The 56,899-nt window shown below is 73.0% G+C and carries 53 protein-coding genes (2 of these 53 only partly in view); 41 read left to right on the top strand and 12 right to left on the bottom strand.

Annotated elements, in window-relative coordinates; all coding sequences use genetic code 11:
• Together FHU30_RS18910 and FHU30_RS18905 are read left to right on the top strand one after the other, a co-directional pair.
• Positions 1-2,606, top strand: the 3' portion of a protein-coding gene (locus tag FHU30_RS18910) for a DUF5682 family protein (protein WP_253877435.1). The gene continues 274 nt to the left of window position 1, outside the view; the window shows 2,606 of its 2,880 coding nt (coding positions 275-2,880); its start codon lies off the left edge, out of view; its stop codon occupies positions 2,604-2,606.
• A 54-nt stretch (positions 2,607-2,660) separates the two neighbouring features.
• On the top strand, positions 2,661-2,948 hold the full coding sequence (locus tag FHU30_RS18905; RefSeq protein WP_253877433.1) for an Lrp/AsnC family transcriptional regulator: 288 nt from the start codon (positions 2,661-2,663) through the stop codon (positions 2,946-2,948).
• 58 nt (positions 2,949-3,006) lie between these two features.
• On the opposite strand, the gene FHU30_RS18900 is transcribed toward FHU30_RS18905, so the two are convergent.
• The 3 genes from FHU30_RS18900 to FHU30_RS18890 all read right to left on the bottom strand — a co-directional run bounded on the left by FHU30_RS18900 (position 3,007) and on the right by FHU30_RS18890 (position 5,524).
• Positions 3,007-3,684 (bottom strand): hypothetical protein, encoded by a 678-nt coding sequence (locus FHU30_RS18900; RefSeq protein ID WP_253877431.1) that lies wholly within the window; start codon positions 3,682-3,684, stop codon positions 3,007-3,009.
• 162 nt (positions 3,685-3,846) lie between these two features.
• Positions 3,847-4,986 (bottom strand): anthranilate phosphoribosyltransferase, encoded by a 1,140-nt coding sequence (gene trpD, locus FHU30_RS18895; protein ID WP_253877429.1) that lies wholly within the window; start codon positions 4,984-4,986, stop codon positions 3,847-3,849.
• Positions 4,987-5,101: 115 nt separating this feature from the next.
• Positions 5,102-5,524, bottom strand: a complete 423-nt coding sequence (locus FHU30_RS18890) for a type 2 periplasmic-binding domain-containing protein (protein ID WP_253877427.1) — start codon at positions 5,522-5,524, stop codon at positions 5,102-5,104.
• A 190-nt stretch (positions 5,525-5,714) separates the two neighbouring features.
• Here FHU30_RS18890 and ctaE point away from each other — a divergent pair, with 190 nt between their 5' ends.
• From ctaE to FHU30_RS18865, 5 genes are all read left to right on the top strand, one after another.
• Positions 5,715-6,377, top strand: a complete 663-nt coding sequence (gene ctaE / locus FHU30_RS18885) for an aa3-type cytochrome oxidase subunit III (protein WP_301323290.1) — start codon at positions 5,715-5,717, stop codon at positions 6,375-6,377.
• Between the two features lie 44 nt (positions 6,378-6,421).
• Positions 6,422-7,333 (top strand): cytochrome bc1 complex diheme cytochrome c subunit, encoded by a 912-nt coding sequence (gene qcrC / locus FHU30_RS18880; protein WP_253877423.1) that lies wholly within the window; start codon positions 6,422-6,424, stop codon positions 7,331-7,333.
• Positions 7,330-8,436 carry a cytochrome bc1 complex Rieske iron-sulfur subunit gene (gene qcrA, locus FHU30_RS18875; RefSeq protein ID WP_253877421.1) on the top strand — a complete coding sequence of 369 codons (1,107 nt, stop codon included), beginning with the start codon at positions 7,330-7,332 and terminating at the stop codon, positions 8,434-8,436. Before qcrC ends, qcrA begins: the two co-directional genes overlap by 4 nt.
• A complete protein-coding gene (qcrB, locus tag FHU30_RS18870; protein ID WP_253877419.1) occupies positions 8,433-10,088 on the top strand; it encodes a cytochrome bc1 complex cytochrome b subunit in 1,656 nt (551 codons plus the stop codon). Before qcrA ends, qcrB begins: the two co-directional genes overlap by 4 nt.
• A gap of 111 nt (positions 10,089-10,199) precedes the next feature.
• Positions 10,200-11,324 (top strand): glycosyltransferase family 4 protein, encoded by a 1,125-nt coding sequence (locus FHU30_RS18865; RefSeq protein ID WP_253877418.1) that lies wholly within the window; start codon positions 10,200-10,202, stop codon positions 11,322-11,324.
• A 124-nt stretch (positions 11,325-11,448) separates the two neighbouring features.
• Here the strand turns inward: FHU30_RS18865 and FHU30_RS18860 are convergent, their stop codons facing one another.
• The gene (locus tag FHU30_RS18860) at positions 11,449-12,339 is read right to left on the bottom strand and encodes an alpha/beta hydrolase (protein WP_253877417.1); all 891 of its coding nucleotides are present in this window, start codon (positions 12,337-12,339) and stop codon (positions 11,449-11,451) included.
• A 148-nt stretch (positions 12,340-12,487) separates the two neighbouring features.
• Between FHU30_RS18860 and FHU30_RS18855 the strand changes: the two genes are divergently transcribed.
• The 7 genes from FHU30_RS18855 to FHU30_RS18825 all read left to right on the top strand — a co-directional run bounded on the left by FHU30_RS18855 (position 12,488) and on the right by FHU30_RS18825 (position 20,859).
• On the top strand, positions 12,488-14,077 hold the full coding sequence (locus FHU30_RS18855) for a penicillin-binding transpeptidase domain-containing protein (protein ID WP_253877416.1): 1,590 nt from the start codon (positions 12,488-12,490) through the stop codon (positions 14,075-14,077).
• A 633-nt stretch (positions 14,078-14,710) separates the two neighbouring features.
• On the top strand, positions 14,711-15,865 hold the full coding sequence (locus FHU30_RS18850; RefSeq protein WP_253877415.1) for a M23 family metallopeptidase: 1,155 nt from the start codon (positions 14,711-14,713) through the stop codon (positions 15,863-15,865).
• A gap of 13 nt (positions 15,866-15,878) precedes the next feature.
• On the top strand, positions 15,879-16,706 hold the full coding sequence (locus tag FHU30_RS18845; RefSeq protein WP_253877414.1) for a ferric reductase-like transmembrane domain-containing protein: 828 nt from the start codon (positions 15,879-15,881) through the stop codon (positions 16,704-16,706).
• On the top strand, positions 16,703-18,205 hold the full coding sequence (locus FHU30_RS18840) for an NADH-quinone oxidoreductase subunit NuoF family protein (RefSeq protein WP_253877412.1): 1,503 nt from the start codon (positions 16,703-16,705) through the stop codon (positions 18,203-18,205). The genes FHU30_RS18845 and FHU30_RS18840 overlap by 4 nt, the downstream gene beginning before the upstream one ends.
• 76 nt (positions 18,206-18,281) lie before the next feature.
• Positions 18,282-18,923 (top strand): DUF4142 domain-containing protein, encoded by a 642-nt coding sequence (locus FHU30_RS18835; RefSeq protein ID WP_253877410.1) that lies wholly within the window; start codon positions 18,282-18,284, stop codon positions 18,921-18,923.
• Between the two features lie 33 nt (positions 18,924-18,956).
• The gene (locus FHU30_RS18830) at positions 18,957-20,102 is read left to right on the top strand and encodes a DUF1996 domain-containing protein (RefSeq protein WP_253877408.1); all 1,146 of its coding nucleotides are present in this window, start codon (positions 18,957-18,959) and stop codon (positions 20,100-20,102) included.
• 103 nt (positions 20,103-20,205) lie between these two features.
• Positions 20,206-20,859 (top strand): SDR family oxidoreductase, encoded by a 654-nt coding sequence (locus FHU30_RS18825; protein ID WP_253877407.1) that lies wholly within the window; start codon positions 20,206-20,208, stop codon positions 20,857-20,859.
• Between the two features lie 19 nt (positions 20,860-20,878).
• On the opposite strand, the gene FHU30_RS18820 is transcribed toward FHU30_RS18825, so the two are convergent.
• Both FHU30_RS18820 and FHU30_RS18815 read right to left on the bottom strand, forming a co-directional pair.
• Positions 20,879-22,831 (bottom strand): AMP-dependent synthetase/ligase, encoded by a 1,953-nt coding sequence (locus tag FHU30_RS18820; protein ID WP_253877406.1) that lies wholly within the window; start codon positions 22,829-22,831, stop codon positions 20,879-20,881.
• Positions 22,832-22,923: 92 nt separating this feature from the next.
• Positions 22,924-24,714 (bottom strand): AMP-dependent synthetase/ligase, encoded by a 1,791-nt coding sequence (locus tag FHU30_RS18815; protein WP_253877405.1) that lies wholly within the window; start codon positions 24,712-24,714, stop codon positions 22,924-22,926.
• A gap of 262 nt (positions 24,715-24,976) precedes the next feature.
• Here FHU30_RS18815 and FHU30_RS18810 point away from each other — a divergent pair, with 262 nt between their 5' ends.
• The 6 genes from FHU30_RS18810 (at position 24,977) to FHU30_RS18785 (ending at position 29,507) form a co-directional block, all read left to right on the top strand.
• Positions 24,977-25,669: a copper homeostasis protein CutC gene (locus tag FHU30_RS18810; RefSeq protein WP_253877404.1), complete on the top strand. Its 693-nt coding sequence runs from the start codon at positions 24,977-24,979 to the stop codon at positions 25,667-25,669.
• A gap of 173 nt (positions 25,670-25,842) precedes the next feature.
• On the top strand, positions 25,843-26,610 hold the full coding sequence (locus FHU30_RS18805) for a metallophosphoesterase family protein (protein ID WP_253877403.1): 768 nt from the start codon (positions 25,843-25,845) through the stop codon (positions 26,608-26,610).
• A 64-nt stretch (positions 26,611-26,674) separates the two neighbouring features.
• Positions 26,675-27,112: an SRPBCC family protein gene (locus FHU30_RS18800; protein WP_253877402.1), complete on the top strand. Its 438-nt coding sequence runs from the start codon at positions 26,675-26,677 to the stop codon at positions 27,110-27,112.
• 67 nt (positions 27,113-27,179) lie between these two features.
• Complete coding sequence (locus tag FHU30_RS18795) at positions 27,180-27,770, top strand: hypothetical protein (RefSeq protein ID WP_253877400.1); 591 nt, start codon at positions 27,180-27,182, stop codon at positions 27,768-27,770.
• A gap of 31 nt (positions 27,771-27,801) precedes the next feature.
• Entirely contained in the window at positions 27,802-28,746 is a 945-nt protein-coding gene (locus FHU30_RS18790; RefSeq protein WP_253877398.1) for an ROK family glucokinase, read from the top strand.
• Positions 28,747-28,805: 59 nt separating this feature from the next.
• The gene (locus FHU30_RS18785) at positions 28,806-29,507 is read left to right on the top strand and encodes an endonuclease/exonuclease/phosphatase family protein (RefSeq protein WP_253877396.1); all 702 of its coding nucleotides are present in this window, start codon (positions 28,806-28,808) and stop codon (positions 29,505-29,507) included.
• A 1-nt stretch (position 29,508) separates the two neighbouring features.
• On the opposite strand, the gene FHU30_RS18780 is transcribed toward FHU30_RS18785, so the two are convergent.
• Positions 29,509-30,336 carry a hypothetical protein gene (locus FHU30_RS18780; RefSeq protein ID WP_253877394.1) on the bottom strand — a complete coding sequence of 276 codons (828 nt, stop codon included), beginning with the start codon at positions 30,334-30,336 and terminating at the stop codon, positions 29,509-29,511.
• A 340-nt stretch (positions 30,337-30,676) separates the two neighbouring features.
• Here FHU30_RS18780 and FHU30_RS18775 point away from each other — a divergent pair, with 340 nt between their 5' ends.
• The 7 genes from FHU30_RS18775 to FHU30_RS18745 all read left to right on the top strand — a co-directional run bounded on the left by FHU30_RS18775 (position 30,677) and on the right by FHU30_RS18745 (position 37,352).
• Positions 30,677-31,393: a lysophospholipid acyltransferase family protein gene (locus FHU30_RS18775; protein ID WP_253877392.1), complete on the top strand. Its 717-nt coding sequence runs from the start codon at positions 30,677-30,679 to the stop codon at positions 31,391-31,393.
• Positions 31,394-31,397: 4 nt separating this feature from the next.
• Positions 31,398-32,558: a MacS family sensor histidine kinase gene (gene macS / locus FHU30_RS18770; protein ID WP_253877391.1), complete on the top strand. Its 1,161-nt coding sequence runs from the start codon at positions 31,398-31,400 to the stop codon at positions 32,556-32,558.
• Positions 32,559-32,694: 136 nt separating this feature from the next.
• A complete protein-coding gene (locus FHU30_RS18765; RefSeq protein WP_253877389.1) occupies positions 32,695-34,104 on the top strand; it encodes a glycoside hydrolase family 31 protein in 1,410 nt (469 codons plus the stop codon).
• Positions 33,996-35,729 (top strand): glycoside hydrolase family 31 family protein, encoded by a 1,734-nt coding sequence (locus FHU30_RS18760; RefSeq protein WP_253878047.1) that lies wholly within the window; start codon positions 33,996-33,998, stop codon positions 35,727-35,729. The genes FHU30_RS18765 and FHU30_RS18760 overlap by 109 nt, the downstream gene beginning before the upstream one ends.
• A gap of 105 nt (positions 35,730-35,834) precedes the next feature.
• A complete protein-coding gene (locus FHU30_RS18755; protein WP_253877388.1) occupies positions 35,835-36,323 on the top strand; it encodes a GNAT family N-acetyltransferase in 489 nt (162 codons plus the stop codon).
• A 349-nt stretch (positions 36,324-36,672) separates the two neighbouring features.
• Complete coding sequence (locus FHU30_RS18750) at positions 36,673-36,885, top strand: hypothetical protein (RefSeq protein ID WP_253877386.1); 213 nt, start codon at positions 36,673-36,675, stop codon at positions 36,883-36,885.
• Positions 36,886-36,932: 47 nt separating this feature from the next.
• Entirely contained in the window at positions 36,933-37,352 is a 420-nt protein-coding gene (locus tag FHU30_RS18745) for a hypothetical protein (RefSeq protein WP_253877384.1), read from the top strand.
• Here the strand turns inward: FHU30_RS18745 and FHU30_RS18740 are convergent.
• The gene (locus tag FHU30_RS18740; RefSeq protein ID WP_253877382.1) at positions 37,303-38,193 is read right to left on the bottom strand and encodes an SDR family oxidoreductase; all 891 of its coding nucleotides are present in this window, start codon (positions 38,191-38,193) and stop codon (positions 37,303-37,305) included. The genes FHU30_RS18745 and FHU30_RS18740 overlap by 50 nt on opposite strands.
• A gap of 180 nt (positions 38,194-38,373) precedes the next feature.
• Here FHU30_RS18740 and FHU30_RS18735 point away from each other — a divergent pair, with 180 nt between their 5' ends.
• Positions 38,374-39,291 (top strand): LysR family transcriptional regulator, encoded by a 918-nt coding sequence (locus FHU30_RS18735; RefSeq protein WP_253877380.1) that lies wholly within the window; start codon positions 38,374-38,376, stop codon positions 39,289-39,291.
• 33 nt (positions 39,292-39,324) lie between these two features.
• Here FHU30_RS18735 and FHU30_RS18730 read toward each other — a convergent pair whose 3' ends face one another.
• Positions 39,325-39,768 (bottom strand): MarR family winged helix-turn-helix transcriptional regulator, encoded by a 444-nt coding sequence (locus FHU30_RS18730; protein ID WP_253877378.1) that lies wholly within the window; start codon positions 39,766-39,768, stop codon positions 39,325-39,327.
• Positions 39,769-39,847: 79 nt separating this feature from the next.
• Here FHU30_RS18730 and FHU30_RS18725 point away from each other — a divergent pair, with 79 nt between their 5' ends.
• On the top strand, positions 39,848-40,702 hold the full coding sequence (locus tag FHU30_RS18725) for an NAD(P)H-binding protein (RefSeq protein ID WP_253877376.1): 855 nt from the start codon (positions 39,848-39,850) through the stop codon (positions 40,700-40,702).
• 5 nt (positions 40,703-40,707) lie between these two features.
• Here FHU30_RS18725 and FHU30_RS18720 read toward each other — a convergent pair whose 3' ends face one another.
• Positions 40,708-42,942 carry an AAA family ATPase gene (locus FHU30_RS18720; RefSeq protein WP_253877374.1) on the bottom strand — a complete coding sequence of 745 codons (2,235 nt, stop codon included), beginning with the start codon at positions 42,940-42,942 and terminating at the stop codon, positions 40,708-40,710.
• Between FHU30_RS18720 and FHU30_RS18715 the strand changes: the two genes are divergently transcribed.
• On the top strand, positions 42,920-43,402 hold the full coding sequence (locus FHU30_RS18715; RefSeq protein WP_253877372.1) for a hypothetical protein: 483 nt from the start codon (positions 42,920-42,922) through the stop codon (positions 43,400-43,402). The two genes, FHU30_RS18720 and FHU30_RS18715, sit on opposite strands and share 23 nt — an antisense overlap.
• Here the strand turns inward: FHU30_RS18715 and FHU30_RS18710 are convergent.
• Positions 43,383-44,099, bottom strand: a complete 717-nt coding sequence (locus FHU30_RS18710) for a hypothetical protein (RefSeq protein WP_253877370.1) — start codon at positions 44,097-44,099, stop codon at positions 43,383-43,385. The two genes, FHU30_RS18715 and FHU30_RS18710, sit on opposite strands and share 20 nt — an antisense overlap.
• Positions 44,100-44,794: 695 nt before the next feature.
• Between FHU30_RS18710 and FHU30_RS18705 the strand changes: the two genes are divergently transcribed.
• The 11 genes from FHU30_RS18705 to thiI all read left to right on the top strand — a co-directional run bounded on the left by FHU30_RS18705 (position 44,795) and on the right by thiI (position 56,139).
• Complete coding sequence (locus FHU30_RS18705) at positions 44,795-46,303, top strand: pyridoxal phosphate-dependent decarboxylase family protein (RefSeq protein WP_253877368.1); 1,509 nt, start codon at positions 44,795-44,797, stop codon at positions 46,301-46,303.
• 95 nt (positions 46,304-46,398) lie between these two features.
• Entirely contained in the window at positions 46,399-47,958 is a 1,560-nt protein-coding gene (locus FHU30_RS18700; protein WP_253877366.1) for a phenylacetate--CoA ligase family protein, read from the top strand.
• A gap of 89 nt (positions 47,959-48,047) precedes the next feature.
• Entirely contained in the window at positions 48,048-48,680 is a 633-nt protein-coding gene (locus tag FHU30_RS18695) for a DUF8788 domain-containing protein (protein ID WP_253877365.1), read from the top strand.
• A 16-nt stretch (positions 48,681-48,696) separates the two neighbouring features.
• Positions 48,697-49,509, top strand: coding sequence for a DUF8788 domain-containing protein (locus FHU30_RS18690; protein WP_253877363.1), 813 nt, complete (start codon positions 48,697-48,699; stop codon positions 49,507-49,509).
• A gap of 169 nt (positions 49,510-49,678) precedes the next feature.
• Positions 49,679-50,134 (top strand): DUF8788 domain-containing protein, encoded by a 456-nt coding sequence (locus tag FHU30_RS18685; RefSeq protein ID WP_253877361.1) that lies wholly within the window; start codon positions 49,679-49,681, stop codon positions 50,132-50,134.
• Positions 50,131-50,679 (top strand): DUF8788 domain-containing protein, encoded by a 549-nt coding sequence (locus FHU30_RS18680; protein WP_253877359.1) that lies wholly within the window; start codon positions 50,131-50,133, stop codon positions 50,677-50,679. Before FHU30_RS18685 ends, FHU30_RS18680 begins: the two co-directional genes overlap by 4 nt.
• Positions 50,680-50,756: 77 nt before the next feature.
• Positions 50,757-51,923, top strand: coding sequence for a chorismate mutase (locus FHU30_RS18675; RefSeq protein WP_253877357.1), 1,167 nt, complete (start codon positions 50,757-50,759; stop codon positions 51,921-51,923).
• Positions 51,920-52,717 (top strand): MBL fold metallo-hydrolase, encoded by a 798-nt coding sequence (locus FHU30_RS18670; RefSeq protein WP_253877355.1) that lies wholly within the window; start codon positions 51,920-51,922, stop codon positions 52,715-52,717. The genes FHU30_RS18675 and FHU30_RS18670 overlap by 4 nt, the downstream gene beginning before the upstream one ends.
• Positions 52,718-52,832: 115 nt before the next feature.
• Positions 52,833-53,477 carry a response regulator gene (locus tag FHU30_RS18665; RefSeq protein ID WP_253878045.1) on the top strand — a complete coding sequence of 215 codons (645 nt, stop codon included), beginning with the start codon at positions 52,833-52,835 and terminating at the stop codon, positions 53,475-53,477.
• A 110-nt stretch (positions 53,478-53,587) separates the two neighbouring features.
• Positions 53,588-54,613, top strand: coding sequence for a 6-phosphofructokinase (locus FHU30_RS18660; protein ID WP_253877354.1), 1,026 nt, complete (start codon positions 53,588-53,590; stop codon positions 54,611-54,613).
• Between the two features lie 299 nt (positions 54,614-54,912).
• Positions 54,913-56,139 carry a tRNA uracil 4-sulfurtransferase ThiI gene (gene thiI / locus FHU30_RS18655; protein ID WP_253877353.1) on the top strand — a complete coding sequence of 409 codons (1,227 nt, stop codon included), beginning with the start codon at positions 54,913-54,915 and terminating at the stop codon, positions 56,137-56,139.
• Between the two features lie 22 nt (positions 56,140-56,161).
• On the opposite strand, the gene FHU30_RS18650 is transcribed toward thiI, so the two are convergent.
• Positions 56,162-56,899 carry the 3' portion of a DUF5954 family protein gene (locus FHU30_RS18650; protein WP_253877352.1) on the bottom strand. Its footprint extends 165 nt past the window's final position, so 738 of the gene's 903 nt are visible here — the last part of the coding sequence; the start codon falls outside the window, past its right edge — the gene reads right to left on this strand; the stop codon is at positions 56,162-56,164.

The raw sequence follows: 56,899 nt of genomic DNA, 5'->3' as shown, positions 1-56,899 counted from the left end.
CCCTGCTGGACGAGCTGCGCAACTGCCGGCTCCCGGTGGCGCTCCAGGCGTTCGCCAGCGACATCGACGGCTTCGACAAGGAGTGGGCGCCGCTGTCGGTGGTCGCGCCGATCACCGAGGCGTCCGCCGAGTATCAGGCCATCGCCTACGCGCTGGAGACGCCCGATGTCGAGCTGGTAGCCGTCGACTGGTCCACCGACCACCTCTTCCAGTGGGAGGAGGACGACCCGGCGTCCAGGAAGAACAGGAAGGCCAAGAAGGCCGACGAGCCCAAGGCGTCCGGCTCCGGCTCGGGTGCCGGTGCCGGTTCGGGCGGCGAGGCTGAGGAGCCCGACGAGGACGGGGACGACGAGGCGCTGCACGGCGATGCGGTCGGCGTCGAGCTGGGCGAGCTGCGCCCCGGTTTCGCCGAGCTGGAGGAGCACCTGCTCCACCACGGCCGCGTCCGGCACTGGTCGGAGTGGTGGGACCAGTACGTCGAGCAGCCGCTCAGCGGCGCGGGCTACGACGCCTACCGGCAGGTGATGCTGCTGGTCGGGAGCCTGTTCCGGCGGCTGCGCGACACCGGCGACCTGGCCCGCAGCGAGGAGCGCGAGCGGTACATGTGGACCCGGATGCGGCAGCACATGGCCGCGTCCGGCACCGAGCCCGGGGACGCGCTGTACGTGTGCGGCGCGCTCCACGCCGCCAGCCGGGTCGAGCAGTTCGGCGCCCGCTCGGACGCGCCGTACGAGATCGCGGAGCCGACGAAGACGCGCTGGCTGTACGGCCTGATCCCGTCCAGCCACTCGGCGATCGAGGCGCAGTTCGGGCTGGCCCAGGGGTCGGTGTCGATCGCCGCCGCGACCTGGCAGAAGGCGCTGAAGCTCAGCGGCGTCGCGCCGTTCCGGCTGGCCGGGCAGAAGGGGACGACCCGCAAGTCCCCGAAGGCCGCGCCGATCAGCGCCGGGCCGACCGAGGACCGGCTGTCCGGCTTCCTCACCACCCCGCCCGAAGCGGGCGAGCTGGACGAGGAGGAGCTGCTCGCCTGGTCCGTCGACATCGTCCGGCTCGCCCGCCGCAACGGCTACCTCGCCAGCACGGCGGACGCGATCGCGATCGTCGAGACGTCCGTCCTGCTGGCCGGGATGCGGGGCCGGAACCGCCCGACCCCGTACGACTTCCAGGACGCGGCGGTCACCTGCATCGAGAAGGACGCCGTGCCCGGCCGCCGGGACGTCCGGCGGCTGTGCGAGATCCTGCTCGGCGGCGACCGGGTCGGGCAGGTCGGGTACCACGCGCTGCCACCGCTCGCGCAGAACGTCCTGGACCGGCTCGAACCGCTCGGCCTCGACCTGACCAAGCGGACCGTCCAGCGGGCGCTGCTCGACCTGCGGTCCGAGCCGCACCTGCGGGCCTGCTCGGACGTGCTGTGGATGCTGCGCCGGCTGCTCCCGGACGGCACCGTCCGCCCGATCATGGGGTCGCGGGCGCTGGGGGAGCGGTCCGTCCAGGAGAGCTGGGACCTGGCGCTCGGCCGCGACCAGCGCTGGCTGGTCGAGCTCGGCTACGAGGGCGTCACGATCGAGCAGGTCCTGGAGCAGCGGCTCCGCCGGGCCGCCTGGGCGTCCGGCGCGACCGCCTCGACGGCCCTGGCCGCCGTGGAGGACGCGCTGGTCCTGCTCGGGAGCCGCCGGTTCGTGGACGAGCTGGGCGCCCGCGCCGTCGAGTTGCTGGCCGCCGAGCGGACCGTGGACGACGCGCCCGAGGTGCTGCGGCGCGTCCGGCGGCTGCTCGCCCACTACCGGGCGAGCGAGCCGGAGCTGCCCGCCTGGTGCAAGGAGTTCGTCACCGAGGGCTACGCGCACTACTGCACGCTGCTGCCGACGGCGTTCACGGACGAGGAGACCGGCGTCCGGCAGGTCGCGGCGATGCTCGGCTTCCTGTTCGGGATGGAGAGCCTGGCACTGTCGCTCGGCTGCGACCACGCCCAGCTGGAGATCGCGGTCGCGCAGGCGCATCCGGAGCTGCCGGGCAAGGTCGCGCTGCTCTGGGCGGCGCGGCTCCAGCTCGGCACGCTCAGCCGGGCCGAGCTGCGCGCCCGCTGCGACGAGATGCTCGGCAACCCGCTGGTCGTGCCCGCTTTCCCGCGCTACCTCAGCGGGTTCGTGCAGGCCCTCGAACCCGTCCCGACGCTCGCGCCGTTCGTCGTGGAGGTGATGTCCAAGGCGTTCGGGACGCTGCCCGACCACGTCCTGCTGCCGTGGCTGCCGCGGCTGGTCATGACGCTGCGGGAGCAGGCGGCCGAGCTGGTCCCGGTCCTGACCAGGGAGGCAGGGCGCACGTTCCCCGGATCCCTCCCGGCCCTGGACGCCTGGACGCCGCCGTGGACGGCCGCCGCCCCCGAGCCCGGGCCGGGGCCGTCCGGGCGGTCGTCCGTCCCGGCGGGGCCCGTCGCGGAGCTGCTGGCCGCCCACCCGGCCGCCTGCGACGCCGTGGCGGCCCTGTTCGGCCTGGAACCGACCTGGCAGGCCGCCGCCCCGGCACCGGCCTCCGGTGCGGCGTCCGGGCTGGTGGAGCGGCATCCGGAGGCGGCGGGGGCACTCGCGGCCCTGCTGGGCGCCTGACCCCGGCCGGGCACTGGATAGGCTCGGACGGCAACGACGGTTTCGGGAGGATCTGTGGTCACCGCGCTCGTGTTCATCAAGACCGACGTGGACCGCGTCCACGAGGCGGCCGAGGAGATCGCCGCCCTGGACGGGGTCAGCGAGGTCTACTCGGTCACCGGCCGGCACGACCTGGTGGCCATGGTGCGGGTCCGGCGGCACGACGACCTGAACGACGTCATCCCCGGACGGCTGAACAAGGTCCGGGGCGTCCGCGACACCGAGACCCACATCGCCTTCCGCACCTACTCCCAGCACGACCTGGAGGTCGCCTTCTCCCTGGGCCTCCCGGACGCCGACTGAGCCTCCCGGGCGACGCCCGCCGCGCCCCCTCCCAGGGGCGCGGCGGGCGTCTCCCATGTCACGGGTAGTAGGTGGCGAGCTTCTGCTTGATCGCGGTGATCGAGTCCGCGAAGGGGATCGGGGCCGGTTCGCCGTGCCGGTAGTCGAGCAGGTCCATGGCGTAGACGGCACGGCCCTGCCGGACGACCGCGACCTGCCAGTGGGTCGTGGGCGGGTAGGGCGTGATGCCCGCGGTCAGCCGCCAGACGTCCACGCCGCTCTCCGTCCCGACCTTGTTCACGGCCGTGACGTAGACCGTCCCCTGGGTGGGCGAGTTGGGGTCGCTGCGCTGGACGCAGGTGGCGAGCAGGTCCTTCCAGCGCTGCTCGAAGGACGCGGCGTGCGCGCTGTCGGCGAAGACCCAGACCTCGTTGTAGTTGTAGTACCAGGTCGGGGTGGAGTAGCGGGCGTTCAGGCCGTCCAGCGCGCCGGTCGCCTTGCCGTACTCCCAGCAGGACGGCCCGGAGATGGACGGTTCGAAGTACGGGTCGACGTAGGGCTTGTCGCCCCAGGTCTCGTCCACCGGCGGCTGCTGGGCCTTCGAGAGCAGCACGTTCCGGTCCACGCCGGACGCCAGGCGGGCGGGGCCCGCGGCATGATCAGCGGGCGCGGCATCGGCGGGGGACGCGGCGAGCGTGAGCGCGAGGACGGCGGCGGCAGCCGCCGACACGGACGCGCGGACCTTGGAGACGGGCATCGGGCAGGGTCCTCTCCGTAGGAAACGGGAACTCGCCGATGATCATGTAGCGGCCCGCGGCAAACTAATCCAAACTTGAACAACCGTGACCCAAGCGCAACAAGACCGGCCGCCCGCGCGGGAGGGCGCGGACGGCCGGTCTTGTGTTACGGAGGGGCGGGCTCAGCGGGCGGCCTGCGAGACCTCGACCCAGCGGTCCAGCAGCGTGGCCGCCGCGCCCGAGTCGACCGCCTCGGCGGCGCGCCCGGACGCGGCCCGGAGGGTCTCGGTGAGCTTGTCCGCCGGGGGAGCGCCCTCGTAGGCGGCGATCAGGGCCGCCGCGTTCAGCAGCACCATGTCCCGCACCGGGCCCGTCTCGCCCGCGAGGAGCCGCCGCGCGACCTTCCCGTTGTAGGCCGCGTCCGCGCCCCGCAGGTCCTCCGGACGCGCCGGGGGGATGCCCAGGTCGGACGGGTCGAACACGGTCTCGGTGACCGCGCCGTCCCGGACCACCCAGACGGTCGAGGTGCCCGTCGTGGTCAGCTCGTCCAGCCCGTCGTCGCCGCGGAACACCAGGGACGAGCAGCCGCGCTCGGCGAACACCCCGGCCATGATCGGCGCCATCCGGGGGTGGAACACGCCCACGGCCTGGCTGGACGGGCTCGCCGGGTTGGTCAGCGGCCCGAGGAAGTTGAACACCGTCGGGGTGCCGAGCTCGCGCCGCGTCCGGGACGCGTAGCGCAGGGCCGGGTGGTACAGCGGCGCGAAGCAGAACGCGATGCCGATCTCGTCGGCGATCCGGGCCGTGGCCTCGGGCGGCAGGTCGATCGCGACGCCGAGGCCCTCCAGCAGGTCGGCCGCGCCGCAGGACGACGAGGCGGCCCGGTTGCCGTGCTTGACCACCTTCACCCCGGCCGCGGCCGCCACGATCGCGGCCATGGTCGAGATGTTCACCGTGTGCGCCCGGTCGCCGCCGGTGCCGACCAGGTCGGCGAACCGGCCCGGCACGCTGATCGGGGTGGCGTGCGCCATCATGCCCTCGGCGAGCCCGGCCACCTCGGCGACCGTCTCGCCCTTGGCGCGCATCGCCACGGCGAACCCGGCGATCTGCACGTCGGTGGCCTCGCCGGACATGATCTGGTCCATCGCCCAGGCCGTCTCGGCACTGGTCAGCGAGGCGCCGTCGAGCAGCGCGTTCAGCAGCGCCGGCCACGTCGTCGCGGCCGGACCGGCCGCGGCCGGAGCCGGCGCGGCCTGCCCCGGCGCGGCTGACGGCCCCTGCCCGGACGCGGGCAGGGACGGGTCGGTGGGTCGGGCGTCCATGCGTGTTTCCCCCAGGTTCGGGTCCTGCGGGGCGGCCGCCGGGGCGTTCCCGCCCGGTCCGGCCGGGTGGGGGCCGGGGGACGGAACATCCCCCGCCTCCCCGGCGAGCTGGTGCTTAGAGTGCGGGAAGGCGGTTGTCGGCCCGCCAGCGCATCAGGTCGGCGACGGCCTTGGCCACCGCCATCGGGTCGAGCGGCAGCGCGACCACGGCGTCGGCGCGCGACCAGGTCGCCAGCCAGCCGTCGTCCCGGCGCGCGATGACCGCCAGGATCGGCGGGCAGTCGTACACCTCGTCCTTGGCCTGCCGGGCCACGCCGAGGCCGCCCGCGGGCTGCGCCTCGCCGTCCACCACCACGACGTCGATGTCGCCCTGGTCGAGCCGGTGCACCACGGCGGGCTGGGTGGCGATCTCCACGAACTCCACCTTGGGGAGGTCGGCGGCCGGCCTGCGTCCGATGGCGAGCCGGATCTGCTCGCGCGTCTTCGCGTCGTCGCTGTAGACGAGGACCTTCATCGGAGCCTCCGGGGCGTCGCTCATGGCAGCACAGGTTACCGGTTCGGCGAGTCGCGCACGAGAGGGCGGGCCGGAAGTCCGCTCCCGGCGGAGAAAAGCCCTGATGAAGCGGGATATGGACGGACGGGACGGGCGGGTCGCGGCGGGTCCGGTGACACGCTCGGGAACTCCAGAAGGGGGGTCATGCGTCAGTCACTGAACGGGTGACGTAATAATGCTGCCCGTGGCAACAGCATCCGCGATAGAGACAACACCTCACGCTCGGGCGAACCGTCCCAACTTGGTAAGCGTGGGGACGATCGTCTGGCTGTCGTCCGAGCTGATGTTCTTCGCGGCCCTGTTCGCGATGTACTTCACGATCCGCTCCGTGACGATCGGCCAGCACGGTCACGACGCCTGGCCCGGCGCCAAGCTGGACCTGCCGCTTTCGGCGCTCAACACGACCGTCCTGGTGCTGTCCTCGGTGACGTGCCAGATGGGCGTGTTCAAGGCCGAGGCAGGCAAGGTCGGACGCACCGGCGGCCTGCTCAACTTCCGCAAGTGGGGCCTGCGCGAGTGGTACGTCCTCTCGTTCCTGATGGGCGCCTACTTCGTGGCGGGTCAGCTCTTCGAGTACTCCAACCTGGTCTCCAAGGACGGCCTGACGCTGTCGTCCTCGGCGTACGGGTCGGTCTTCTACCTGACCACCGGGTTCCACGGACTCCACGTGACCGGCGGCCTCATCGCGTTCCTGTTCGTGCTGGGACGCACCTACGCGGCCAAACGGTGGACCCATGAGCAGGCGACGAGCGCGATCGTCGTGTCCTACTACTGGCACTTCGTGGACGTGGTCTGGATCGGCCTGTTCGCGACGATCTACCTGCTCGACCTGAAGTGATCCGTCCGACCTCCACCGACGACAAGACCCGAACGGGGATTTCCGTGAAAAGGATCACCGCATGGCGACGGCGCCCGTGGGCGGGCTACGCCGTCGTGCTGGCGGCCCTCGCGGCGATCGCCGGCCTCTACGCCGGCTTCTCGCCGAAGACCGACCGCGCCGAGGCGGCAGGCACCGCCGACGCCCAGGCCGACCTCGCCAACGGCAGGCAGCTGTTCAACAAGAACTGCGCCAGCTGCCACGGCCTCAACGCCGAGGGCACCAAGGACGCCAAGGGCAAGCCGATCGCGCCGAGCCTGCTCGGTGTGGGCGCCGCATCCGTCGACTTCCAGGTCAGCACGGGCCGCATGCCCGCGATGAACCCGGGCGCGCAGATGCCGCGCAAGAAGCCGATCCCCGCCTTCGACACCGAGATCAAGACGAACTACTCGGAGCCGGAGAAGCGCGAGGCCGCCGAGAAGCAGAAGGCCCAGGCCGAGAAGAACCTGACCGACCTGCGGGAGTACATCGCCCAGCTGGGCGGCGGCCCGTCCGTCCCGACGGCCGACCAGGTCGACCCGACCAAGGGCGACGTCGCGCTCGGCGGCAAGCTGTTCCGCACCAACTGCGCCCAGTGCCACAACTTCACCGGCCAGGGCGGCGCGCTGACGCAGGGCAAGTACGCCCCGCCGCTGTCCCCGAAGGACGTCACGCCGACCCAGATGTACGAGGCGATGATGACCGGGCCGCAGGCGATGCCGGTGTTCAACGACACCACGCTGACCCCGAAGGACAAGCAGGCGATCATCACCTACCTGGTGCAGACGCGTGAGGAGCCCAACCCGGGCGGCAACGGCCTCGGCCGCATCGGCCCGGTGTCGGAGGGCCTGGCCGGCTGGCTGGTCGGCGTCGGCCTGATGGTGCTGGCGGCCATGTGGATCACCGCCAAGAAGCCGAAGAAGCTGAAGAAGTCATGAGCGACAACAACCACACCGCGGGCTCGGACGAGCCGCGCGAAGACGGCGGGGCCGGCCGGGTGGTGGGCACGCCGTCGCCGGCGGAGGAGCGCACCCTGCTCGCCAGGGACGAGGACGGCTCGCCCGCCAGGGCGGGCGCCGGCGCCGAGCTGGACGAGAAGGCCGCGAAGAACGCCGAGCGCGTCGTCGCGACGTTCTTCCTGCTGGCGTTCGCCGCCAGCGTGGCGTTCATCGCCTACTACATCGGCTGGAGCGGCCGGAACGGTGGGATGCACGGCATCCACCGGGCCCGCGAGTCCAACCTGTGGCTGGGCGGCACGCTCGCGTTCGCCCTGCTGGCCCTCGCGGTCGGCGTGACCATCTGGGTCCGCCGCCTGATGACCAGCAAGCCGATCATCCAGGAGCGGCACGAGATGGCGTCCAGCGCGGAGACCCGCGCGGCGTTCGAGGCCGACTTCCTGGAGGGCGCCGAGGACAGCGGCATCACCAAGCGGCCGCTGCTGCGCCGCACGCTGCTGCTGGCCGCCGCGCCGCTCGGCCTCGCGCCGCTGGTGCTGCTGCGCGACCTCGGCCCGCTGCCGGAGAAGCGGCTCCGCCACACCTTCTGGGGCGACGCCGTGAAGAAGGCCAAGGCCGAGGGCAAGAAGGGCGTCCGCCTGGTGGTGGACGGCACCAACGCCCCGCTGAAGGTCTCCGACTTCAACTCGCCCGGCGGCATGATCACCGTGCTGCCGGAGGGGATCGAGGAGTCGGCGCGTCCGGCCAACGAGATCGCCAAGGCCGTGACGATCCTGATCAACGTCCCGGCCGAGCAGTTCAAGCCCGTCAAGGGCCGGGAGAACTGGCACGTCAACGGGGTCGTGGCGTACTCCAAGATCTGCACGCACGTGGGCTGCCCGGCGGCCCTGTACGAGCAGACCACGCACCACATCCTGTGCCCGTGCCACCAGTCGACGTTCGACGCCACCGACGGCGCGAAGGTCGTCTTCGGCCCGGCGCACCGTCCGCTGCCGCAGCTTCCGCTGAGCGTGGAGGACGGTTACCTCATCGCCACCGACGACTTCCCCGAGCCGATCGGTCCGAGCTTCTGGGAGCGCGGATGAGCGACGCACAAGCACCGAAGGCGGTCGCGGGACCGCTGAACTTCCTGGACGACCGGCTCGGCTCGACCAACTTCTTCCAGCGCAACGTCAAGAAGGTCTTCCCGGACCACTGGTCGTTCATGCTGGGCGAGATCGCGCTGTACTCGTTCATCGTCCTGCTGCTGACCGGCACCTTCCTCACGCTCTGGTTCCACCCGAGCATGGAGGAGGTCGTCTACAACGGCTCGTACACCAAGCTCAAGGGTGTACAGATGTCGGACGCGTACAACTCGGCCCTGCACATCACCTTCGACGTGCGCGGCGGCCTGCTCATGCGGCAGATCCACCACTGGGCCGCGATCCTGTTCATGTCGTCGATCCTGGCGCACATGCTCCGGATCTTCTTCACCGGCGCGTACCGCAAGCCGCGCGAGCTGAACTGGCTCATCGGCATCAACATGTTCATCCTGGGCATGCTGGAGGGCCTGTTCGGCTACTCGCTGCCGGACGACCTGCTCTCCGGCACCGGCCTGCGCATCACCCAGGGCGTCGCGGAGTCGATCCCGCTGGTCGGCACCTACGTGTACATGTTCCTGTTCGGCGGCGAGTTCCCCGCGGGCGACCACGGCGACCTCATCCCGCGCCTGTACAGCCTGCACATCCTGCTGATCCCGGGCGTCATCCTCGGCCTGGTGACCGCGCACATGATGATCATGTGGCACCAGAAGCACACCGCGATGCCGTCCAAGAACCAGTCGAACGAGCAGGTCTACGGCTACCCGTTCTACCCGGTCTTCATGGCCAAGACGGGCGCCTACTTCCTGTTCACCTTCGGCGTGCTGGCGCTGCTCGGCGCGTTCGCCCAGATCAACCCGATCTGGCAGTTCGGGCCGTACGACCCGGGCGCGATCTCGTCGGGCTCCCAGCCCGACTGGTACATGGGCGTCCTCGAGGGCGCGCTGCGCATGATGCCCGGCCAGGGCACCGAATGGGTGATCGCGGGCCACACGATCAGCATGAACGTGCTGATCCCGGCGCTGGTGCCGCTCGGCATCGTCTTCGGCGGCGCGATGGCCTGGCCGTTCATCGAGCAGTGGGTCACCGGCGACCGGCGGCGGCACGACATCAACGACCGGCCGCGCAACGCCCCGGTCCGCACCGGCATCGGCATGGCCGCCGTGACCTTCTACGGCGTGCTGTGGCTGGCGGGCGCGAACGACGTGCTGGCCGACAAGTTCCACGTGTCGCTGTTCGCGACCACCTGGTTCTTCCGGTTCGCGGTCTTCATCCTGCCGGTGCTCGCCTACATCATCACCAAGCGGTTCTGCCTGGGCCTCCAGCGCAAGGACGCGGACGTGATCGGGCACGGCGTCGAGGCCGGCATCATCGTGATGGCGCCGGACGGCGGGTTCAGCGAGAAGCACGAGCCCGCCAAGGAGGAGGAGCGCATCAAGATCCTCTCCAAGGAGAACGCCCGCCCGGAGGCGCCCGCGACGGACGCCAACGGCATCCCGGCCCCGAGCCAGAAGGGCCCGATGGGCCACCTGCGCTCGCGGCTGCAGCGCGCCGCGACCTTCGACGACATCCCGATCGAGGAGCACGGCGAGGAGCACGGGCACGGTGACGACCACGCGGTCGGCAGCGGCTCGGGCCCCAAGCAGCTGGGCCACTGATACCGGCCCGCTGATACCAGAGTTGCCACAGGCGAGGCCCGTCCCCGGATCGGTTCCGGGGACGGGCCTCGTCCTTTTCCCAGTCCAGGGGCGTGGGATGCTGGCGGGGAGATGACCAGGACGCTCGTGGTGACCAACGACTTCCCGCCCCGGCCCGGCGGGATCCAGGCGTTCGTGCACGGCCTCGCCGTCCGGCGGCCGCCCGGCTCGGTCGTGGTGTACGCCCCGGCGTGGAAGGGCGCTGCGGAGTTCGACGCGGCGCAGCCGTTCCCGGTCGTCCGGCATCCGACCTCGCTGATGCTGCCGACCCCGGACGTCCGGCGGCGCGCGGTGGACCTGCTGCGCGGCGAGGGCTGCGACTCGGTGCTGTTCGGCGCGTCCGCGCCGCTGGGGCTGCTCGCCCCGGCGCTGCGCCGGGCCGGCGCCGGGCGGATCGTCGGGATCACGCACGGGCACGAGGCGGGCTGGGCGTCGCTGCCGGGCTCGCGGCGCCTGCTGCGCCGGATCGGGGACGGCGTGGACGCGCTCACCTACCTGGGCGAGTACACCCGGTCCCGGATGGCCCGGGCGCTGTCCCCGGCCGCCGCGGGCCGGATGGCGCGGCTCGCGCCGGGCGTGGACGAGTCGGTGTTCCGGCCGGGCGCCGGGGGCTCCGAGGTGCGCGCGCGGCACGGCCTGGCGGACCGTCCGGTCGTGGTCTGCGTGTCGCGCCTGGTTCCGCGCAAGGGCCAGGACGCGCTGATCCACGCGTGGCCGCGGGTGCTCCGGGCCGTCCCGGACGCCGCGCTCCTGCTGGTCGGCGGCGGCCCGTACCGCGCGGACCTCACGCGGCTCGCGGACGAGCGGGGCGTGTCCGGTTCGGTGGTGTTCACGGGGAGCGTCCCGTGGCCGGAGCTGCCCGCGCACTACGACGCCGGGGACGTCTTCGCGATGCCGTGCCGGACGCGGCGCCAGGGGCTGGACGTCGAGGGGCTCGGGATCGTGTACCTCGAAGCGTCCGCCACCGGCCTCCCGGTCGTCGCCGGGGACTCCGGGGGAGCGCCTGACGCCGTCCTGGACGGGGAGACGGGCCTGGTGGTCCCTGGACGGTCCGTACAGGCCGTTGCGTCGGCTCTGACGGATCTCCTGCTGGACCCTTCGCGCGCGCGCACGATGGGCGACAAGGGGCGCGCATGGGTGGAACGCGAATGGCGTTGGGAAGTGCAGTCCGCCCGCCTGGACAGTCTGCTGTCCTAGGGGCGGTTGTGAGGGGCGGGTGCGGCGCCGCTGTGTGAGGTGTGCGGGTCAGCGGTGCCGCTCGCGCGGTGCTGCTCGTGCGCGGGCGCAGGTGCGGGGTGCCTGCGCGTTACGCGGTTCGTGCTTAGTGCGAGGAACTGGCCAGCGCGACGGCGGTGTAGCGGAGCGGCGACGGGCCGCGCCGGGTCGTCTTGTAGGACGCGCCGCCATTGTCGGAGTACCTGATCCGCCAGGAGTGGCCGGAGTCCAGGCGGTGCAGGTTGTAGTGCGTGATGCCCTGCCCGGACAGGTACTCGACCTTGTGCTTGGCGGCGGCGGCCAGCGCCGACCGGTACGGGACGCGGGTGTCCTCGGCGGCCGAGACGAGCGTCCAGTCCGTCCCGCCGCGGCCCTGGAGGGACTGCCTGGCGAGCCAGAGCTGGAGCGCGCTGCCGGGCTTGAGGTCGCGGCACTGCCGGTAGGACGACGAGCAGGACCCGGCGATGCCGCGGAACGGGGCGCTGAGCGTCACGACGTCCTTGACCAGCAGGTAGGGCGGCCAGGACCCGGACCCGTGCGGCCGGGCCTTCACGCCCGCGAGGGCGGTGGCCGCGACCAGCCCGCCCATCGAGTGCCCGACGACCCGCACCGGGACGCCGTGCCGGGAGTAGCGCTGGTAGACGTCCCAGGCGAGGCGGCGTCCGAGCTCCAGCACCGGCGTGTTCAGCGTGCCGCTCTCGTGCCGGGTGCAGTGCGTGTCGTGGGAGTAGTAGCCCCAGGTGACCAGCGGGCCGGTGAACCCCGACGAGCGGAGCACGGCGTTCGCCTGCTTCCAGGTCGCGGCGCAGTCGGTGCCGCCGCGCAGCTGGAGGCCGTGGACGAGGTAGACCGGGTCGGACGAGGCGGTCGCCGTGTCGGCGGCCCGGGTGCGGGGGGCGGCCGGAGGTCCGGACGCCGCGAGCGCGGGCGCGGCCTGGGCCGCGCAGAGGGAGAACGCGACGGCGGGCAGCGCCGCCGCGCGCAGGATTCGACGCAAGGTTGAGGAACCTTTCGGGGGATGGCCGCCGACCGGACGGCGGCCTTGACGACGCCCGATCTTATGGACTGACCGCCGATTTGACCCTTGAAATGTGATCTTTTACTCGGGATCATCCCGTTCCAGGGTCGGGACACGGGGAGGCGGGATGGGCAGGCGGGGTATCGGGTGCCTGGTGATAGTGCTCGCGCTGGCGCTCGGCGTGGGCGGTTTCGAGGTCTGGAGGCTGGCGGGCCGGGACGGGGGCGGGCCGGAGAAGACCGCCGCGTCCTACTTCGCGGCGTGGACGAACGGCGACCTGTCCAAGATGCGGGGCCTGGTCAGCGACCCGCCCGCCGACTTCGCCGCCTGGCACCGGTCGCTGACCAGCGGCCTCTCGGTCATGTCGGTCGCGCTGGCGCCGAACCCGGTCGTCCGGACGGGCTCGGACGGCGCGCGCGCCGACTTCACGATCACCCGCAACCTCGCGGGGCACGGCGACTGGTCGTTCCGGTCGACGCTCGTCCTGCGCAAGCACGGCCACCGCTGGCGGGTGCAGTGGACGCCCGACACGCTCTACCCGGGTCTCAAGCAGCTGCCGACCACCTGGACGCTGACGGCCGTCCACCAGCCGCCCGCCGCGTTCGTCGCGGCGAATGGCAAGCCGCTCCCGGACGGCGGCTCGCTCGACCCCTACGTGACCGCGATGGCCGACGCCTACGGCAGCGGCTCGGACGGCTCCGGCGGCTCCGGCGGCTCCGACGATGAGGAGCCCGACGACACCGCGTGGGCCGTCGAGGTGCGGCAGGGCAGCCGGCCCGCGCAGCGGCTCAAGGTGCTCGGCGGGCATCCGACCAAGAAGATCCGGACGACGCTCGACCTGCGCGTTCAGGCCGCCGCCGAGCGGGCCGTGGCGGCGGCGCCGTCGGGCAGGGCCGCGGCGATCGTGGCGATCCGTCCGTCCACGGGGGAGATCCTGGCCGTCGCGGACCGGCTCGGCGGGCGCGGCGCGTTCGTCTCCAGCTACCCGCCCGGCTCCACGTTCAAGGTCGTCACGGCGGCGGCGCTGCTGGCCAAGGGCCTGTCGCCGTCGTCCCCGGCCGACTGCCCGGCCACGGTCGTCACCGCGCAGCGGACGATCCGGAACCACGAGGGCTCGGCGGTCGGCAACGCGACGCTCACCGACGCGTTCGCCCAGTCCTGCAACACGACCTTCGCCAAGCTGGCCGTGGACCGCCTGGGACCGGGCGGCCTGGCCGACACCGCGAAGGCCTACGGTTTCGGCGCGCCCATAATGACCGGCGCGGGCGGCGGATACAAGGATTTTCCGGACGTGAAGCCGGGCGCCGACCTGGCCGAATCCGCCATCGGCCAAGGGCGCGTCCAGGCGACCCCGCTGCTCATGGCGACCGTCGCCGCCGCGGTCGAGGACGGCACGTGGCGCGCGCCGCGACTGCTGCCCGCGTCGATGCTGAAGCCGGGCGAGATCCGTCCGCCCGCGCCGCACGACGTCCCGTCCGCGGACGCCCTCCGCTCGATGATGCGCAGCGTCGTCACCAACGGGACCGCCGCCTCGGCCGGGCTCCCGTCCGGCACCGCGGGCAAGACGGGCACGGCCGAGTACGACAACTCCGGCGCGTCCCACGCCTGGTTCATCGGCTTCAAGGGCGACCTGGCGTTCTCCGTCTTCGTCCTGGAAGGCGACTCCGGTCCGAAGGTGGCCGCGCCGCTGGCCGCCGCGTTCCTCCGCTCCCTCTGAACATTCCGGGCTTCCGGCACGTATTCGATTGCGCAAAGCGGGCTTGCCGCACCGAACCACCGGATTCGGCGGCATCCCCGAAGAACGAGGCTCTCGGGGCGTATGCTCCGGGAGTGACGGGGGCGGCTGCCCGAAACGGACGCCCCGGCGGGAACGGCGGAGGCTTGAGCGGGCCTCCGCCAGGCCGTTCCCGCATGTCTCGATCACGGCACCGGCCGGTATCCGGCGTTCCCCTGCGCCCGCGCCCCTCCAGCAGGAGAGGGCATGGCGCGACGAGAACCACGGCAGCCCGCCGGACGGCAGCCCGCCAGGACGACCGCGTCCGACGAGTCGTCCTTCTGGACCGAACCGCCCGGCGGTCCCCGACCACCCCGCCGCAGGCGCCGGTCTACCCGCACACCGCGCCGCCTGGGCGGACGCCCCGAACCCACGCGCGCCGCTGACCGAGGCTCCCGCCGGACCGTCCCCGACGGCTTACCGACCGTCGTGCGCACCGAACCCCTGCCCAGGCGAACCCGCCCTCGGCAGGACGATCCGCGTCGGCGAAGCGCTGCTGGGAAGCGCCATGCGCAGGCGGGGAAGCGGCGAAGCGCGGCGGGGAAAGCGCGGCGTCGTCGAGGCCCCGGGGAGCGGTTGAGCGTCGGGGCCGTGGTGGTGTCGGTGCTGGTCGGGGTGGCGTTGCTGGCCGTGGCCGAGCGGACGCTGCTCGACAGCACCCCGCTGGGCGGCGAGGGGCCCGCCGGGTCGCGGCTCGCGGTCAGTAGCCGGACGCCCCGGAGCAGCGCTCCGCCGGACGGTGGCGTCTCGCCGCGTCCGACCGTCCGGCCCGGCGGGCATGGCACCGCGCCGCCCGGGACGGCCGTGCTCGCCGACCAGGTGCGCGCGCTCATGACCGACCAGCGCGGCGCGGCGGCGCGCGAAGCATTCGGGATGAACCCCGACAAGCCGCCGGTGGTGCTGGTCGACCGCGTCTCCCCGGACGGCACGTGGGCCTTCGGGACGGCCGCGATCCCGGCGCCCGCGGGCACGGCGGCGAGCCCGCGGCTGGCATTCTTCGCGGCGCACTGGACGGGCGAGCGCTGGTCGGCGGCGCTGTCCGGGGCGTCCGCGTTCTCCCGGCTCGTCCGGCGTTCCCCGGCGGCGCTGATGCCGTCCGGCGAGGCGCGGGCCCTCGCCGCGTTCTCGGACGGGGACGCGGCCGTCCGTCCGGGCGCGCTGATGCTGCCCTGGAAGATCGGCGGGACCTGGACGCTCGACACCGCCGACGGCGGCACCGCGCCGCGCCCGCTGGACGGGCTCGCGTTCTCCGGCGGCGACGGCCGCGTCCTCGCCGCGGGCGGCGGCCGCCTCTACCGCTTCTGCGGCACCGACGACGGCCTGCTCCTGATCGTCCACGCGGACGGTCTCGGCACCGCCTACGACGGGCTGCGCGACACCGTCCCGCTGCGGGACGGCAGCGTCGTCCAGCGCGGCGACCCGCTCGGGCGCACCGGGACGGCCCGCCCCTGCGGCGGCATGGCCCCGCCCGGTCCGCAGGTCCGCTTCGGTGTGTGGCACGGCGACCGGCGGATGCCGCTGGACGGCGTCCCGCTCGGCGGCTGGACGCTGCGCGAGACGGCCCGTCCGCTGCTCGGGTTCGCCGAACGCGGCCCCGACCAGGTGCTCTCCGGCGGGACCCTGACCAACCTCGGGCCGGTGCCCGCCGCGCCTTCCGCCCCGACGCGTTCCCCCGCTCCCGCGCCGCCGAAGGACGGGCCGGTCCTGCCGCTGCCCGTCCCCAGCAAGTAGAGGAGTACGACCAGTGCAGAGCTACGACAGCGGCGATCCGCGCCGCGGTCCGCTGCGGGCCTGGCTGCCGGCCCTGGTGGGCGGCCTGGCCGTCCTCGCTGCGGCCGCCACCCCGCAGGGCGCCGTCGTGACCGGCGGCGTCCAGCGCTTCATGAACTTCTACGCCGGAGTCTTCAGCCTGCTCGCGATGACGGCGGCCGTGGTGTCCGGGCTGCTCGCCACCGAGCGGCTGGTCCTGCGCATCCGGCACCGGGTGCTGGCACAGGGCCTGCACCGCGCGGCCTCGCTGCTCGCCGTGACGTTCCTCGTCGCGCACATCGTGGTGAAGGTGCTCGCAGGTCTCGCCACGCCCGCGCAGATCGTCATGCCCGGTGCCGGGCCGGTCGGGCTCGGCGCGCTCGCGTCCGATCTGATGGCCGTTGTCTTGGTGACAGGATTGCTGCGCGCCCGGTTCGCCACTGGATTGCCGGTCTGGGCGTGGCGGTCGTTGCATGCTGTCGCGTACTTGTCGTGGCCGATCGCGATCTGGCACGGGCTCACAGCCGGACGGCCTGCCGCGTCCTGGGTGACGCTCGGGTACATGATGTGCGGCGGCGCGGTCGCGTTGGCCCTGGCGACGCGGATGATCGTCGTCGTTCGTCCGCGCGTGTCAGATGGCACACCGTCCCGGGCGTCCGTGCGGGTGGACGAGCGGCTTAGACATGCGGCGGACGACCCGGCGCAGGCGCCGTCCGAAGCGAGGGCGGCGGACGTGCGGGCGGAGACGCCTGGGGCGACGGCTGTGCGAGGGGCTGTGCGGGAGCCGGATCCGGTGGTGCGGCGGCGCGAGGAGGTCCGGTGAGCGGGCCGGTCACGGTCGGGGCGATCGGCGGGGCCCGGCTGACGCTGGGGTTCGACCGGTTCGAGCGGCTGGACCTGGACCGGCACCAGGCCGTGCACGGACGGCTCGCGACACCCGGACTGGACGAGGTGCTGCGCCTCGCCGAGCAGGCCGACCTGCGCGGACGCGGCGGGGCCGGGTTCCCGTTCGCGCGCAAGCTCGCCGCCGTGGCCGCGCGGCTCGACCACGGCGGCGGCCGGCCGCACGGCGAGGTGTTGCCGGGGGAGCGGCGCGGGCGGCGGGTGCCCGCCGAGGACGCGGTCGTCGTGGTGAACGGCGCGGAAGGCGAGCCCGGCAGCGCCAAGGACCGCGTCCTGCTCACCCGCGCGCCGCACCTGGTGCTGGACGGCGCGCAGATCGCGGCGACGGCGCTCGGCATCGAGCGGATCGTCGTCGCGGTCGAGGACGGCGAGGCGGCGCGGTCGGTGCGGGAGGCGGTCGCCGAGCGGCGCATGCCCGCCCGGGTCGTCCGGCTGGCGGAGCGGTTCGTGTCGGGGGAGAGCGGCGCGGTCGTGCGGGCGGTGAACGGCGAGACGCCGGTCCCGCCAGGTGTGAAGGTCCGGGCCTCGGACGCGGGGGTGGACCGGTGTCCCACGCTGCTGTCCAACACCGAGACGTTCGCGCAGCTCGCGGTGCTGACATCGCTCGGCGCCGACCTGTACGCCGCGGTCGGGACGGCGGACGAACCGGGCACGACGCTGCTCACGGTCGGCGGGACCCGGGTCGTCGAGGCGCCGCTCGGGATCCGGCTCGGGGAGGTGCTCGCCTTCTGCGACACGCCTGCCGACCAGGGAGTCCTCGTCGGCGGGTACCACGGGCAGTGGCTCGCGGCCCCGGACGTCGCGCGCGCCGTGCTGTCCCGCCGGGGGATGCGCGCGGTCGGCGGCACGGTCGGCGCGGGCATCGTCCTGCCGCTGGCGGACGGCACGTGCCCGCTCGGCGAGGTCACCCGGATCGCGTCCTACCTGGCCGCGCAGTCCGCCGGGCAGTGCGGGCCGTGCCGGCTCGGGCTGCCGGACGTCGTCCGGGCGCTGCACGCGCTCGCCGACGGCGGCGGCGTCGTGGACGACGTCCGTCGCGCCGCCGGGATCGGGCGCGGGCGCGGCGCGTGCTCGCATCCCGACGGGACCGCCCGGTTCGTCCTGTCCGCTTTGGAGGCGTTCGCGGAGGACGTCGAGACGCACCGCTGGGGCGGGACGTGCGGGCGCCCGACGTTCGGGGTGCTGCCGCTGCCCGTCCCGACCGGCGAGGAGGCGCGCGTCGCGATCGACTGGAGCCGCTGCGACGGGCACGGGCTGTGCGCCTACCTCGTCCCGGAACTCATCCAGCTCGACCGGTACGGATTCCCGGTCATCCTCGGGACGGACATTCCCCCTTGGATGGAACGGGATGTGCAGCGCGCCGTGGCGATGTGCCCGGCCCTCGCGCTGCGCATTACCGGAGGCGGATCTCTTTCTTGAATTGTCTCCCTGGGCGCTGAACTCCCTCCCGCTCATTTGCGTACCAAGAGTTGAAGGAAGAAGGGAGCGAGCGCGAATGAGAACCCCGTACGGCCGCACCGGATTCCGGTCCGGACTCCGGATTCCGCGATGGCCGCGACGCGCCCGGCTCCTCCCGGCCGCCGCCGCGGTGACCGCGGTCGCCGCGGCGGTGCTGACCGTCCTGTCACCGCCGGGCATCCCGTCCGACGGCGGCCCCGCGACCGGCACCGTCGGCACCCGCTGGGGCCCGCTCTCGCCCCAGGACCGGATCCTGCTGGTCAAGGTCAGGCAGGCCGGCCTCTGGGAGATGCCCGCGGGCCAGCAGGCCGCGCAGCGGGCCTCCGACCCCCGGGTGAAGCGGGTCGGCGACATGATCATGTCGCAGCACCTGCGGCTGGACGCCGACGTGCGCGGCACCGCGCAGAAGCTCGGCGTCATCCTGCCGAACCAGCCCAACACCGACCAGCAGCGCTGGCTGAAGGAGCTGTCCGGGAAGTTCGGCGCGGACTACGACCGGGATTTCGTGTTCCGGCTGCGCGCCGCGCACGGAAAGGTCTTCGCGGTGATCGCGCAGGTTCGCGCGCAGACGCAGAACAGCGAGATCCGCGCCTTCGCGGAACGCGCGATGACCTTTGTCAACACGCACATGCGACTTCTCGAAAGCACCGGCCTGGTGACCCGGCAGGCCGTTTCCTGAGCGAATTCAGTATCCCGTAGAGGATGGTTTTACATGCGCAAGAAGAATGGCGTTACCGCCGTTGTGGCGGCCCTTGTTCTGGTGGCGAGTGTGGTCGAGTCTCCGGCGTCCGCCGAGACGCCCGGACCGTCCGCCCGCGCCGATCATCGCCCCGGCGACCACCACAACCGCACCGACCAGAACGGCGGCGACCAGAACGGCGGCGGCGCGAACGGCGGCGGGACGGGCGATGGGCGGAACGGTGGCGGTGGCGGCGGGGGTGCTGGTGGAGGCGGTGGCGGGGACGGTTCGCAGGTGAAGAAGGGGCCGGACGCCGGGCAGTTCGCGGACATCCGGCAGGCGCCGCCGCGCCGGCAGCCGCAGCGGGGGAGGCGCGCGTCGCGCGGGTCGTTCACCTCGCCCTGCGGGCGCAACCAGGACCAGCACCACAACCCGGACAACTTCATCGTCGCGCCCGGCGTCTCGAACGGCGCGCACCACATCCACGACTACGTCGGCAACAAGTCCACCGACGGCTTCTCCACCGACGACAGCCTGGCCGCCGCCGGGACGACCTGCTCGAACGGTGACAAGTCCGCCTATTTCTGGCCGGTCATGCGGCAGCGCGGCCGGCGGGACGGCTCGGGCCAGGCCGCGCAGAGCCAGGCGGACGGCAATGTCGGGCGGGTCGTCCTCCCCGCGTCCGCGCGCATGCAGTTCCTCGGGAACGCGCGGGACAGCGTCGTCCCCATGCCGCGCTTCATGCGCGTCATCACCGGAGACGCGAAGGCCGCGACCAACGGCGGTGCCAACGCGCGCGCGCAATGGACCTGTACCGGGTTCACCGATCGCGCCTTCACGGACAAGTACCCGCTGTGTCCTGGCGGCAGCCGCGTGACCCGCATCCTGGATTTCCCCAGTTGCTGGGACGGGCGGAACACCGACAGCGCCAACCACCGCACGCACGTCGTCTTCCCTGATGCGGCGTCCGGCTCGTGCCCGCAGGGGACCAAGGCCGTCCCGCAGCTGCGCATGACGCTCACCTACGACCTCCCGGCGCGTCCGCTCGCGTTCGCCGTGGACACCTTCCCCGAACAGGGCCACGACCCGGTCACCGACCACGCGGACTTCGAGAACGCCATGCCCGACGCGCTGATGCGACGCGCCGCGTCCTGCATCAACTCCGGCCGGAACTGCTGACCCCGCCTACCGCCTCTGACCTGGGAATCCGTCGTCCGCCGCGGTTATCCACAGGCGCACCCGCGGCGGGCGTCCGGCGGAGCGGGTCCGTAGTGTGGACGCCATGAACATCGTGATCGCGGGAGGACACGGCCAGATCGCCATGCGGCTCGCCCGGCTGCTCAGCGCACGGGGAGACGCGGTGCTCAGCCTGATCCGCGACCCCGCACAGGTGGACGACGTGCGCGAGACGGGCGCCGGGCCGGTGATCGCCGACCTGGAGAAGCTGTCCGGCGACGACCTGGTCGACCAGCTCACCGGCGCGAACGCGGTGGTGTTCGCGGCGGGCGCGGGCCCCGGCAGCGGCGCCGCCCGCAAGGACACCGTCGACCGCGGCGCCTCGGCGGTGCTCGCCGACGCGGCCGAGCAGGCGGGTGTCCGCCGGTTCGTCCAGATCTCGTCGATGGGCGCGGGCAAGCCGCCCGCGGGCGGCGACGACGTCTGGGCCGCCTACATCACCGCCAAGACCGCCGCCGAGGACGACCTGCGCGGCCGCGACCTCGACTGGGTGATCCTGCGTCCGGGCCGGCTGACCGACGACAACGGCACCGGCCTGGTCACCCTCGGCGAACCCGAGGTCGGCCGCGGCGAGGTGACCCGCGACGACGTCGCCACCGTCATCGCCGCCCTGCTCGCCGAGCCCAAGGTGAACCGCACGACCCTCGAAGTCGTCAACGGCGACGTCCCCATAGCCGACGCCGTAGCCGCCCTGGTCTGACCGGGCGCCCGGCCGCTCGTCAGGTGTAGAGGGCTTCGATGTCGGTGGCGAAGGCCGCCGTGACGATGTGGCGGCGGACCTTGAGGCTGGGGGTGAGGTGGCCGCCGGCCTCGGTCAGCGCGCGGTCGAGCACGCGGTACTTCTTGATCGCCTCGGCGTGCGAGACGGTCGCGTTCGCTTCGGCGACGGCGGCGTCCAGGGCCGTCCGCACCTCGGGGTCGTCCCGCAGGGCGGCGAGGTCGAGGCCGTCGCCGAGCCTCGGCACCGGACGGCCGCGGGTGGCGAGCCAGCCGGGCAGCGCCTCCTCGTCGAGGGTGAGCAGGGCGCCGATGAACTTGCGCCCGTCGCCCACGACCACGGCCTGGTCGATGAGGGGATGGGCGCGGAGCAGGTCCTCCAGCGGTCCGGGGGCGACGTTCTTGCCGCCGGCCGTCACGAGGATGTCCTTCTTGCGTCCGGTGATGCGCAGGTAGCCGTCGTCGTCGAGCTCGCCCAGGTCGCCGGTGTGGAACCAGCCGCCGTCGAGCGCGCGCGCCGTGGCGTCGGGGTCGTTCCAGTAGCCCTCGAAGATGCTGACGCCGCGCGCCAGGATCTCGCCGTCGTCGGCGATCCGGAGTCCGGTGCCGGGAAAGGGGCGTCCGACCGTCCCGATGCGGTTGCCGCCGGGGGTGAAGCGGTTGCCGACGATCGGCGCGGTGGTCTCGGTGAGGCCGTAGCCCTCGATGATCGTCACGCCGATGCCGCGGAAGAAGTGGCCGAGCCGGGCGTTCAGCGCCGCGCCGCCTGACATCGCGTACCGGAGCCGTCCGCCCATCGCGGCGCGCAGCTTGCGGTAGACGAGCGCGTCGAAGACGCGGTGCCGGGCCTTCAGCGCGAGCGGCACGCGCCCGGTGTCTAGGGCTTGGCTGTAGGCGACGGCGGTGTCTGCGGCGGCGGCGAAGATCCGGCCCTTGCCGTCCGCCTCGGCCCGCTGCGCCGCGCCGTTGTAGACCTTCTCGAACACCCGTGGCACGGCGAGCAGGAAGGTGGGCTGGAACGTTCCAAGATCCTTCTGCAGCGAACCCGGCGTGCCGTGCGCCAGCACCATCCCGCACTCCACGCAGCCGACCTGCACCAGCCGCGCGAACACGTGCGCCAGCGGCAGGAACAGCAGCGTGGACGCGCCGTCCGCGGCGATCTCCGGCACTCCGGCGAGCACCACGTTCCGCGCCGTGGCCAGGAAGTTCGCGTGCGTCAGCGCGCAGCCGCGCGGCCGTCCCGTCGTCCCGGACGTGTAGACGATCGTGGCCAGGTCGGACGCCCGCCGCGACCGCCGCCGCTCGGTCAGCTGCTCGTCGGTGACGGCCGCGCCCCACCCGGCGAGCCGGTCCAGATCGTCCGGTTCGAGGCCGCTGACCTGCGACAACTCGGGCAGCTCGGCCCGGACGGACGCCACGGCCGCGCGGTTCTCCGCCGTCTCCACGAAGATCCCGCGCGCGCCCGAGTCGCCCAGGATCCAGGCGAGCTGCTCCGGCGAGGACGTCTCGTACACCGGGACGGTCACGCCGCCCGCCGCCCAGATCGCGTAGTCCAGGACCGTCCACTCGTACCGGGTCCGCGACATCAGCGCGATCCGGTCCCCGGGCTCAACCCCGACCGCGATCAGGCCCTTGGCCAGCCGCGCCACCTCGTCCGCGAACTCCCCGGCCGTCACCGCGGCCCACGCGTCCGCGCCCGCCGGACGCCCCACGCCCTCAGCCGCCGCGCCCTGCGAGCCGCCCGCGGCGGACGAACCCGCCGACGAACCCGAACCCGCCGTCGGGGCCGCCGACGAACCCGCGGCCGAGGCCGGACCCGCCGTCGGGGCCGCCGCTGGGACGCGGCGGCGGGCGACGATGCGGCCGGGAGAGCCGGCGGCCCGGTCGAACGGGGTGTCGGTCAGGTTCGCGGTCTCGGGGAACCGCTCCCGGACGGGGACGTCGGTCTCGCGCATCGGTTCCTCACGTCCGGGCGGCGGTACGGGTCGGGCTGTATAGGTCAGGCTGTACGGGGCGGGCTGTACGGGTCAGGGAGCAGCAGGGCAGGTCAGGAGTAGAGCGCGTCGATCTCGCGGGCGAAGTCCTTGATCACGACGTGCCGGCGGACCTTGAGGCTCGGGGTCATGTGCCCGGCCTCCTCGGTGAAGTCCACCCCGAGGATCTCGTACTTCTTGATCGCCTCGGCGTGCGACACGGCCTTGTTCGCCTCGGCGACCGCCCGGTCGATCTCGGCGATCACGTCCGGGTCGGTGCGCAGCTGCTCCACGGTCATCGCGGCGGGCTTGCCGTGCTGGGCCTTCCACGGGACGAGGGCCTCCTCGTCCAGGGTGATCAGGGCGCTGATGAACTTGCGGCCGTCGCCGACCACGAGCGCCTGGCTGATCAGCGGACACGCGCGCAGCCGGTCCTCCAGCGGGGCCGGCGCGACGTTCTTGCCCGCGGCCGTGACCAGGATCTCCTTCTTCCGGCCGGTGATCTTCAGGTAGCCGTCGGCGTCCAGCTCGCCGAGGTCGCCGGTGTGGAACCAGCCGTCCTCGACGGCCTCCTTGGTCGCGGTGTCGTTGTTCCAGTAGCCGCGCAGGATGTTGACGCCCTTGGCGAGGACCTCGCCGTCCTCGGCGATCCGCACCGACACGCCCGGGATCGGCTGGCCGACCGTGCCGATCCGCAGCGCGGACGGCCGGTTCACGCTGATCGGCGCGGTGGTCTCGGTCAGGCCGTAGCCCTCCAGGATGGTGATGCCGACGCCGCGGAAGAAGTGCCCGAGCCGGTCGCCGAGCGCCGCGCCGCCGGACACCGCGTACTGCACCCGTCCGCCCACGGCGGCGCGCAGCTTGCCGTACACGAGCACGTCGAAGACCTTGTGCTTCAGCTTGAGCTTCAGGTCCGGCCCGCCCGCCGAGAGCGCCTTGCTGTAGGCGATGGCGGTGTCGGCGGCGGCCGCGAAGATCTTGCCCTTGCCGCCCGCGATCGCCTTCTGCTCGGCGCCGCTGTAGACCTTCTCGAACACCCGGGGGACGGCGAGCAGGAACGTCGGCTTGAAGCTGTCCAGGTCCGGCAGCAGGGCCTTGATGTCGCTGTGCCCGAGGACGATCCCGCCCTCGATCGTCGCGACCTGGATGAGCCGCGCGAAGACGTGCGCGAGCGGCAGGAACAGCAGCGTGGACGACCCGTCCACGGTGACCTCCGACAGCGCGCCCTGGATCGCGTTGCGCGCGGTCAGCACCAGGTTCCCGTGGGTCAGCTCGCAGCCCTTCGGGCGGCCGGTGGTGCCGGAGGTGTAGACGAGGGTCGCGACGTCGGCGGCCACCGGGACGCGGCGGCGCTTGTCGATCTCGGCGTCCGGGACGTCCGCGCCGGCGGCGGTCAGCTCGTCGAGCCCGCCCGCGTCGATGCCCCAGACGTGCGCGAGGCCCGGGAGCGCGTCCCGGACCTCGGCGATGGTGGCCGCGTGCTCGGCGGTCTCGGCGACCACGGCCTTCGCGCCGGAGTCGCCGATGATCCACTTCACCTGCTCGGCGGACGACGTCTCGTAGATCGGGACGCTCACGCCGCCGACGGCCCAGACGGCGTAGTCGACCAGCGTCCACTCGTAGCGGGTGCGGGACATCAGCGCGACCCGGTCGCCCGGCTCGACCCCGGCGGCGACCAGGCCCTTGGCGAGCGCGGTCACCTCCGCGGCGAACTCGCCCGCCGTGACGGCCGCCCACGCCCCGTCCGCGCCGCGGCGGCGGATGACGATCCGGCCCGGCTCGGCGGCGGCCCGGTCGAATGGCGCGTCGGTGAGATTGGCGGAGTCGGGGACCTCCACCAGGGCGGGGACGCTGAACTCGCGCACGGCCACTCCTCGGTTGATCACGGCTTAAGGCGGGGACGACGGTACAACCTCTTGCTACTCGATGGTAGCTACGGCTCCGCGCAGGTCGGTAGCGGCGAGCCCGGACCGGACGGCAGGCCCCGCGCGGCACCGGGAAACGCGCTGCGTGATGGTCGCCACACGCTCCCGGGAGGGCGGGCGCCGGGGCGGGCGGTGCGGTGCACGGAATCCCCTTGCCCTACGCTTGACCAGGACGTTCCCAGCCTACGCGAGGAGGCGCCCGGTGGCCCTGCTGGAAGTGATCGCGCTGACCGCGGACGACGCGCGCGCCGCGGCCGAGGGCGGCGCCGACCGCCTGGAAGTGGTCGCCGACATGGCCGCCGACGGCCTCACCCCCGACCCGCGGACCGTGGCGGAGATGAGGCAGGTCACATCGCTGCCGATCCGGGCGATGCTGCGCGCGGCCGCCGGTTTCCGCACCTCCGAGGCCGAGCTGGACCGGCTCGGCCGCGCCGCCGCCGACCTCGCCGACGCCGGGGCGGACGGCTTCGTCCTCGGCTTCCTCGACGCGGACGACGCGATCGACGCGCGCTCCGCCTCCGCCCTCGCCGCCGCCCTCCCGGACGGCCTGCCCTGGACGTTCCACCGGGCGCTCGACAACGCCGCCGACCCGTCCGCCGGGTGGGAGGTCGTCCGCGGGCTGGGCTGCGACACGGTCCTGACCGCCGGATCGGCGCGCGGCGTCTCGTCCGGGCTGGACGTGCTGTCCGGCCGCGCCGCCGAGGGACCCGCGTCCGCGCGGCTGCTGATGGCGGGCGGCGGGCTGCGCCGCGAGCACGTCCCCGTCCTCGCCGCCGCCGGGATCGGCGCGTTCCACGTCGGCACGGCCGTCCGCACCGGCGGCTCCTGGGACGCCCCGCTCGACCCCGCCCTCGTCGCCGAATGGCGGGCCCTGGTCGCCTCCGCCACGTCCTGACCGGGCCGGCCGTACCGCGTCCGTCTTTCACCTGTCGGCGATACCGTCCGGCCGCGGAAACCGCCCGGCGCCCTGGCCCGGCCGCGACCTCGGTCGGGGATCGGTCCGACACCGTGATCAACGAGACGGGCCTCGTCGTGTCCGGATGGCGGGACGCCTATTAGGCTCGGTTCATGCGGATCCATGTGGTGAGCGACGTCCATGGCCGCGCGGAGGCGCTCCGGAACGCGGGGGACGGCGCGGACGCGCTGGTCTGCCTGGGCGACCTGATCCTGTTCATCGACTACTCCGACCACGGCCGGGGCATCTTCGCCGACCTGTTCGGGCAGGAGAACGCGGACCACTTCATCGCGCTGCGGACGGCGAAGCGGTTCGACGAGGCGCGCGACTTCTCCAGGCAGATGTGGTCCTCGCTGGACGGGGACGCCTGGCCGCACATCGAGAAGGCCGTCCGCAAGCAGTACGCCGAGCTGTTCGACGCGATGCCCGCGCCGGCCTACCTCACCTACGGGAACGTCGACATCCCGCGGATGTGGCAGGACTACCTGCGGCCCGGGCACCGCGTCCTGGACGGCGAGGTCGCGGAGATCGGCGGCGTCCGGTTCGGGTTCGTCGGCGGCGGGCTGCGCACGGTGTACCGCACGCCGAACGAGATCGACGACGAGGAGTTCGCCGCGAAGGTCGCCGCGGTGGGCGAGGTGGACGTGCTCTGCTGCCACATCCCGCCCGCCGTCCCGGACCTGCTCTACGACACGGTCGCGCGGCGGTTCGAGCGCGGCAGCGAGGCGGTGCTGGAGGCGATCCGCGCCACGTCACCGCGGTACGTGCTCTTCGGGCACGTGCACCAGCCGCTCGCCCGGCGGATGCGGATCGGCAAGACCGAATGCATCAATGTCGGTCATTTCCGGGCCAGCGGTAAACCGTACGTACTGACGATCTGACGCAAACTCCGCGAGGATGTGTGCGGCGGAGCACTAGGCAAGGACAGCCGGAGGGAAGGGGCCCATGGCGGACCGCACGAGCTCGTCCATCACGATCAAGGCCGCGAAGTCGGACATCATGGCGGTGATCGCCGATCTGGACGCCTACCCGGAGTGGGCGAGCGGGATCCGCGCCTTCGAGGTCACCGAGACCGGCGGCGACGGCCGCGCCCGCACCGCCCGGATGACCTTCGAGGGCGGCCCGATCAGCGACTCGGTCGGGCTCGCCTACACCTGGGAGGGCGACGACGCCGTCCACTGGGAGCTGGTCGAGCCGGGCACGGTGGTCACCGGCCTGCACGGCTCCTACACCCTGGACGACACCGGCACCGGGGAGACCGAGGTCACCTACGAGCTCGCCGTCGACGTCCGGATCCCGATGATCGGCATGGTCAAGCGCAAGGGCGAGAAGCGGATCATCGACTCGGCCCTCAAGGGGCTGCGGCGGCACGTCGAGCGCTGAGCCGTCAAGAACGCGCCGGTCGCGGGCCGCTGCCGCGTCCGGCCGACCAGGGATGGAAGATGTCATCATGACCGAGCAGCAGCCGGGCGACGTCCTCGACGAGGCCGCCAAGCTCTTCGACGCCGTCCGGCGCCGGGTGGGCGAGGCCGTCGGCGCCGCCGCGTCCGGAACGCTCCCGTGGTCGGACGAGGACGTCTGGGCGGACGCGACCACCCCCGAGGACGCCCGGAGCCGGCCCGAGGGCAAGGACGCCGCCCCCGAGGGATCCGAGGGCAAGGGCGTCCCCGAGGGTAGGGACGTCCCCGAGGGTAGGGGCGCCGACCGCGAGGGTAAGCAGGACGGCGGGCGCGGGCGCTCGGAGGCCCGGGCCCGCGGGGCCGGGGACGTGTGGGCGCGCGTCCTCGCGGAGGAACCGCACATCGCGACCGGAGCGGCGGAATGCCGGAACTGTCCGGTGTGCCGGGCGATCGCGCTCGCGCGCGAGACCGGTCCGGACTTCCGGCGGCACGTGGAGGAGGCCGGGCGCTCGCTGCTGGCGGCGGTGTTCGACGTCGCGGCCGCCTACGAGCGGAGCCGCCCGGGCCGGGCCCGGACGGGGACGTCCGGCGCGTCCGGCACGCGCGATCCGTCCGGCCGGGACGCGACGGACGTCGGTTGACAGCGAACAGGAACGGCGGAGGGAAACGCTCATGGCCCTGACCATCGGCGTGGACGTGGGCGGGACGAAGGTCGCCGCGGGTGTGGTCGACGACCGCGGGAACATCCTGGAGAAGGTGCGGCGGCCCACCCCGTCCACCAACCCCAAGGAGACCGCCGACACCATCGCCGAGGTCGTCGACCTGCTGAAGGGCAAGTTCGAGGATGTGTCGGCGGTCGGGCTCGGCTGCGCCGGGTTCGTGGACGAGACGCGCTCGGTCGTGATGTTCGCGCCGAACCTGGCCTGGCGGAACGAGCCGATCAAGGCGATCGTCGAGGGCCTGGTCGGGCTGCCGGTCGTGGTGGAGAACGACGCGAACGCCACGGCCTGGGGCGAGGCCCGGTACGGCGCGGGCCGCGGGCACGACTTCATGGTCCTGGTCGCGCTCGGCACCGGCATCGGCGGGGGCCTGGTCATCGACGGCGAGCTGTACCGCGGCCGGTTCGGGGTCGGCGCGGAGTACGGGCACTACCGGGTCGTCCCGGACGGGCGGCGCTGCGGCTGCGGCAACCGCGGCTGCTGGGAGCAGTACGCCAGCGGGAACGCGCTGGTCTACGAGGCGCGCGAGCTGGCCCGGGTGTCCCCGGCCCTGGCCGGGCGGCTGCTGGAGCTCGGCGGCGGCAAGCCCGAGGGCATCAACGGCCCGCAGGTCACCGAGGCCGCCCGCGAGGGCGACGCGGCCGCGCTGGAGTGCTTCCGCACCATCGCGCAGTGGACCGGGCAGGGCCTGGCCGACCTCACCGCCGTCCTCGACCCGGGCTGCTTCGTGATCGGCGGCGGCCTCTCCGACGCCGGGGACCTGCTGCTGGAGCCCGTCCGGCAGGCGTTCGCCAACGCCCTCACCGGCCGCGGCCACCGCCCGCTCCCGCAGATCAAGATCGCCGAGCTGGGCTCGGCCGCGGGCATCGTCGGCGCCGCCGACCTCGCCCGCCTCTGACCCCCCGCCCGCCCCCCGCTCGAACCCCACCGACGTCCGCTCACGGGGGAGGGAACGACGTGGCCGTCACGGTACGCGTGGTCAGCTACAACATCAGATCGCTGCGGGACGACCCGGACGCGGTCGCGCGGGTCGTCCGCGCGCTGCGTCCGGACGTCCTGTGCCTCCAGGAGGTGCCGCGCTTCGCGACCTGGTGGTGGCAGCGCCGGCGCCTCGCCCGCGCCTGCGGCATGCGCATCGCCGCGGGCCGCCGCGCCTGCGGCCTCGCCGTCTTCACCGCCCCGCACGTCCAGCGCGTGGCCCGCGAGTTCGCCCTGCTGTCCCGGGTGCCGGACCTGCACCGCCGCGCGCTGGCCCTCGCCGTCCTCCAGGTGGACGGCGCGCCCCTCATCGCCGCCAGCACCCACCTCGACCTGGAGGACGAGCCGCGCCTGCGCCACGTCGGCGAGGTCCTGGCCCGCCTGGAACGCGCGAAGGCCCGCCACCGGGCCCCGCTCGTCCTCACCGGCGACATCAACGAGGAACCCCACGGCCCCGCCTGGAGGCGCCTCGCCACCCGCTTCCAGGACGCCCACGCCATCGCCCCGGACGGCGACTCCTTCACGTTCTCGGCCATGGAACCCGTCCGCCGCATCGACGGCGTCTTCGCCGACAAGGGCATCCACGTCCAGGGCTGCGGCGTCCCCACCACCCCGGAACTCCTGGCCGACTACCCCAAAGCCACCGACCACCGCCCCGTCCTAGCCACCCTGAGACTCTGACTCAGAGGACGGCGCCGTCGTCGTCTGGGGGGCGGGGGTCGTCGCCCATGCGGAGGACGAGGGTGACGAAGCCGCCGATGAAGGCGGCGACGGCGAGGAAGGCGGCCCAGCCGGGGACGTCCCAGTTGAGGACGACCGTGATGAGCAGGTAGAGGGGGCCGCCGACCAGGGCGATCCAGGCGCCCTTGGTGAGCGGGTCGGCGGTGGGGAGCGGCGGCGGGGGCGGCGGGACGTAGTGGCCCTCGTCGTCCGGGCGCGGCATCTCCTCGCCGTCGTCGAGGTCGGCGGCCCTGATCACGCGGGCGCGGGGGAGGCGGCCGGTGCTGTCGTCGCCCTCGCCGGGCGGCTCCTCGTCCTCGTGGATGTTCTCCTGGTCGGGCCAGGGGACGCGGTCGCCCTCGGGCTCGGCGTCGAAGTTGGCGACCAGGTCGGCGAAGATCGCGGCCTCGTCGCGCTCGGCCGTGCCGGGGGCGCTGGGGGTGTCGGGCTCGGCGTCGGACGGCTCGGCGGCGGCCTCCGGGTCGGGCGCGGGGTCCTCGGCGGCGGCGGGGGAGGGGTCTTCGGCGGCCGCGCCGTCCGAGCCGCGGGACGAGGCGTCGCGCAGCCGGGTGAGGTGGACGCGGAGGATGCCCTCGGCGGTGTGCTTGAGGTCGACGTCCACGTAGAGGCGGTCGAGCTCCTCCTCGGCGGACGGCTGGTCCGGCGGGGCGGCGTAGGCGGCGACGCCGGCCTCGCGCAGCGCGTCCAGCATCGCGTCCGCGAGGTGGGGGGCGAGGTCCACCAGCGGGGCGTAGGAGTCGGCGGTCAGGCCATTGCCACGGCGATTCACGGGGTCGTCCCCTTCGACTCCTGCGTGACCGATGGCACCGGCATGACGGCCTCCGCTCCCCCATTACCCTGTGTCCGCGTGGGCGCTCGCGCGTGCACGAGCCCACCGGCCGGCGCTCACCCGGACACCCCGAAACGTGTGTCCCACGGTATTCGCTGCGCCGCCCGGAACAAGCCCTCGGGCACACCCGATTGTGGTACTGCTGTACTTCCACAGCAGAGCCTACGGTCCCCGGGGACCGCCGCGCGCCCGAAGCGGCGGCCGGAGCGGGCCCGCGGTGTGGGCAGTACCTCGCTCAGATGGGAAGATGTCCCATCATCTCCCCTAGGAAGGTGCCGCCATGCTGTGGTTCTGGATCTTGTTGAGGATCGTGCTGTCACCGATCCTGTACCTGGTCTGGCTGCCGAAGAACTCCGGCATGCGCAACGTCCCGAAGCGGGGCCCGGCGCTCCTGGTGAGCAACCACCTGTCGTTCGCCGACCACTTCTTCGGCCCGCTGCCGCTGATGCGGCCGATCCTGTTCATCGGCAAGCGGGAGTACTTCACCGGCCGCGGCATCAAGGGCCTGATCAGCAAGGGCTTCTTCACGGGCGTCGGCGTCGTGCCGGTCGACCGGACCGGCGGCAGCGCCGCCGAGGCCGCGCTCCAGACCGGCCTGCGGATCCTCGGCGAGGGCAAGCTGCTCGGCATCTACCCCGAGGGCACCCGCGCCCCCGACAACCGGCTGTACCGCGGCAAGACGGGCGTGGCGCGGCTTGCGCTGGCGTCCCGGGTGCCGGTGATCCCGATGGCCATGATCAACACCTTCGAGATGATGCCGCCCGGGCAGGCGCTGCCGAACCTGCGGCCGCGTCCCGGCGTCCGGTTCGGCAGGCCGCTCGACTTCTCCGAGTACTACGGCCAGGAGGACGACCGGGAGGTGCTCCGCAAGGTCACCGACCAGATCATGGCGGCGATCGCCGACCTGTCCGGCCAGGAGTACGTCGACCGGTACGCCGCCGACGTGAAGGCCGAGCTCGCCGGGAAGACCCCGCGGCCGTCCTCGGACGACGAGTAGCCCGTTGGGGGTCGGGTCGGCGATCTGGCGCTCGGTCGCGGTCTACCGGTTCCTGGCGCTGCTCTACGCCGCGGTGGTGATCGCGTGGAACCAGGACAAGTACGAGCGCCCGTACGCGTCCTGGATCGTGCTCGCCGGCATGGTCGTCTGGACCTTCTACGCCACCCTCGCCTACGGCGGCGGGCGCAGGCAGCGCTGGACGCTGCTCGCCACCGACCTGGGGGTCGCGTTCGCCGCCGTCCTGGCCACCGCGTGGGTCGAGACGCCGTTCGGCATCGCCCAGGGCCGTCCGACGATCCCGGTCGCCTGGGTCGTCGCCGCGCTGCTCGCCTGGGCCGTGTCGGGCGGGCGCGGCCTCGGCGTGGTCGCCGCCGCCGTGATCGGCTCGGCGGACCTCATCGTGCACGCCCTGAACGACTCGCCGCCCGGCCCGGCGACCTTCAGCAACATCGTCCTGCTGTTCCTCACCGGGCTGGTGGTCGGGCACGTCGTCCGGATGGCGGTGGACGCCGAGGCGCGCCTCGCCCGCGCGGTCGAGATGGAGGCGTCCACCCGCGAGCGCGAGCGGCTGGCCCGCGACATCCACGACTCGGTCCTGCAGGTGCTGGCGATGGTGCAGCGGCGCGGCGCCGAGGCGGGCGGCGAGGCCGCCGAACTCGGCCGCCTCGCCGGGGAGCAGGAGGCCGCCCTGCGCTCCCTCATCACCAACGCGCCCGTCCCGCGTCCGCGCGTGACCGCGGACCTGCCCGCTGTCACCGCCTCGGCCTCGGGCGCCTCCGACGTCCGGACGCGCCTGACCGCGCTCGCCTCGTCGCGCGTGAGCGTCGCGACCCCGGCGACCCCCGTCCTGCTGCCCGAGCACGTCGCGGACGAGCTGGCGGCGGCGGTCGAGGCGGCCCTGTCGAACGTCCGCGCCCACGCCGGCGACGACGCGCGCGCCTGGGTCCTCCTGGAGGACGACGGCACCGGCGAGGTGATCGTCAGCGTCCGCGACGACGGCCCCGGCATCCCGCCCGGCCGCCTCGAACGCGCCGAGGCGGACGGCCGCCTGGGCGTCGCGCAGTCCATCAAGGGCCGCATCCACGACCTCGGCGGCACCGTCACCATCCACTCCACTCCGGGCGAAGGCACCGAACTGGAACTCACCGTGACCCGCCCCCTCTGACGGCGCCCGGGTTCCGGCCTGCCTGCCGGTGTGAACAGAGGTGTGAATGTTGCGCGGGCTGCGGCGCGCGTAAGCCGGGTGCCGTGTGGCCATATATCCCGATCGAGTGCTCGAACTTGATTGAAGGGATGAGCCTATGCGCAGAATCGCGCAATGGGCGGGGCTGGTCGGGGTCGCGGCCGCGGGGCTGGCGGCGGTGTCCGGGAACGCTGCGGCGGCGGACGCCGCGGGCGGGCTCGGGGCCGTCACCGGCGTCCATCAGGACGGCGCGACCTTCACCCTGGACGCCGGGAAGGCGCGGGTGCGCGTCGTGTTCCTCCGGGACGACGTGTTCCGGCTGTGGGTCGCGCCTGACGGGGACTTCACCGACCCGGCGAAAAGCCCGCCGTCCAAGCCGGGCGATCCGGCGGCGAACATCGTGGTCAAGAAGGACTACCCGCAACCGCGCACCTGGCTCCGGCAGGACGGGTCGTCCTACCGGATCGGGACCGGGAAGATCAGCGTCGAGGTCCGGAAGGATCCGGCGCTGTTCAGCGTCCGGCGCGCGGACGGCAGCCTGGTCTGGGCCGAGACCAAGCCGCTGAGCTGGGACGGCAAGAGCACGACGCAGACGCTGGCCGAGGGCCCGGACGAGCAGTTCGTCGGCGGCGGCGAGCAGAACGGGTCGTTCAGCCATCGCGGCAAGACCGTGCAGGTCGGCGTCGACTACAACTGGGACGAGGGCGGGCATCCGAACTCGGTGCCGTACTACGCGTCCACCAGCGGTTATGGCGTCCTGCGCGACACGTTCGCGCCCGGTTCCTATGCGTTCACGAATCCGGTGGCGGCGACGCACGAGGAGAACCGGTTCGACGCGTTCTACTTCGTCGCGCCTAAGAAGGACGACCTGAAGACGCCGCTCGACCGGTACACCGAGCTGACCGGACGGCCGTTCATGCCGCCGATGTACGGGCTCGAACTCGGCGATTCGGACTGCTACCTGCACACCGCCAACCGCGGCGAGCGGCACACGCTCGACGCGCTGAAAGTGGCCGACGGCTACAAGCAGGCGGGCATGCCCAACGGCTGGATGCTCGTCAACGACGGTTACGGCTGCGACTACGAGAACCTGAAGGAGACCGCCCAGGGCCTCCAGGGCCGCAACATGCAGCTCGGTCTGTGGACCGAGAACGGCCTCAGTAAGTTGGCTGACCAAGTGAAGGCCGGCCAGCGCGTCGCGAAGCTGGACGTGGCGTGGGTCGGCGACGGCTACCGCTTCGCGCTGAGCGGTTGCCAGGACGCCTACGACGGCATCCAGGCGAACTCGGACGCGCGCGGTTTCACCTGGGCGCCGGAGTCGTGGGCGGGCGCGCAGCGCTGCGGGGTCCAGTGGAGCGGCGACCAGAGCGGCGCCATGAGTACTCCCGCTGGCAGGTGCCGACCTACCAGGGCGCGACGTTGTCGGGCCTCGCCTACACGACCGGCGATGTGGACGGCATTTTCCGAGGCGGTCCCAACACCTACACGCGGGACCTGCAGTGGAAGACGTTCCTGCCTGCCGCGATGACGATGGACGGCTGGGCGCCCAGCGACAAGCAGCCGTGGCGCTATGGCGAGCCCTATACGTCGATCAACCGGAAGTACCTGCTGCTACGCGAACGGCTGCTGCCCTACGCGTACACGTTCGCGGCGGAGGCGCATCGCACCGGTGTAGGAGCGACGCGTCCGCTGGCCCTGGAGTACCCGAAGGACCCGCAGGCATGGAAGGCAGGTCAGGAGTTCCTCTCCGGGACCGATTTCCTCGTCGCGCCCGTGACCGCCGACGCGTCCAGCCGGGACGGCATCTACCTGCCCAAGGGAACCTGGACCGACTACTGGACGGGCCGCACCTACCAGGGCCCGGTCACGCTCGACCACTACAAGGCGCCCCTGGACACGCTGCCGCTCTTCGTGCGCGCAGGAGCCGTCGTCCCGATGTGGCCGAAGGGCACCACGTCCTGGCAGACGCGGGACAAGTCGCGCCTCAGCCTGGACGTCTACCCGCAGGGCCACTCGTCCTTCACCGCCTATGAGGACGACGGCGCGACACGTCAGTTCGAGAAGGGTTCCTACGCGACGCAGACCTACACCGTGGACGCGCCCAAGGCCGGACGAGGCGACGTGCGCGTCCGTATCGATGCGCCCAAGGGCTCCTACTCGGGCATGCCGAACGCGCGCGCGTACGAGCTGACCGTGCACACCGGCAGCCGTCCCAAGGCCGTCCTCGTGAACGGCAAGGCGGCGCCCTGGTCCTATGCGGATGGCGTGGTTTCCGTCAGCGCGCCTGGGCCGTCCACGGTCACCTTGCGGGACGCGAGCGCGGTCGGCGGGCTTCACCCCGAGGACGCGGCGGTCGAGGCGTCCATCGGCACCGAGCCGGTCGTAGCACCGGGCGGCGCAGTGGACGTCCCGGTGGCGGTCAAGGGCCACGCGCCTTCGGCCAAGGTCACGCTGGACGCACCGACCGGCTGGACGGTCACACCGCGCGGCGCCGGGAGCTTCCACGTCCAGGCTCCGGCGAACGCGACGCCGCAGGCTTACGACCTGACCGCCAACGTGACCTACGTGGCGCACGGGACGACCTACACCGTGCGCGCACGAGGCCAGGTCCACGTCCCCTATGCCTCGCTTGCCGCCGCCTACAACAACGTCGGCGTGACGGACGACTCCAACACCAAACCGGGTGACTTCGACGGGTACAAGCGGTCGTTCTCGAACCAAGCCTTGGCCGCCGCCGGAATCACGCCCGGCGGGCAGGTCAAGGCGCTCGGCGCGACGTTCACCTGGCCGACCGGCGTGGGAATCCCGGACAACGTCCGTCCTAACCGTCAGACCGTCCCGCTTACAGGAACCGGTTCGGCTCTGGCGATCCTGGGCTCGGGCGCAGGGCCCGACCTGGGCGGCGTGACCCTCCACTATGCGGACGGCACGAGCGAGCGCCGATACTTCGGGTTCCCCCACTGGGGCTCGGCGAGCGGCCTCGGCGCTACGCAAGTGGTGAAGCTGCCCTACCGCAACAACCAGGCGGGCAAGGACAACACCGCCGTTTACCTCTTCGCCAATGAGGTCCCATTGGCGGCGGGTAAGAAGCTCGTCGCGGTGACCCTCCCGACCACGACGTCCACCCACGTCTTCTCCCTCGCCCTCAAGTAGGCCCGGCACGCCCCGGGACCGGTATACGCGCTGGTCCCGGGGCGTGCGGGCGGGGCGTCCGAAAAGGGTGGACCGTTCCCGGTCCGCCGCGCCATGCTGGCCCGCATGAAGATCAGAGAGGCGGTCGCGGACGACTGGGCGGCGATCTGGCCGTTCTTCCACGCGATCGTGGCCGCGGGCGACACCTTCACCTTCCCGACCGACCTGACCGAGGAGCAGGGCCGGGACTGGTGGCTCCTGCCCGCCCCCGACCGGACGGTCGTCGCCGTGGACGAGGCGGGCACGGTGCTCGGCACGGCCAAGATGAACCGGAACCACATGGGCAACGCGTCCCATATCGCCAGCGCCAGCTACATGGTCGACCCCGCCCACGCCGGACGCGGCGTCGGCCGCGCGCTGTGCGACTACACGCTCGGCTGGGCCCGCGCCGCCGGATACCGGGCGATGCAGTTCAACGCGGTCGTCGAGACGAACGTCCGCGCGGTCGAGCTGTACCGGTCGCTCGGGTTCGACGTCATCGGCACGCTTCCCGAGGGCTTCCGCCACCCGGAGAAGGGCTACGTCGGCCTCCACATCATGCACCGCCCGCTCTGACCCGCGCGCCCGGCGAGACCGTCGAAGATCACCCGCGCGGGGGAGGGGAGCGGCCCGCGCGGGGGAGGGCGCGGCCCGGGGCCCGCACGCAGAATCTCGATCATGGAAGCACGGCTGGTGGTGCGGCGCTGGGCCGGATTCGGCGCGGCGGGCACCCTCGCGATGTATCTGCTGGTCAAGGTCGTCTGGGTGGCCGTCGCGCTCGGCACCGGGCGGTCGCCCGTCAAGGGGACGGGCACCGGCGGGTGGGTGGCGCTGAACGTGGTCACGGTCGGGATGGCGGTGGTCGGCATCGGGCTCGGGTTCGCGCTCGCCTGCGACTGGGGGGCTGCGGCTGCCCGCCGCGCCGGTGCTGCTGTTCTCCTGGCTCGCGGGCGGGCTGCTGGTCGCGACGCTCCCGTTCGGCCTCCTCGGGTCGCTGCTCTCCAGCGACGGCGGGACGGACGACACGAGCGCGCCCGGCTGGGAGATGCTGCTCATCATGATCGGATTCGTCGGGATGGGCGCGGGCGTGGCCATCGCGCTGCCGATCTACCTGCGGGAACGCTGCCGGACGCGCTGACCGGGCGCGTCTCGGCGCTGCGTGCCGTCCGTCCGCCGTGGCCGGTGATGGCGGCCGCGCTGGCGGTCGCCGCCGTGAACCTCTACTGGATCGCGGGCGGCGACATCGCCACGAACCCGCACTTCAAGGGCGACATGGATGCCAACGGCCGCGTCTTCGGCATCGCGGACGCGTTCTGGGCGACCGCCGGCGCCTGGAGCGCGTGGGTCCTCGCCCGGCGCGGACCGCGCATGCCGCTGTGGATTCCGGTGGCGACGGCGTTCATCGCGTCCGGCTCGATGGCGGGGTGGGGCGCGTGGCGGATCCCGTGGATCCTGTTCCGTCCGATGGGATACGAGACGTACGGGTTGCCGGCGGTCGCCGCCGGGGTGGACGCCGTCAGCATCGCCGCCGGGATCGCCCTCGCCGTCCACCTGGTCAGGGCTGTGCGGGGGAGAAGTAGTGCCCCGCTTCCAGATCCGCGATGAGCCCGGGCTGGGTCGGCTCCCAGCGGAGCAGCGCGCGGGTCTTGGCGTTGTAGGCCGGAATGTCGGACGCGAGCAGCGCGCCGAGGAACCCGAAGTGGTCCGGCGGGACCGACGCCGCCGGGACGCCGAGATGCCGCCCGATGAGCTCGGCGATCTCCCGGATCGGGACGCCCTGGTCGCCCACGGCGCTCAGCCGCGTGCCCGCGGGCGCGCTCTCCAGCGCGAGCCGGAACAGCCGGGCGGCGTCCAGCCGGTGCACGGCCGGCCACACGTTTGCCCCATCGCCCGGATAGCCCGAGACACCAGCCTTCCGGGCGATCCCGATCACCATTGGAATGAACCCTTTGTCGCCCTCGCCGTGCACGGTCGGCGGCAGCCGAACTACGGAGGTCCGCACATCGCGCTCCGCCAGCGCGATCGTCGCCTCGTCGTTCTGGAACCGCGCGTAACTGAAGGCGCCCGGGACGGAACGGCTGTCCTCCGTCGAGACCACGCCGGGCGCGCCCGCGAGCCCCGCCGCGACGACCAGCGGACGGCCGGACCCGGCGAGCGCCTCGCCCATCGCCTCGATCGCGCGCCGGTCGGTCTTCACGTTCTCCTCGTACCGGGAGAAGTCGTGAATGAACGCGAGGTGGACGACGCCGTCCGCCGCCTCGGCCGCCGCCCGCAGCCCGTCGAGGTCGTCGAGCGAACCGCGCACCACCTCGGCCCCCGCGGCCTTGACCCGGACCGCGGCGTCGTCCGAACGGGCCAGCCCGACGACCTCGTGTCCCGCGCCCAGCAGGTCGCGGACGGTGGCGCTGCCGATGAACCCGGACGCGCCCGTAACGAAAACACGCATGCCGAAACTCCCGAAACTCCGGTGGGTGCCCGGCCGACCGGCCGGTATCCCCACGGTGCGTCCGGCCGCCACGCGGTGTCCAATTCCACTTCCGCAACGCGCATTACGAAACACGTATCACCACAGCTCAAGGCCACCATCGGCCACCGTTCAGTGCACCCGCCGACATACGCTGAACGCATGGCCGACCCGACACCCCCGGTGGACCTCGACCTGCGGCTCGTGCGCTGCTTCACCGTCCTCGCCGAGCACCGCCACTTCGGCCGCGCTGCCACCGAGCTGCACCTCACTCAACCGTCCCTGAGCCGGCAGATCCGCCGCCTGGAACGGGACCTCGGCGCGCGCTTGGTCGACCGCACCCCGCAGGGCAGCCGCCTCACCGAGGCGGGCGAGGAGTTCCTGCCGCTCGCGAAGGCGCTGCTGCGCTCGGGCGCGCAGGCCGTCGCGCGCACCCACGCCGCCGCGCGCCCGAGCCGGATCGTGGTCGGCTACGTGACGGGCCTGATCGTCACCCCGGCCGTCCGGGAACTGCGGCGGCTGCGCCCGGACGCCGACGTCCAGCCCGTCCACCTGTACTTCTCCGAGGCGCGCCAGGCGCTCCTCGACCACCGGGTGGACGCCGTCGTCTGCCGCCTCCCGTTCCCGACCGACCGGCTCCACGTGACCGTCCTGTACGACGAACCGCGCGTCGTGGTCGTCCCGAAGGACCACCGCCTGGCCGGAAAGGAATCGGTCACCCTGGACGACATCGCCGACGAGCCGTTCCCCCGAATCCGCGACGCCGACCCGGAATGGCACGCGTACTGGCGCCTGGAACCGCGCCCCGGCGGCCGCCGCGCCCCTGACGGCCCCTACATCGACCACCTGGAAGACAAGTTCGAAGTGGTCGCCGCCGGCGAAGCCGTAGCCGTCTCCGCCGGAAGCCACGGCAAGGCCCTCCGCCCCGACCTCACGACCATCCCCCTAGAAGGCGTAGAACCCAGCCACGTCGTCCTGGCCACCCGCGCCGAAGACCGCAGCCGCCTGGTCGCCGACTTCCGCAAATGCGCCCAATCCCACCTAACACGCCCGCCCCAAGCCGCAGCTGGGCCGGAGTGAAGTTTGCACTGTTCGGGCGCGTGAGCCGAGGGCTCAGGACGATGGGGGGTTTTGGGCGTTCAGCAGGGCGGTGGCGGTGGTGTGGATCTTTTCCAGGGCGGTGAGGAGGGTGGTGCGTTCGGCGGGGGTCAGGGCGGCGGTGAGCTGGTCTTCGATGTGCCGGCGTTCCTTTTCGATCGGTTGCTGGAGGGCGCGGCCGATGTCGGTGAGCCAGAGGCGGACGAGGCGGTTGTCCTTGGGGTCGCGGCGGCGGGTGAGCAGGCCGGCGGCCTCCATGCGGTTGGCGGCCTTGACGACGTTCGCGGTGGTGACGTTCAGGGCGGCGGCGGCCTCGCCGGGGGTGCGGCCGTCCTCCCGCCACAGGACGGCGAGCAGGTGGTCCTGGCCGAGGTGCAGGCCGTGCCGGCGGACGGCGGCGTCGGCGACGGCGCGGACCGCCTTGGAGGTCCGGCCGTGCAGGTCGAGGAACTCGGGCATCCGGAGGCCTCCGTTGACGGCAAGTCGTTAACCGGTTAGCGTTCTCGCGGATCATTAACCGGTAAACGATGGAGGTCCCATGCTACTGGTCACCGGTGCGACCGGGAACGTCGGGCGCGAGCTCGTCCGCGAGCTGGACGAGGCGGGTGTGCGCTTTCGGGTGCTGGTGCGCGGAGCTGCGGGTGTGCTGCCCGATCATGTTGAGCGGGTCGTCGCGGATCTTGGTAGTCCTGCGGCGTTGGGGCGGGCCTTCGAGGGGGTTGAGCGGTTGTTCCTGCTCACGCCCGGGATCGGGCTCGAACACGCGGAGAATGCCGTTGCCGCGGCCAAGTCCGCAGGGGTGCGGCATATCGTGCACCTGTCCTCGTTCAACGTGCTCGGTGATCCGATGCCCGCGATGGGGCGCTGGCACCACGAGCGGGAGGAGCTGATCCGCGGCTCGGGGATCGCCGCGACGTTCCTGCGACCCGGCGGGTTCATGACCAACGCGTTCGACTGGCTGCCCACCATCCGGGACGGCCGCTACGTCCCGGACCCGATCAGTCCTGGGCGGTATGCGCCCATCGATCCGGCCGATATCGCTGCTGTTGCCGCTCTGGTCCTGCGGTCGGACGAGCATTTCGGCAGCGAGCTCGTCCTCACCGGGGACGAGCCGCTCTCGCTTCCCGAGCAGGTCGGCGTCCTTGCCGAAGCCACGGGCCTGGACATCGAGGTCAGGCCGGTGGCCAGCCTGGAGGAGGCCGTCGCTTCGCGCTTCCCGAACGGGGCGCCGCCGGCCCTGGCCGACGCGATCATCGAGGGGTTCGCGCTCCTGCGCCAGGACACCGCCGGGTTCCGGACGGACACCGTGGAGCGCCTGCTCGGCCGCGAACCCCTGACGTTCGCCGACTGGTGCGCCCGTAATGCCGACGCCTTCCGCGAGGCGATCGCCTAGCCGGATCAGGCGGGGAGGGACGGTAGCGGGCGGGCCAGGGCGGCTCTCGAAAGGTGGGCGGTCTCGGCGGCCTGGTGGTAGGTCTCCAGGGCTTCACGGAAGGCGGGGTCGGCGTAGATTCGGCCGTCTATAAGGCGCCCTTCGCGGGTTTCTATCACGGCAACAACGTCGTCGCCCTGAAGGGTCTTGTGGCTTTCGAGGGCGTGGGCTACCGCCAGGACGGCACTCCGGTCCTCGGTCAGGACGCGTTCCACCTGGGCGAGGAGGTCCGACAAATGGTCCTCGATGCGGTCGGCGAGCTGGCGGCGCATTTCCCGCTCGGCCTCCTTGGCCCCTTTCGGTCCGCCCGGAGTTCCGACGCCGAGCTGGGTCGAGACGGCATGGGACGAGACCGTCGAGCCCATGCCCCAATAGCCCTCCATCAGGGACGCCACGCGCGTCGCGGATTCGAGGTCGCCCGAAACACCGGACGAGCTGTCGCCGCCGAAGAACATGCGTTCCCCGGCGAGGGACGCGAGGGAGACGAGGATGTCGGCCTCGTACTCGCTGCGCCATTGGGTGAACTGGTCCTCGACCGGGATGGACGCGACCATCCCGAGGTATTCGGCGCCCTTCTCGATGGTGGCGATGTCGATCTCCAGGTGGCGCCGGACGCGGTAGGCGACGACGGCGTGGCACGCCTCGTGGACGGCGGTGGCGTGCCGCTCGCGGTCGTGGTACTCGACGCCCTCGGGCGGGCCGAGCGACTTCAGCTGCTTCGCCTTCATCACGTCCGCCCAGGTGATGACGTCGCGGTCGGCGCGCAGCGCGGTGATCAGCGCCTCGTTCACCAGGTCCTTGATGGTCGCGCCGGTCGCGTACGGCGTGATCGTCGCGAGCTTGTCGACCTCCTCGGCGGTCAGCTCGTGCCGGACGCGCGCGAAGTAGCCCTCGTAGGTGCGGACGCGGCCGGCCTTGGACGGGTAGCCGACCTTGTAGATCCGGTCGATGCGGCCGGGGCGGAGCAGCGCCTCGTCCAATGCCTCGGGCATGTTCGTCGCCATCATCACGAGGATGCGGTATTTCGGCGGGGGCTTCGGGCGCATTCCGAGCAGCCGCCGCAGGTAGCGGTTGAGGATGCCGCGCGGTTTCTTCAAGCCCGAAAGCTCGGTGAGCAGCGCCTGGAGCGTGCCGGGGTCGCCGCTTCCGGCGCTGTTCATGCCGCCGCCCATGACGAACCGGTCGCGGACGCGCGGGACCTCTTCGAGCGTGCCGAGCGCGTCCCGCGCCAGTTGCCAGCGCGTATCGGACGAAAGGTACGCCAGCCCGTTGCAGCCCGCCGCCTGGAACGCGGGGGAGCGGGACCCGGCCGGACGCCCGCCCGGCCCGATCTGCGCGAGCGCGCCGCGCCGCCCGAGCGAGTCGGCCTCGTCGAAGAACACGACCACGCCGCCGTACCGGAGCGCGAGTTTCCGCAGTTTCCGGAACAGCGACTTCACCTTCAGGATGCCGATGCCCATGAACATCTGGATGAACGCGCCGGGGTCCACGAACACGTACGGCAGGCCGGTCTCGCCCGCGACCGCCTCGGCCATCAGGGTCTTCCCGGTTCCGGGCGGCCCCCAGAGCAGGATTCCGCCGGGCACGTACCCGCCGCGCGCCTCGATCTCGCCCGGACGCCGCAGGAACACGATGTTCTCCCGGACGCGGTCGAGGACGTGGTCCTGGCCCCAGACGTCCGAGAACCGCGTCTTGATGTCGTCCGGCATGTAGGTGTCGACGCCGCCGCGCGACAGGATCCAGAACATCCCGACGAACTGGATCGCGATGAAGAAGAACAGGAACAGCACTTGCAGCAGCAGCGGCAGCGCCCGCCAGACGATCGCCGGGATCTGGAACAGCGCCTCCACCGGCGAGGTGTGCAGCATCTTCCCCGCGACCAGCGCGAACGCCGCGACCCAGCCGAGGACCAGCACCGCCCGCCAGATCCGGAACCGCGTCCACGGACGGAACCGGCGGTGCGTGAAACGCTCGAAACCGCCGAAGACCCGGACCGTCCAGAACCGGTGGTAGGACGCCGAGCGCTCGCCGGCGAGGAAGTGCGCCTGCCGCAGCAGCTCGACCCCGGCCAGCGCGAACACCCACCACGCCGCCCGCTCCTCGATCAGCGCCGCGTCCCGGAACGACTTCAGCGGGTCGTCCGCCATCGCCGCCCACACGAGCAGGAACCACAGCGCGGTGAACAGCAGCAGGTACCGCACCCGCTCCCACCACGTCTGCCGCGGCCGCGTCGCCCGCACCACCACCGTCCGCGAACCGCCGGTCTCCGCATCTTCCGAACCGCCCGCGCCGAACGAACCGTCCGCGCTGGATGAACCGTCCGCGCTGGATGAACCGTCCGCGCCGGATGAACCGTCCGCGCCGGATGAGCCGCCCGCGCTGGACGAGCCGCCCGCGCTGGACGAGCCGCCCGCGCTGGACGAGCCGCCCGCGCTGGACGAGCCGCCCGCGCCGAACGAATTGCCCGCGCTAGACGAGCCGTCCGCGGTGGACGAGCCGTCCGCGCCGGATGAACCGCCCCCGCCGAACGAACCGCCCGCGCTGGGCGAGCCGTCCGCGCTGGACGAGTCGTCCGGTGGGACGGCGTCGGCGGGCTCCGGGGGACCGGCCGCGGGGCGGCGGCGGGGGCGGCGGAAGATCATCAGTGTTTCCTCACCGTGAAGGACCGCGCCACCGCGTCGAGCTCGCCCGAGCGGGTCCGGTAGCAGCGGGCGGAGCAGCGGATGACCAGCTCGTACAGGTGCCCGTCGTCGCTGGCGTAGGTGGTGACGTCGAAGGTCTGGAGGAGCAGCTGCCGGCCGAGTCGGTAGTTGAAGACCGAGCGGACGCCGCGCAGCCCGCCGCCCGGCGTCAGGACCTGGTCGCGGAGCAGCTCGAAGTCGCCGAGCGGCTGGCCCGCGTCCGCGGCCTGCTGCCGGGCCTGCGCGGTGACCGGCAGGAACGCGTCGCGCAGCAGGTTCAGCGAGATCTGGTCGCGGACCTGGTCGGTCATCCGCTGGATCTTCGCGTACACGAACGGCTGCTCCTCGCCGCCGAGCCCCAGCAGGTGGGACGCGTCGGCCGGGCGCGTCGCGTCGTAGGCGATCGACCAGCTGACCCGGGGCCGGATCCGGGCCGCGGCCGAGTCCGGGTCGTCGCCCGCGATCAGCTGGTCCAGGTCGTGCTGGCCGATCCGGTTCCATCCGGCGGGGACCCGGAAGTACGTCCGCTCGCCCGAGTTCTTCACGTAGGTGTAGCGCGGTGATCCGCAGCCCTGCGCGAGCGGCAGGACGAGGAGGGCGGACACGGCGGCGAGGAGCCCTGCCGCGCCGGTCCGCCCGGGCGGACGACCGCGCGCCGCGCCTCTCGCCATTGGCATCTCCGCGGATGCTCCGATGGAGGGTTGCTTCCGTTATGCCCGGTTGAAGGCGGCGCACCCTGATCGGTTTGAACCGCGCGGGAGGGGTATCGCAAAGCCGGATCGGCTCCGTCCGGTGATCGTCACTTTCCGTGTGGGACCGGGCCGGACCCGCCCGGCACGGTGGACGGATACCGTTCGGTATCAAGATAAAAGGAAAGTGCGGCCCGGTTCCTGTCCCGGATCTTTTCTGCTGGTCAGTAAGTGCCTTGCCGAATTTTTCCGGGATGTGTCCGGCGGGCCCCCTTTGGTCCGCCTTAACACGCGTCCCGGAGAGCCGGTAACCCCCCGAACCGGATACGGACGGTGAGACGGCCGGTCCGGTCCGTCGGCAGCGCGGACGTGGACTGGTCCATATCGTCGCCACATCCGTCACAGGAGTTCACCCGCGTTACTCCCGTCGTGGTACGCCGCACTTTTCCTACGGAGCCGGACCCCGGGCGAAGGAAGTTAACGAGGGCCTTAATGTGCGCCCCCGGCCTCATTCGGTCAGCGATTTGCGGCCGACTTCGGCCGCGTGTCTACGATGCGCATGATTCGCATTTCCGCCCACTGCCCGGGGGATGGTGTCGTCCGCAATGCATTCATCGTCGGAGAATTCGCGCACCGCTTCCGTTTCCCTTGGCCGGGAGCCGCGGAATTCGCCGGGACGCGGGGTGGCGGGCGCGTTCGACCCCGACCTGTTCGGGCACACCGCCGAGCAGGTCGCGCTCCGGCTCCGCCGGCACCTGGCCGACCCGTCCGTCCGCGGGCTGGACCTCGTGGAGCCGGACGCGCTCGCCAAGACCGCCCGCGAGCTGATGACGACCGAGCGGGACCGCGTCGCCGGCTTCGACGAGGGCCGGCTGCACCGGATCCTCGACCTCTACATCGGGACCGGCATCCAGGTCCACTCGCCCGGGTACATGGGCCGCCAGTTCTCCGGCGTCGTCCCGCTCGCCGCCGTCGTGGACCTGGTCAGCTCCGTGGTGAACCAGCCGTCCTCGTTCTACGAGGCGGCGCAGCTGCCGAGCGTCGCCGAGCGCGTCATGGCCGACGAGCTGAACCGCTACGTCGGCTTCGACCCGGACCGGTTCGCCATGGTCACCACGTCCGGCGGCTCGCTGGCCAACCTCACCGCCCTGCTGGCCGCCCGCAACCACGCCTTCCCGGGGATCTGGACGCGCGGCGCCGCGCAGGAGGCCGGACGGCCCGCGATCGCGGTCGGCGCCGAGGCACATTACAGCGTGGTCCGCGCGGCCGGGGTGCTCGGCATCGGCGAGGACCAGGTCGTCCGACTGCCCGCCGACCGGCGCGGGCGGATCCGCGCGGACCGGGCCGGGGCCGTCCTGGACGACGCGCGGCGGCGCGGGCTGAACGTGTTCTGCCTGGTCGCGTCCGCCGGGACGACCTCGATGGGCGCGTTCGACCCGCTCGCCGAGCTGGCCGCGGTCACCCGCCCGCGCGGGATCTGGCTGCACGTGGACGGGGCGCACGGCGCGAGCCTGCTGCTGTCCGCGCGGCACCGGCACCGGCTGCGCGGCCTCGACCAGGCCGACTCGCTCACCTGGGACGCGCACAAGATGCTGTTCGTCCCGTCCCCCTGCACGCTGCTGTTCTACCGGGACGCCGCGACCGCCGCCGGCGCGTTCCGGCAGCGCGCCAGTTACGTCTTCGACGACGAGCCCGACGTGTACAGCGCGCTGGACAGCGGCGACCGCACGCTGGAGTGCACCAAGCGCCCGATGATCATGCCGCTGTGGACGCTCTGGGCGATGTACGGCCCGGCGCTGTTCGCCCGGAAGATCGACCACCTCTGCGCGACCGCGCGGCTCGCCCACCGGATGCTGCGCGCCGAGCCGGGCTTCGCCGTGCTGCACCAGCCCGAGGCGAACATCCTCTGCTTCCGCTACAGCCCGCCCGGTCTCGACCCCGCGCACCTGCACCGGCTCCAGCTCGCGATCCGGGACCGGGTCCGCGCGGACGGCCGGCTCTTCATCTCCAAGGTCGACATCGACGGCGTCGCGGCGCTGCGGCTGGTCGTGATGAACCACCGCACCGACGCGTCCCACCTGGCCCTGCTCATCGCCGAGACGCGCGCCGCCGGCCGCCGCGCCCTCCGCGAGGCGGGCCTCCCGACCCCCGGCGCGCCTCCCGAGACCCCGGACGCCGCGCCCACCCCCTGACGACGAACCCCCTGACGACGAGCCGCACCACGCGGCGACGAGCTTTCCACCACTTCGAGCAAGGCCCGGGCGTGCCGGGCGGAAGGGCAGGACCGGTGACGGCGACACTGAACCCCGCGGTCGCGCAGGTTCCCGGCGGGAGCGCCGAGGACCTGGCGGCCCGGCTGATCCCGGACCGCGAGATGCGGCCGCGGTCCGCCGACGAGGTGGCCGCGCTGCCGCCGTTCGCCGCGAAGCTGGCCGAGTGCGGGCGGCTCGCGGGCGTCCCGTACTGCGAGGCGCCGCGCGAGGTGCAGGACGCGCTGGTGCTGCGCCGCCTCGGCCAGATCGTCAACACCGCGCTGCTCAACCCGCTGTGGCGGGAGCGGCTGCACCACTTCGGCGTCACGTCCGCGCCGGAGTCGCTCGCGGAGTGGGAGCGGATCCCGCTGTCGGACAAGGCCGTCCAGCGGGACATGCTCATGGGCGCCCGCGCGGGCATGGTGGTGCCGATCGAGCGCGGCGGGTTCCAGGTCGTCGCGAGCGGCGGCACCAGTGACGGCCTGCCGCTGGAGGTCGTGTACTCGCTGCGCGAGCTGAGCGACACCTACCGGATCGCGGGCGCGTTCATGGGCGCCTACCAGCTCGCCCCGCACCTGCGCGGGCCCGGGCCGCGGTGGCTGTCCACCACGCTCGCCGACTACCAGATGTGGAGCAGCGGCACGATGGTCGGCGGCGTCCTCGCCAGCGTGCCGGGCGTCAACTACATCGGCGCGGGCCCGGTGACGCCGCCGGTGCTGGCGCACATGTTCTCCTACCCCGGCCCGAAGGCCCTGATGGGCATCACGGGCAGCATCGGGCTGCTGCCCGAGCTGGGCGCGGGCATGCCGCTGCCCGCGCGGGAGAGCTTCCGCGTCGCGATGTACGGCAGCGGGCTCCTGCCGCAGCGCAAGCGCGACGAGCTGCGCGCCGTCTACCCGAACGTGTCCGTCCTGAGCTACTTCGCCGCCACCCAGGCCGAGTGCGTCGGGCTCCAGCTCGACCCGGCGCGTCCCGAGCTGGCGGCCGTCCCCGGGCTGCACCTGGTCGAGATCGTGGACGAGCAGGGCCGCGCCGTCCCCGAGGGCGCGGAGGGCGAGCTGGTCGTGACCCGCCTGCACGCGCACGAGACGCCGCTGCTGCGGCTCAAGCTCGGCGACCGGATGATCCGCCGCCCCGCGCTGGACGGCCCGGGCCCGCGCACCGACCTGTTCGAGTTCGCCGGCCGGACCGGGGACGTCCTGCACCTCAACGACAGCCAGTACTCGGCGGTGCTCGCGCACGCCGCGCTGGTCGCCGAGCTGCGCGCCGCGACGGGCATCGACCTGGACCGGGCCGCGCACGAGATCCAGTTCCACAACCACCGCGAGAGCCGGGTGCTGGTGCTGCTCGCCGCCGTGGACGACGCCGAGCGGATGACCGCCGAGCTGGACGCGGCGCTCGGCCCGGCCGGGGCGCGGCCGCTGTTCACCGCGGCGCTCCCGCGCGCGCTGTCGCTGTTCAACGACCGCGAGGCGACCCCGGAGTCGATCGAGCGGGCCGGGTACGGGTTCCGGCTGCTGCTCGTCCCGCGCGGGTCCGCCGAGATCGAGCGGACGGTGGTCGGCAAGGTCCCGCTCGTCCGCGACCGCACCTGACCCGACGCACCTGAAGGCACCCGACCCAAGGCCTCCGACCCAAGGCCCCCGATCCTTCGCCCATCCGCCACCGAACGCAGGGAGAGAGCGTGAAACCCAAGGTCAGCATCATCGTCCTGGTGGACGCCGTAGGAGCGCTGTCGGACCGGACGCTGCACAACGGCAACCTGTCGCTCGTCGACGACAGCGCCGCCGGCAGCCTCCACCCCGGCACCCCCGACCTGGTCACCACCGTCCTGCCGGGACAGGTCGTCCAGTGGACGCCCATCGCGGTGGACGTCCAGACGCCGGTCGAGATCCAGAGCATCGAGTTCCTCGGCCCCGGGGCCCCGGGCGCGGCGGGGCAGTCCGGCGGGTCCGGCCCGTCCGGGCAGGAGGCCGCGGCCGCGTACGCGCAGCCCCCCGGGTACGCGGCCGCCCCCGCCTACGAGAGCCCCGCCCAGGGCTCCGCGCAGGGCTCGGCGCAGGGCTCGGCCGTCGCGACGGCGCCGCCCGTCACCGCCACCGACGGGCTGTCCGCGCCCGTGGCGGTCGGGCAGACCGCCGCGCCGCTCGCCACCGCCTCGAACGGGATCGAGAACCCCGACCTGCTCATCTGGGAGGGCGTCGTCCCCTGGTACATGGCGCCGGGCGTGCCCTACCGGTACCGGCTGTCGCTCAGGCTGCACGACGGCCCGCAGAGCGTCCTGTCCATCGACTCGCCCGCGCTGGTGCGCGGCTGACCCGGAAGGCGGCACCATGGCCCAGCAACACGGCATCATCGTGCTCGTCGACGTCGCCAACGCCCTCCGGGAGCGGACGCTCGACGGCAACGCCTACTGGTTCGACAACATGAGGTTCCTCGGCTCGACCGGGGAGGGCGGCGCGAACCTGGTCACGATCGTCCCCGGCACCTACTACCTGGACGGCTCGCAGGCGACCGAGCAGGTGCTCAACTGGCTGCCCGCGGCGCTCGGCGCGATCCCGCCGACCGTGCCGCGCAACTACCACGTCGAGCAGGCGCGCCGCGCCGACCAGGAGGCCCTGGCGAACCTCGCCGCGCTCGGCACCGCCGGGACGGCGCCCGCCGGGACGGCCCCCGCCGGAGCGACCGCCGACGTGGCCGGCATCCAGCGGCTGGTCGGACGGCGCGCCGCCCGTCCGAAGAGCAGCCGCAGCCTCGCCTCGGGACGCGTCCTGGACGTCACCGGCCGCGTCGCGGGCGCGGACGCGGCGGCCGCCTACAACCCGCCCGCCCCGGTGATCACCGACATCACCGGCACCGCGGTGGACGAGAAGATCATCTACCCGGCGCAGTACGGCTCGCCGGACATGGTCTACGACGGCTGGTACTGGGCGGCGACCGTGGACACCAGCCGCCCGGGCACCTACCCCTACACGATGCACTTCCAGCTGCACGAGCTGGTCGAGCGCAACGACGAGCTGGTCTGGGAGCCGGTCGACCTGACCGCCGCGTCCAGCATCCACGTCATCAAGGACCCGAAGCGCAACGCCTTCACCGGCGCTGGCCTCGGCGCCCTCCCCATCCCCGCCGCCCCGCCCACCCCCTGACCCGCACCCGGCCCCGCGCCGCCGGCCGCCCGGCCTCGCGCCGCCAGCTCGGCCCCGCGCCGTCCGCCCGGCCCCCGCGCCGTCCGGCCTCGCGTCGCCGTTCGTCCGGCCTCGCGCCGTCCATCCGATTCCGATCGCCCTTCCCCAACCCTCGCAGCGGAGGAGTGTCATGCCACCTAGGCCCAAGCCGGAGCGCCCCCGTGCCGCCCGGCCCGTGACGATCACCGCCGTGGTCGACCCGGTCGCCGTGCTGGCGTCCGGCGACCTGGACCAGAACCTGTACCTCTACGACACCAACCGGACCGCCGGGTCCGCCGGGTTCGGGACGCCCGCCCTGAAGACCCGGGTGCGGCGCGGCGACACCCTGCTCTGGAACGTGATCCCGCTGGAGTGCGAGACCTTCGTGGCGCTCGACGGGATCGACATCGCCGGGGACGTCGCCGAGCCCGAGCGCAAGGTCTACCCCGGCACCGACATCGTCTTCTGGACCGCCACCGTCAAGCGGGACCTCGCCGAGCCGGTCGAGTACCGGCTGTCGTTCCTGGTCGGCACGGTGGACAAGCCGCTGGTCAGCGTCGCCGCGCAGGCCCTGGTCGGCGCCGCGCCCGAGGGGAGGACCCGGTGAACCAGTACTACGGAGCCTCCGACCTCGGCGGGCGCGGGCAGCTCAACTCCGTCCAGCTGAACGTGGTGACGCTCGTCGACATGGAGCGCGCCGCCGCGACCAACTCGCTCGACGGCTGCCTGTTCATGATGGACAACAGCATCGGCGGGGTCGGGCAGGGCAGCGACCGGCTGGAGACCGTCTGCAAGCAGGGCCAGGTGATCAACTGGATCATCCGGCCGATCGACATGCACAAGCGCCCGGACGGCACCTGGCCGCCGATGCCCAAGATCAACAACCTGGTCTTCCTGGACATCGAGAAGGGCGACGAGGAGGACGTCGCCGAGCGCCGGATCATGACCGAGCTCAAGGTCTACGGCGGTCCGGACCGGATGCGCGACCAGTACACGGCCGTCTACTACTACTGGGCCGGCGCGGTGATGAGCACCGCGAGCCCGGGCGTCTACCACTACCGGTTCGTCCTGGAACTGGAGAAGGAACACGGCACGGACAAGCTCTACCTGAACTCGTCCCGGCAGCCGGCCCTGCGGGTCCTGCCCGTCTGAGCACGTCCCCTGCGCGGCGTCCGCGACCACGGCCTGGTCGCGGACGCCGCCTCCCCATCCCGACATGAGGAGGAACGATGTCCGATCAGCGCGTGGTCCCGGACGTGCGGGTGGTGAAGGCGGGGGCGGCCGTCTTCGGTTCGGGGGTTCCGGCGGTCGCCGGGGCGCTCCCGCTGGAGGTTCCGGCGGACGCGGTGCGCTGCGCCGCGCAGGACGCCGCGGCGGCGAGCGCGGCGCTGCTGGCGAGCGCGGGAGCGGTGGGAGAGGGCCGCGAACGCGCCGCGATGCTCGCCTACGCGGCCCGCGAGGCCGGCCTGCCCGCCATCGCCGACGCCCCGGACGCCCAGGCCGCCGAACGCGCCGGACGCTGGGCCGACATGCTGCGCCTCACCGCCCCCGGCCCCTACCTGGCGAAGGTCGTCGCCGCGACCGGGCTGCCGGTCCTGTTAACCCCGTCGTCCGGCCCCGCGTCGGGCGACGAGGCACCCCGCGCCCCCGATGGCCACGGCGCGGAACCGCTGCAAGAAGTGGCGGAAAGCGACCCGGCGGCGGACGACGGGCCGGCGGCGCGGCGCGGGGCCGCGGGGGAGTGGGACCCGGTGGGGGAGGTGGTGGAGGGGGCGGACTGGCTGGCGGCGGCTGGGGTGTCCGACATCGCGGTCGCGGTGCGCGCCGCCGACCTCGCGCGGGCCTGGGAGGCGCGGCTCGCGACGGGGCGTCCGGTCGTGCTGGACCTCCGGTCCCCGCGGGTGGACGCGGCGCTGCTGCCCGCGCTCGTCCGGGCGGTGACCGGGCTCGGGCTGGACGGCCTGCTGGTCGGACTGGCGGACCCCGCCGAGCCCGGCAGCGGCATCGCGCCGGACGACGTCCCCGGGCTGAGCGCCGTCCTGCCCATGCTGGCCCTCGCCCCGCACGACGCGGCGGGGAGCGCCGCGTCCGCCGAGGAGGACGGGCTGGCGGCGCTGCGGGAGCGGCTGAAGCTGCTCGACGAGCAGTTCGTCCGGCTGATCGCGCAGCGCCGGGAGGTCGCGCGGCTGGTCGGGGTGATCAAGCGGCGGGCCCGGATCCCGGTGCGCGACCTGCGGCAGGAGGTCCGGGTGCTGGACCGGGCCGAGCGGCTGGCCCGCGGCCTGGACGCGGACCGCCGGACGGTCGTGACGATCTTCAACCTGCTGATCGACGACGCGGTGGCCGTGCAGTGCGCGGCCGGCGTGCCGGTCCGAGTGGAGGCGAAGCACCCGTGAACGCAGCACCCGCGAGCGGAGCGCCCGCGAGCGAGCCGCCCCTGGACCTCGCCGTGACCGTGGTCGGCGGGCCGACGACCCTGCTGGAGACGGGCGGCCTCCGGATCCTCGTCGACCCGACCTTCGACCCGCCCGGCGACTACGACTACGGCCCGTTCACCCTGTCCAGGACCGCCGGGCCCGCGCTGTCGGCCGCCGACATCGGACGCGTCGACGCCGTCCTGCTGAGCCACGACCAGCACGCCGACAACTTCGACCGGGGCGGGCGCGAGCTGGTGGCGGCCGTCCCGCTGACGCTGAGCACGGCCGAAGCCGCGCAGCGTATCGGCGTGGCGGTGCTGCCCGCCTGGCAGCGGCGCGACCTCGGCGGCGGGCTGGTCGTGACCGCCGTCCCGGCGCGGCACGGCCCGCCGGGCTGCGAGCCCTTCACCGGCACGGTGACCGGGTTCGTGATCGAAGGGCCGGGCGACGTGCCGACCGTCTACGTCAGCGGGGACAACGCGTCCCTCGACCACGTCCGGGAGATCGCCGAGCGGTTCCCGGACATCGACGTCGCGGTGCTGTTCGGCGGCCGGGCCCGCGCGCCGGGCCTGGACGCGAACCTCACCCTGTCCGCCGAGGAGATGGTCGAGGCGACCCGGATCCTGCGGCCCGGGCACGTCGTCGCCGTCCACATCGACTCGTGGACGCACTTCACCGAGGGGCACGACGATGTCCGCGCCGCGTTCGAGTCCGCCGGGATGTCCGGTCTGCTCGCGCCCATCGAGCACGGCCGCCGGCTCCAGTTCGAATAGGTAAGGGGGTTTCGCGCCGGGGACGGGCGGGAGCCTCACGCTTTCGCAGGGTTCGTGCCGTCCGTCCCATATGGTGTCTCGGGTGAGCGAGGAGAGCACCGAATCCCTGCGCGTGATGGTGGTGGACGACCATCCGATGTGGCGCGACGCCGTGGCCCGCGACCTGGCCGAGGCGGGCCACGAGGTGGTCGCCACCGCCGGGGACGGCCGGACCGCGCTGCGCGTCGCGGCCGCCGCCCGTCCCCAGGTCGCCGTGGTCGACCTCCAGCTGCCCGACATCAGCGGCGTCGAGGTGACGCGCGGGCTGGTCGCGGCCGACCCGCCCGTCCGGGTGCTGGTGCTGTCGGCGAGCGGCGAGCAGCAGGACGTCCTGGAGGCGGTGAAGGCGGGCGCGACCGGCTACCTGCTGAAGTCCGCCGCGCGCGAGGAGTTCCTCGGGGCCGTCCGGACGGCCGGCAACGGGGACGCGGTGTTCACGCCGGGCCTCGCCGGGCTGGTGCTCGGCGAGTACCGGCGGCTGGCCGCGGCCCCGGCCCGTCCGGACGAGGACGACAGCACGCCGCGGCTCACCGAGCGCGAGACCGAGGTGCTGCGGCTGGTCGCCAAGGGCCTCACCTACAAGCAGATCGCCGAGCGGCTCGTCCTTTCGCACCGGACGGTGCAGAACCACGTCCAGAACACCCTCGGGAAGCTCCAGCTGCACAACCGCGTCGAGCTCGTCCGGTACGCGATCGAGAAGGGCCTCGATCGCGAGTCCTGAGCCGTTCTGACACGCTATGGTCTAGACCAATCGAATCCCGGGACGCGGCCGTCCCGCGCACTAGGCTGAGCGTGTCGGGACCAGCGGAGAGCCTGTCGGAAGGTGAGGGAATGCGCGTCGGAGTGCTGACCGGGGGCGGCGACTGCCCCGGCCTGAACGCCGTCATCCGCGCCGTGGTGCGCAAGGGCGTCAAGGAGTTCGGCTACGAGTTCGTCGGCTTCCGGGCCGGCTGGCGCGGCCCGCTCGAAGGCGACACGATGGCCCTCGACGTCGAGGCGGTGCGCGGCATCCTGCCGCGCGGCGGGACGATCCTCGGCTCCTCCCGGACCAACCCGGTCAAGGTCGAGGGCGGCGTCGAGCGGATCAAGGACAACCTGGCCGGGCTCGGCGTGGACGCGCTGATCGCCATCGGCGGCGAGGACACCCTCGGCGTCGCGAGCCAGCTGTACCAGCACGGGGTGAACGTCGTCGGCGTCCCGAAGACGATCGACAACGACCTGAACGCCACCGACTACACCTTCGGCTTCGACACCGCGGTGAACATCGCGATGGAGGCGATCGACCGGCTGCACACCACTGCCGAGAGCCACCACCGCGCGCTGATCTGCGAGGTCATGGGCCGGCACGCGGGCTGGATCGCGCTGCACGCGGGCATGGCCGCGGGCGCCAACGTGATCCTCATCCCGGAGAAGCCGTTCGACATCGACGAGGTCGTCTCCTGGGTCGAGTCCCGGTTCAAGACCCGGTACGCGCCGATCATCGTCGTCTCCGAGGGCGCGCACCCCAAGGACGGCCAGATGGAGCTGCAGACCGGCGAGAAGGACGCCTTCGGGCACGTCCGGCTAGGCGGCATCGGCCCGGCGCTCGCCTCGGAGATCGAGAAGCGCACCGGCAAGGAGGCCCGCGCGACCGTCCTCGGCCACATCCAGCGCGGCGGCACCCCGACCGCGTTCGACCGCGTCCTGGCCACCCGGTTCGGCCTCCAGGCCATCGACGCGGTCCGGGACGGCGACTTCGGCAAGATGGTCTCGCTGCGCGGCACCGACATCGTCCGGGTCGGCCTGGACGAGGCGACCGCCGAGCTCAAGACCGTCCCGCTGGAGCGCTACGCCGAGGCCGAGGTCTTCTTCGGCTGATCAAGCCAGGACCGTTCGAGAACCCTCAAGGATGCCCCGGAGCCCCTGCGGCCCGGGGCGTCCGCGCGTCCGGGGCGCCGCCCGGGGCGTCCGCGCGTCCGGGGTGCCGCCCGGGGCGTCCGCGCGTCCGGGGTGTCGTCCGGGGCGTCGTCCGGGGGGAGCGCCCGGGAAGAGAATGTCCGGTCGCGGCGTTGGCGTTCGTGGGCCACACTAGAAGTTCGGCCCTTTCTCATGTCGTCCGAGGCCGGACGCCCTTCCCGGCGTCCGCCCAGGCCGTGTCCACCCCGGGAGGAAACCGCATGTCCACGCTTGAGGCGCCGTCCGTCGCCGTCCGGGAGAACGCGCCGGTCGACGGTGAACCGTGCGCGCTGCTGAAGCTGGGCGAGGTCGTCCTCAAGGGCAAGAACCGGGAGCTGTTCGAGAAGCGGCTCGCCGACAACGTCCGCACGGCCGTCCGCCCGATCGCGAAGGTGGACGTGATCCGCCGGCACGGCGTGTTCATCGTCCGCACCAAGGACGCCCACGTCGAGCTGGTCGACCGGATCGTCCAGCGGATCTCCGACGTGATGGGCATCGTCTGGGTGCACCGCGCCTGGCGGGTCGGCAAGGACGTGGCGAGCGTCGAGCGCGCCGCGCTGGAGCTGATGGCCGGGCGCGAGGGCAGCTTCGCGGTGCGGTCCAAGCGCCGCGACAAGCGCTTCCCGCTGACCTCCACGGAGTTGGACCGCCAGGTCGGCGGCAAGATCAACGACGTCTACGGCAACCCGGTCAAGCTCAAGAACCCCGACATCACGGTCTCCATCGAGATCGACCGGGACGAGGCGTTCGTGTTCTCCGGCGGCGTCCCCGGCGCGGGCGGCCTGCCCGTCGGGATGAGCGGCCGCGCCCTGGTGCTGATGTCCGGCGGCATCGACTCGCCGGTCGCCGCCTACCGGATGATGCGGCGCGGCCTGCGCGTCGACTACCTGCACTTCTCCGGCATGCCGTTCACCGGCCCGGAGTCGATCTACAAGGCGTACGCGCTGGTCCGCGAGCTGGACAAGTTCCAGGGCGGGTCCCGGCTGTTCGTGGTGCCGTTCGGCAAGGCCCAGCAGCAGATCAAGACGTCCGGCGCGGACCGGCTCGCGGTGATCGCGCAGCGCCGGCTGATGCTGCGCACGGGCGAGCTGCTCGCGCACAGGATGCGCGGCGCCGCGCTGATCACCGGGGACGCGCTCGGCCAGGTGTCCAGCCAGACCCTCGCCAACATCACCGCCCTGGACGACGCGGTCGAGCTGCCGATCCTGCGCCCGCTGGTCGGCATGGACAAGTCCGAGATCATGGACCAGGCCCGCAAGATCCGGACGCTGACCATCTCCGAGCTGCCGGACGAGGACTGCTGCACCATGCTCGCCCCGCGCCGCGCCGAGACCCGCGCCAAGATCGACGACCTCCGGCAGATCGAGAAGCGCCTCGACGTCGAGGAGCTCGCCGAGCAGCTCGTCGAGAGCGTCCAGGAGCACCGCCCGGTCTACGGCGACTCCTGACCGCTCCGGTAGTCCGCGCAGGTCAGAGGCCGTCCAGGTCGGTGGGCCTGGGCGGCTCCGGGCCGTCCGGGCCCATCAGGGTGATCCGCTCGATGCGGACGATCCGGAACCGGCGCCCCGCCACCTCGATGCCGTTGCGGCGGGTGCCGTCGCCCATCAGGTCGGCCGCCGCCGTGTAGGCCGCCCGCTCGTCCTCGGCCGGGTCCTCCACGGCGGGGACGACGTGCCGGAAGTACACCGCGAGCGAGTCGCGGGCGGCGCGCGGGCTGTCGTGCAGCCGCCCGGTCGGCCGCCAGGAGGCGCCCGCGCGCTCGGCCACCGCGAACGCCGGGTTCATCGGCAGCGGGGTGAGGAACGCCTCGGACGCGGGTTCGGCCCCCGCGTGCGCGGCCGCGTCGAGCAGCTGGCACAGCAGCTCGGACGCGGCCATGTCGGGCGGGAGCCGCCCGTCGTCCAGCAGCTCGTACGGGCGCGGCGCGACCCGGCGGACGGACGGCCGCGGGTCCAGGTCGCTCGGCCGCGGCGGCTCGGGGCCGTCCGGGCCGGACCGCACCAGCTGCTCGATCCGGACGATCCGGAACGTCCGGCCGGCGGCGCGGACCTCGTCCCGCGCGCCGATCCGCAGCTCGCGGGCCGCGGCGAGCAGGTCCCGCGCGTCCGCGCCGGCGGCGAGGGCCGCCCGGTCCCCGAGGTGGTCGGCGAGCACCTCGCGCGCCCCCTCGGGCACCGGGTCGCACGGGGTCACCACCTGCCAGCCCCG

Source organism: Actinomadura rupiterrae, assembly GCF_024172125.1.
Classification (GTDB): Bacteria; Actinomycetota; Actinomycetes; order Streptosporangiales; family Streptosporangiaceae; genus Spirillospora; species Spirillospora rupiterrae.
This window is presented reverse-complemented; position numbering and strand designations above follow the sequence as displayed.

Excerpts from the sequence above, each read along its gene's own strand:
- FHU30_RS18900 (WP_253877431.1), bottom strand. The coding sequence starts at position 3,684 with ATGCCCGTCTCCAAGGTCCGCGCGTCCGTGTCGGCGGCTGCCGCCGCC.
- trpD (WP_253877429.1), bottom strand. The coding sequence starts at position 4,986 with ATGGACGCCCGACCCACCGACCCGTCCCTGCCCGCGTCCGGGCAGGGG.
- FHU30_RS18890 (WP_253877427.1), bottom strand. The coding sequence starts at position 5,524 with ATGAGCGACGCCCCGGAGGCTCCGATGAAGGTCCTCGTCTACAGCGAC.
- ctaE (WP_301323290.1), top strand. The coding sequence starts at position 5,715 with ATGCTGCCCGTGGCAACAGCATCCGCGATAGAGACAACACCTCACGCT.
- qcrA (WP_253877421.1), top strand. The coding sequence starts at position 7,330 with ATGAGCGACAACAACCACACCGCGGGCTCGGACGAGCCGCGCGAAGAC.
- qcrB (WP_253877419.1), top strand. The coding sequence starts at position 8,433 with ATGAGCGACGCACAAGCACCGAAGGCGGTCGCGGGACCGCTGAACTTC.
- FHU30_RS18865 (WP_253877418.1), top strand. The coding sequence starts at position 10,200 with ATGACCAGGACGCTCGTGGTGACCAACGACTTCCCGCCCCGGCCCGGC.
- FHU30_RS18855 (WP_253877416.1), top strand. The coding sequence starts at position 12,488 with ATGGGCAGGCGGGGTATCGGGTGCCTGGTGATAGTGCTCGCGCTGGCG.
- FHU30_RS18835 (WP_253877410.1), top strand. The coding sequence starts at position 18,282 with ATGAGAACCCCGTACGGCCGCACCGGATTCCGGTCCGGACTCCGGATT.
- FHU30_RS18830 (WP_253877408.1), top strand. The coding sequence starts at position 18,957 with ATGCGCAAGAAGAATGGCGTTACCGCCGTTGTGGCGGCCCTTGTTCTG.
- FHU30_RS18825 (WP_253877407.1), top strand. The coding sequence starts at position 20,206 with ATGAACATCGTGATCGCGGGAGGACACGGCCAGATCGCCATGCGGCTC.
- FHU30_RS18820 (WP_253877406.1), bottom strand. The coding sequence starts at position 22,831 with ATGCGCGAGACCGACGTCCCCGTCCGGGAGCGGTTCCCCGAGACCGCG.
- FHU30_RS18805 (WP_253877403.1), top strand. The coding sequence starts at position 25,843 with ATGCGGATCCATGTGGTGAGCGACGTCCATGGCCGCGCGGAGGCGCTC.
- FHU30_RS18800 (WP_253877402.1), top strand. The coding sequence starts at position 26,675 with ATGGCGGACCGCACGAGCTCGTCCATCACGATCAAGGCCGCGAAGTCG.
- FHU30_RS18795 (WP_253877400.1), top strand. The coding sequence starts at position 27,180 with ATGACCGAGCAGCAGCCGGGCGACGTCCTCGACGAGGCCGCCAAGCTC.
- FHU30_RS18790 (WP_253877398.1), top strand. The coding sequence starts at position 27,802 with ATGGCCCTGACCATCGGCGTGGACGTGGGCGGGACGAAGGTCGCCGCG.
- FHU30_RS18775 (WP_253877392.1), top strand. The coding sequence starts at position 30,677 with ATGCTGTGGTTCTGGATCTTGTTGAGGATCGTGCTGTCACCGATCCTG.
- FHU30_RS18765 (WP_253877389.1), top strand. The coding sequence starts at position 32,695 with ATGCGCAGAATCGCGCAATGGGCGGGGCTGGTCGGGGTCGCGGCCGCG.
- FHU30_RS18755 (WP_253877388.1), top strand. The coding sequence starts at position 35,835 with ATGAAGATCAGAGAGGCGGTCGCGGACGACTGGGCGGCGATCTGGCCG.
- FHU30_RS18745 (WP_253877384.1), top strand. The coding sequence starts at position 36,933 with ATGGCGGCCGCGCTGGCGGTCGCCGCCGTGAACCTCTACTGGATCGCG.
- FHU30_RS18740 (WP_253877382.1), bottom strand. The coding sequence starts at position 38,193 with ATGCGTGTTTTCGTTACGGGCGCGTCCGGGTTCATCGGCAGCGCCACC.
- FHU30_RS18735 (WP_253877380.1), top strand. The coding sequence starts at position 38,374 with ATGGCCGACCCGACACCCCCGGTGGACCTCGACCTGCGGCTCGTGCGC.
- FHU30_RS18730 (WP_253877378.1), bottom strand. The coding sequence starts at position 39,768 with ATGCCCGAGTTCCTCGACCTGCACGGCCGGACCTCCAAGGCGGTCCGC.
- FHU30_RS18725 (WP_253877376.1), top strand. The coding sequence starts at position 39,848 with ATGCTACTGGTCACCGGTGCGACCGGGAACGTCGGGCGCGAGCTCGTC.
- FHU30_RS18710 (WP_253877370.1), bottom strand. The coding sequence starts at position 44,099 with ATGCCAATGGCGAGAGGCGCGGCGCGCGGTCGTCCGCCCGGGCGGACC.
- FHU30_RS18690 (WP_253877363.1), top strand. The coding sequence starts at position 48,697 with ATGGCCCAGCAACACGGCATCATCGTGCTCGTCGACGTCGCCAACGCC.
- FHU30_RS18685 (WP_253877361.1), top strand. The coding sequence starts at position 49,679 with ATGCCACCTAGGCCCAAGCCGGAGCGCCCCCGTGCCGCCCGGCCCGTG.
- FHU30_RS18675 (WP_253877357.1), top strand. The coding sequence starts at position 50,757 with ATGTCCGATCAGCGCGTGGTCCCGGACGTGCGGGTGGTGAAGGCGGGG.
- FHU30_RS18665 (WP_253878045.1), top strand. The coding sequence starts at position 52,833 with ATGGTGGTGGACGACCATCCGATGTGGCGCGACGCCGTGGCCCGCGAC.
- FHU30_RS18660 (WP_253877354.1), top strand. The coding sequence starts at position 53,588 with ATGCGCGTCGGAGTGCTGACCGGGGGCGGCGACTGCCCCGGCCTGAAC.
- thiI (WP_253877353.1), top strand. The coding sequence starts at position 54,913 with ATGTCCACGCTTGAGGCGCCGTCCGTCGCCGTCCGGGAGAACGCGCCG.